Here is a 57,671-nt window from a genome sequence, read left to right as displayed (position 1 = left end):
GCATGGGCCTGCGTTACCTGTATGACCGCAGCGGCCCGTTATCCATGGCGCCGAGCCAACTCGGGGCCTTCGCCCGTTCGGGACCGGAGCAGACGTCGGCGAATCTCGAGTACCACGTTCAGCCACTGTCGCTGGAGCGTTTCGGTGAGCCGTTGCACGCCTTCCCCGCCTTCACGGCGTCGGTGTGCGATCTGCGGCCGCAAAGCCGAGGCCGCGTCGAGATTCGCTCCACCGATCCGCAGGAAGCGCCACTGATTCAACCCAACTACTTGAGCCATCCGGAGGACTTGCGGGTGGCCGCGGATGCCATTCGCCTGACCCGCCGCATCGTCGCCGCACCGGCCCTGCAAGCATTCAATCCGGTCGAGTACTTGCCCGGCGACAGCTTGCAGAGCGACGAACAATTGCATGAAGCCGCCGCCCGCATCGGCACCACGATTTTCCATCCGGTCGGCACCTGCCGCATGGGCAATGACGCGCACGCCGTGGTTGATGCGCAACTCAAAGTCCATGGCATCCCAGGCCTGCGCATCGCCGACGCCTCGATCATGCCGCGCATCACCTCGGGTAATACCTGCTCGCCTACGCTGATGATTGCCGAAAAGGCAGCACAGCTGATCCTGGCCACTCCTGTAAACACTATCCCTGTGGGAGCGAGCCTGCTCGCGAAAGCGGTGGATCATTCAACATCGAGTTGACTGACACGACGCCATCGCGAGCAGGCTCACTCCCACAAGGATCGCACTAGATTCACGGACATTGAGCTTTAACCCTGCAAGGAACACGCAACACCAGTGGAACAAAAAAAACAATCACTGTGAGGGATACCGATATGTCAGAACATGTTCAGCCATTGGAAGCCGTGCGCAGTGCGGGCACCAGCAAGGAAACCCAGAAAGTCATCTTCGCCTCGTCGCTCGGGACAGTCTTCGAGTGGTACGACTTTTTCCTCTATGGCGCCCTCGCTGCGGTGATCAGCAAACAGTTTTTCGCCGGGGTCAACGACACCACGGCGTTCATCTTTGCGCTGATGGCCTTCGCTGCCGGCTTCATCGTGCGGCCGTTCGGCGCGCTGGTGTTCGGCCGGTTGGGGGACATGATCGGGCGTAAATACACCTTCCTTGCGACCATCATCCTCATGGGCCTGGCGACCTTCTGCGTCGGGCTGCTGCCGACCTACTCAAGCATCGGCATTGCCGCGCCGATCATCCTTGTGCTGCTGCGCATGCTTCAGGGCCTGGCCCTGGGCGGTGAATACGGCGGCGCTGCCACTTACGTGGCCGAACATGCGCCGCTGGGTAAACGCGGTTTCCACACCAGCTGGATACAGTCCACCGCAACCCTCGGCTTGCTGCTGTCGCTGTTGGTGGTGCTCGGTTGCCGCTACTTCACCGGTGACCAGTTCGAAGTCTGGGGCTGGCGGATTCCGTTCCTGTTTTCGATCATTCTGCTGGGCATCTCGACCTGGATTCGCATGAGCCTGCACGAGTCGCCAGCGTTCGTGAAAATGAAAGAGGAAGGCAAACTCTGCAAGTCGCCGCTGCGCGATTCCTTCGGCAAATGGGAAAACCTTAAAGTCGTACTGATTGCCCTGTTCAGCATCAACGCCGGGCAAGCCGTGACCTTCTACGCGGCGCAGTTCTACGTGCTGTTCTTCCTCACCCAGTTCCTGAAAATGGACCCGGCGCTGGCCAACAGTCTGCTGATCGTCAGTGTGATCATCGGCGCACCGTTCTTCATCTTTTTTGGCTGGCTGTCGGATAAAGTCGGGCGCAAACCGGTGCTAATGATCGGCCTGCTGCTGGCGACTGCACTGTACTTCCCGATCTTCAAGTCCATCGCCCACTACGCCAACCCGGCCATTGACCAGGCCAGCCGTCAGGCACCGATCACCGTGCTGGCGGACCCGGCCACCTGCACCTTCCAGTTCGACCCGGTGGGCAAGGCGAAATTTGATAGCCCTTGCGACAAGGTCAAAACCTTCCTGGTGAAACAAGGCCTGCCCTACAACAGTGAAGCTCTACCTGCCGGCAGCGCCATACAGGTGAGCGTCGGTGAAGTGAAACTCGAAGGCTACGATGAAGCGGCCCTGCGAGGCGCCGTGACCCTGGCGGGGTATCCGTCAAAAGCCGACATTCAGCTGATCAATAAACCGATGATCGTGGCGCTGATCGTCGCGCTGATCATCATCTCCGCCATGTGCTACGGCCCGCTGGCGGCGCTGATGGTCGAACTGTTCCCGACCCGCATCCGCTACACCTCGATGTCCCTGCCGTACCACATCGGTAATGGCTGGTTCGGCGGTTTCCTGCCAACGGTGTCGTTTGCCTTGGTGGTGTACACCGGGGACATCTTCTACGGGCTGTGGTACCCGGTGGTGATAACCGGGGTGAGCCTGGTCGTCGGGATGATCTGTTTGCGTGAGACCAAGAACGTGGACCTCGATAAAAACTGAGCTCACCACAATCCTTGTGGTGAGGGGATTTATCCCCTCACCACAGGTAAGCTCGACGACATCGGCAGCCCCGCCATTCACAGACCGAGGCACCATGATCATTTCATCCGCATCTGACTATCGCGAGGCAGCACGTCGCAAACTCCCGCGTTTTTTGTTTGATTACATTGATGGCGGGGCTTATGCAGAGCATACGCTGAGGGCCAATAGCGCTGATCTGACAGGCATCAGCCTGCGTCAGCGCATTCTGAAAAACGTCGAGACCTTGAGTCTTGAAACCACCCTCTTCGACCAACCGCTTTCAATGCCGATCATATTGGCCCCGGTCGGCCTGACGGGCATGTTCGCCCGTCGTGGTGAGGTGCAGGCGGTTAAAGCCGCGGAGAACAAAGGCATTCCGCTTTGCCTATCAACGGTGTCGGTGTGCTCGATCGAGGAAGTCTCGGCACAAAGCCAGCAGTCCATCTGGTTTCAGCTGTATGTGTTGAAGGACAGAGGCTTCATGAGAAATGCACTGGAGCGGGCGAAGGCCGCCGGTGTGAAAAACCTGGTGTTTACCGTGGACATGCCCACGCCCGGCGCCCGATACAGGGACGCACACTCGGGCATGTCAGGCCCTTTTGCATCATCGCGGCGAATGCTTCAGGCCATGACCAAACCCGACTGGGCATTCAACGTCGGCCTCATGGGACGTCCACATGACTTGGGCAATATCTCGAAGTACCTTGGCAAAGCCGTAACCCTCGAAGACTACATGGGCTGGTTGGCCAACAACTTCGACCCTTCGATCAGCTGGAATGATCTGGAGTGGATTCGTGAGTTCTGGAAAGGCCCGATGATCATCAAAGGCATTCTCGATCCTCAGGACGCCCGGGATGCGGTCAGCTTTGGCGCGGATGGCATTGTCGTGTCGAACCACGGTGGACGACAGCTGGACGGCGTGCTCTCCACCACCCGGGCATTGCCGCCCATCATGCAAGCCATCGGTAATGATTTGACGGTGCTGGTCGACTCGGGAATCCGCTCGGGACTTGACGTTGTACGGATGTTGGCGCTGGGCGCAAAAGGCGTATTGCTGGGGCGTTCCATGGCCTATGCGCTGGCCGCCGATGGTCAACGCGGGGTGGAAAATATGCTGGATATCTTCGCCAAGGAAATGCGCGTCGCCATGACCTTGACCGGGGTGACCTCGATTAGTCAGATTGATGAATCTACGCTGGTGGGGGCTGTTCGATGAGCTGAACACCTGACCTTAAAACGCCGCGCCCATGCGCGTAATACTGTTCACTTAAGACATTCTTCAGTCGAGCTAGAGCCTGTGGCGAGGGGATTTAGCGAAACGTCGCACCGCCCCGTTCGGCTGCGAAGCAGTCGTAATCCAGACAACTTAGTCTGTCTGAAAAGACGCTGGGGCCGCTTCGCAGCCCAACGGGGATAAATCCCCTCGCCACAAATGTGGGCGCCGCGCTTAAGTGAACAGTATTACGCCCATGCGCGGCGTTTTCGTGGACGCCTGGAAAGCGACCCTCACTCAACGTCTTTGAGAACTTCAAAGGTCACTTGATCGGGATAAAACGCCATGTAGCCGCGAATCTGCTCTACCGACACTTTGGGGTCTTCATAGCTCCACACCGCGTTAGCGCCTTCATGTCCCGGGACTTGCAGACTGAAATAGCTGGCATCGCCCTTGTAGGGGCAATAACTCGTGTGATCGGTGCGGGCAAAGTACTTTTCATCGATATCCTCCCGCGGGACGTAATACACCGGAGGATAGTTGGCCTCGAGCAACACCAGCGCCCGTGCGGAGGCGGCCACCTGGATACCGTGAAACTTCACAAGCAGGCAGCCCGGCTGCTCCGCAATGGTGATGACAGGACTAGGACCGGTGCTTTTCATGAAATACGTTCCTCATGACGGTGATGGACCTGCAGGTGTCCGCGATGGCGTCAAGCCAGACACATCGGGTTATCGTTCATCGCGAGCGAGCTTTGCTCCAACAGGGGCACGCCGCGACCGCGGTTCATTAGGTATACCTCATGTTTTGCATTCACGACGGCTTCGCAGCCGAACGGGAGAAAGCCCCCTCGCCGGCCGTTCGATTCTGAACCGGATCAAGCACCAGATGCCGCATTAAGCAGGGCAAACACTCAAAGCCGGTAAAACATCGTCTACGATCAATAAGACCGTTGACCTCCCTGCTGCTCAGACAGGCAGTCGTGGCATGGCGTAGGGATTTGAGTCTCAGAAACTTGAGGGTCTCACCATGCCCGCCACACAGTTTTCTCGACGCGGTAGTAAACCCCCAGCTGCCGTGTCACTTCTGTACCTCGTTTCCCGGGCCTATGAAGATCTGCAACGCATGCCGCTGCTGGGCATGGCACCAAAAAAGACACCTCCCACGGCGGCTTCGATAATGATGTGAACGTAATTACCGCCGCGTTGTTGACCATTCTCAGGCGAGAGCCCGGCGCGAAGCTGGACCAACCGGTGGTTAACCTGAACTACTGAGGCGCCTGTGCAATGAATCGCAACGCACTGACTGTACATCCATACAGATAAAGATTGCCCCATCGCTCATCAGCCGCCATTCTGTGCGCCTCTCGACAGTTGATGAGCGATGGTGGTTATGCGGCTGTACCTCTGTGAAAAACCTTCCCAGGCCAAAGACATTGCGGCCGTCCTCGGCGCCAGGCGTCGTGGCGACGGCTGCTGGCTGGGAACGGACGTCACGGTGACCTGGTGCATCGGCCATTTGCTGGAAACCGCGCCGCCCGACGCCTATGACGCGCGTTACAAGCGCTGGGTGCTGGCGGATCTGCCGATCATTCCAGAGAAGTGGAAAATGACCGTCAAACCGCGCACGGCCAGCCAGTACAAAGCGGTCAAGCGCCTGCTCGGCGAGGCCAGCGAACTGGTGATCGCCACCGACGCCGACCGCGAAGGCGAGATGATCGCCCGGGAACTGGTGGAACATTGCCGGTATCGCGGGCCGATCCAGCGGCTATGGCTGTCGGCGCTGGACGATGCGTCGATCCGCAAGGCGCTGGCAGCCCTGAAGCCGGGGGCCGAGACCTTTAGCCTTTACCATTCGGCACTCGGGCGCTCGCGGGCCGACTGGCTGATCGGGATGAACATGAGTCGGCTGTTCACGCTGTTGGGGCGTCAGTCCGGTTATCAGGGCGTATTGCCGGTCGGTCGGGTGCAAACGCCGACCCTGCGCCTGGTGGTGGATCGCGACCGCAGCATCGCCGATTTCGTGCCGGTCGCCTATTGGGCCATCGACGTGCAACTGCTGCACGACGGCACCACGTTCACCGCCCAATGGCGTGCAGCCTCCGAGGTTTGCGACGATCAGGATCGCTGCCTGAATCAGGCGTTGGCGCAGCAAGCAGCGGCGGCAATTGGCAGTGCGGCGAGTGCCCGGGTGATCAAACTGCGTACCGAGCGGATGCGCGAAGTGGCCCCCCTGCCCTTCGATCTGGGCACCTTGCAGGAAGTCTGCTCGAAGAAGCTCGGCCTCGGCGCCCAGGAAACCCTCGACATCGCCCAGGCCCTGTACGAAACCCACAAGGTCATCACCTACCCACGCAGCGATTGCGGTTATCTGCCCGTAAGCCAGCACAGCGAAGCACCGGGCATACTTGCCGCGCTGAGACAGGCGGATCCGGCGCTGAACGCCTTGAACGATTTCCTCGAGCCTCAGAGCCGCTCACGGGCCTGGAACGACGCCAAGGTCAGCGCTCACCACGGCATCATCCCCACCGCTGCGGCGAAAAACCTCGAGCGGCTGGCGGGCAAGCAGCGGGCGGTCTACACCCTGATCCGCGCACGTTACCTGGCGCAGTTTCTGCCCAACCATGAATACGACCGGACCCAGGCCGACTTCAACTGCGCCGGGGAAGCCTTGCGTGCCGTCGGCAAGCAGATCGTCGAGCCCGGCTGGAAACGCGCCCTGCCCGAGGCCCTTGCCCCGGCCAAGGGCCGGGAAGCACCGGCGCCGCAAACACTGCCGGCATTGGCCGAAGGACGTGACTGCGCGGTGGCCGACGTGAAGCTCAAGGACCTCTGGACGCAACCGCCCAAACCGTTCACCGAAGGCGATCTGATCAAGGCGATGAAGAACGTCGCCAAACTGGTGGAAGATCCCTTGCTCAAACAGAAACTCAAGGACACCACCGGCATCGGCACTGAAGCGACCCGCGCCTCGATCATCCAGGGCCTGCTCGACCGTGGTTATCTGATCAAGAACGGCAAAGCCCTGGCCGCCACCCCGGCCGCGTTCAGCCTGATCGATGCCGTGCCGCGTGCCATCGCCGACCCCGGGACCACAGCCATCTGGGAACAGGCGCTGGACATGGTGCAGAGCGGCGAGATGAGCCTGGAAGAATTCGTCACCAAGCAGGCGGCGTGGATGAGCAAACAGGTCGCCCGTTGCGCCGGCCTGAGCCTGACCATCAGCGGACCGGCAAGCCCCGCCGGGCGCGGTGCCACACCGTGGAAAAACAAACGCAAGCCCGCCAAACCCAAGCCCTCGACGGGCGCCAAACGCGCGGCAAAACCGGCGAGCAAGGCCTGAGGGGATTTCGAGCGAGCCCGAATGGACTATGTTTTTTGTGGGAGCGGGCTTGCTCGCGAAGAGGGAGTGTCAGTCAACATTTGTGTTGCTGGCACACCGCTTTCGTCGGAACGCCCGGAGCAAGATAATGCTGTTCACTTAAGAGAGTCTTGAATCAGAGAAACCTGTGGCGAGGGAGCTTGCTCCCGCTTGAGTGCGTAGCACTCACAAAAATCGGCAATGATTGTCAGATTTTTGGGGCTGCTACGCAGCCCAGCGCGAGCAAGCTCGCTCGCCACAAAGGTACGCACGATCCAAGAGCGCGCCTAAGTGAACAGCATTACCCGAAGCAAGACAGCTTCCACAGCTTACCCGCCAGGCAACAGCCCTGCTTTCTGAGAGGTACGATCATGGCGACAATCAGCAGCCAGCCCTTGATTGAACTGCACGCCGCCCAGCGCGACGAACTGGAAACGATTGAAAACCTGATGCAGTTCTACCTGTATGACTTCAGCGAGTGGCTGCCGCTGAAGCTCGGTGAGCATGGCTTCTTCAACGCTCAGCCCAAACCGGGTTACTGGCGCAACCCCGCCACCAGGCCGTTTTTGATCAAGGTCGACGGAGAATTGGCCGGTTTCGTGACGGTGGATGACGAAACCCATCTTCACGGCGCCGAGTACAACATCGGCTACTTCTTTGTCAGTCGACGCTTTCGTGGCCAAGGCGTCGCGAAGTTTGTCGTTTCCACTCTCTTGAGCCGGTTCCCCGGTCAATGGCAAATTTTCCACCTCGACGTGAATCAGCCTGCGCAGCGGTTCTGGGCCCGGGTCCTGGCTGATCTCACCCATGGCGAGTTCACCCTGCATCAGCTGCCGGTAGACGGTTATCCTTGCACCGTTTACCGATTCCAGGCATCGCTGCCAGCGTCCTGACCGCGCTTCCCCATTCGGCTTTTTAATTCCAAACGACTTTGTCCGACAATATGTAGTGACCAAAAATAATCACTACAAAACCGTTGACGCCTCCGATTTGCCCTTGCATGATGCAGACGTCTCCCCGATCGGGAGTACAGGCAACACGTTTGAGCAAGCTCGTCTGACCGCCGAGCTGTTTTTCCCGGATACACGCTGCCCACAAGGCAGATTGAAGAAACTGACCTGGCCTGAACGTCCAGTACAAGGACGAGAAGCGCTGGCGATCAATCCTCATGAAGCTTGTGGCCGACCCTGAAAATGTCGGCAGTGGCCTGAAGGTTTTCGCTGCTTCTCCTCGTTGTGACGCTATTGCGTAGCAGTTATTCAACACGACTACATGCAACAGACGCGGGCCCCCGTCAATTTGGCGGCTAACCGCTGACGTCCTGGTTTCGGTGCCAGGGATCAACTAACCGATGGGCTACCTGTATTAGCGAATCAACTTTGAAAGATCACCAAATGGTCAAGGGGCTTACTATGAATCTGAACAATCAACCCACTATCGATGAACTGGCTCATCTGTTCGCTGCGCAAAAAGACAGCCATGACAGCCATATTCTGTGGATCAGCAAGTCGGGCCAGGTGCATATCGACTGCCTGTCGCCTCACGCCCATGAAGCGGAGTTCGACAAGAACAACCAGAACCTGCTCGCCCGACTGAAGATGTACCGTCGCGGCCAAGGCTATGTCGGCAAGAAAGCCGCGGCCGACAAGGACTTCATCGGTAATGTTCTGCAAACGCTGAAACAGGCGTGGGCCTCGATGCAGAACCAGAACGAAGTTCGGGTGATTGACCGGTTCTACTGATACCTCTACACCCCATCCATAAAAAGGCCCCGCTCGTCATATCGAGCGGGGCCTTTTTTGTTTGTCTCGTGCGCACCAAACAACGCTATCGTTAACCGTGTGCACTGGATCATTGGAGGTTTGTGATGAACATACAACTGACAGGCTTGCTATTACTCGTAATGGCCAGTGCTGCCCATGCAAACAGCATCACTGGCGTGCCGTTGTTCGATGCGGACTGCCCCGGCAAAATCATCGTCCATGCGGATCAGGACGGACCGGTGTTGATCAACAGCAAGGAAGCCGAGACCAAAGCCATCGACGATCGCCGATTCGAAGCCAGGGGTTCGGGCGTCGTCATCTCGATCCTCCTCTCCGATGACGACTCGGTCACGGTGTCCTCCACGGGCAAGGCGCCCAATGGTGTCTGCCAATTAGTAGAGGACTGAGGTCGTCGACTCACCCGCAGCCGCCCCCAACACCAGCTCCATAAACGCCACCGACGCTGCACTGTGATAGTTGTTTTTGCGTCGAAGCAGCGCGGCTCCTCTTTTGGGCGCCTCCCCCAATAACGGGATTTTGCGCAACGCCCGGTCCTCGGTGGCAATGGGCTCCGGAAGGATGGTGGCGATGGCCGTGTGCCGAATGACTTCCAGCAAGGTGCTCACCGAGTTGACCTCGATCACCACCTTCGGCGTGATCTGCTCCTGGGCAAAGTACTCATCAATTCGGGTGCGAGTCACGAAGTCCGGGGCCAGCAGCGCAAACTCCAGTTGCGCGACCTCTTGCGCGGACAATGCGACCTGGCTTTCGTATAACGGGTGATCGCGCCCCACCATGATGCCCAAGGTCTCGGCAAACGCCGGGATCGACTCAATGTCGGCATTTCTGACCTGGGTAAACGCGATGGCGATGTCCAGTGAGTCATTCAACAGCCCGGCCTCGATGTCATCCATCGATAGCTCGAATATCTGTAGATGGATGTTCGGATACCGCGCCACGTAATCGCGCACCAGCGGCCCCACCAGGTACGCCATGAACGTTGGGGTCATGGCCAGCCGCAAGGTGCCGCGGGACAAGTCCTTCACGTCATGCAGTGCACGTTTACCCGCCTCCAGTTCCACCAGCACCCGACGAGCGCATTCGATGTAGGCCTCTCCCGCATCGGTGGGTTTGACCGTGCGCGAGGTTCGGTCGAACAGGCTCACGCCCAGGGTTTCTTCCAGTTGCCGGATCTGTTGGGACAGGGTCGGCTGCGAAACGTGAAGCGCCTCGGCGGCGCGGGTGAAACCGCCGTGGTCGGCGACCGCCAGCAAATAGCGCAAATGTCGGAGCAGCATGGGGAATCACCATCTATAGGCTGTGCTTATGCACCGCATTGTATATCGGTCTTGGACGCTATGGATCAATCGGCAGAAGATTGCTCCACACCCAAGCAACATCACTCCCCACAGGAGAATCACCATGCAACAGTCCCACGCCTACAACGACCCAAGCCTGGCCCTGACCACGTCGATCCTCGATGCAAAAGCGCGCAAAAACCTGTCCTGGCAGGATCTGACCGACGGCACCGGCCTCGGCCTGGCCTACGTCACTGCCGCCCTGCTCGGTCAGCACCCGCTGCCGGAAAGCGCCGCCAAAGTGATTGGCGAAAAACTGGACCTGGACGCCGACTCCGTGGCCCGTCTGCAGATCATTCCGCTGCGCGGCAGCCTCTCGGGTGTCCCGACCGACCCGACCATCTACCGCTTCTACGAAATGATCCAGATTTACGGCACCACCCTGAAAGCCCTGGTTCATGAGCAATTCGGCGACGGCATCATCAGTGCGATCAACTTCAAGCTCGACATGAAGAAAGTCGAAGACCCGGAAGGCGGCTCCCGCGCGGTGATTACCCTCGACGGCAAGTTCCTGCCACTGCGTCCTTTCTAAACGGATACCGGCCCGCACCGTGCTAAATCCGTAGCAGCTGTCGAGCCTGCGAGGCTGTGGCGAGGGGATTTATCCCCGTTGGGCTGCGAAGCGGCCCCTTTTTTTCCAACCACTGCGCATCCAATGGATTACGACGGCTTCGCCGCCGAACGGGGCGGTGCGACGTTTCGCTAAATCCCCTCGCCACAGCCTCGCAGGCTCGGCAGCTGCTACAAAAAATAATCATTTGATTCACGCATGAGGACATCGCCATGAAAGCGCTCATCGAAGGTTTTTTGAAGTTTCAGAAAGACGCCTTTCCGCAACGGACCGACCTGTTCAAACACCTGGCCACTACCCAGCATCCGGGCACGCTGTTCATCACCTGTTCCGACAGCCGTGTCGTGCCGGAGCTGCTGACCCAACAGGAACCCGGTGAACTGTTTGTGATCCGCAACGCCGGCAACATCGTGCCCTCCTACAGCCCTCACCCCGGCGGTGTGTCGGCCACGGTCGAATATGCGGTCGCGGTGCTCGGCGTCACCGACATTGTGATCTGCGGGCACTCGGACTGCGGCGCCATGACCGCCGTCGCCAAGTGCACATGCATGGACCACCTGCCCGCCGTCAGCGGCTGGTTGCAACACGCCGAATCAGCGAAAGTCATCAACGAATCCCGCCCTCACGCCAATGAAGCGGCGAAGGTGAGTTCAATGGTTCGGGAGAATGTCATCGCGCAACTGGCCAACATCCAGACGCATCCAAGCGTGCGCCTGGCTCAGGAGAAAGGCCTGTTGAATTTGCATGGTTGGGTTTACGACATCGAGACCGGTTCGGTCGACGCCCTGGATGCCAACAGCCGCCGTTTTGTGGCGCTCGCCGAGTATCCGGACACCTGCGCCCTTCAAGCCCGATCCATAGAAGCAGCAGCCTGAAGTGTGTATCCATTGACGCAGCGCTCCCGGCTCACGGGAGCGCTGCACTGACACGATCGACCGGGTTATTTATCGTCGATCCTGGTTGACGATGGTGGCCGACGCTCAGGGGCCTCTTCCGCGTTGGGTGGTTCTGGAATACTGCCTGGCCTGAACACGTGAGTCAGCAAGTCTCTGGCATCGACATCGACGACCCCCTGAACCGAGCGGGTCAGAGCAACAGCCTGCTCACACTGTTTATGGGTGTTGACGCGACCGCTCAATGCCACCGTGCCCCCATGGGTTTTGACATGGATTTGCAGGCCAAGGCTGGGTTCGGCCATTGCCAGGGCAGACTTCACCCTGGCGGTAATCCACGTGTCGTGAACGCCCCTTTCCAGATCATGAGAGTATTGTTGGAAGGAATGAAGTTTCATGATGTAACCCTCTCTCCGTCATCAGATGCACTGCCCGTCCATTGGCTGCGCAGCCTTGATGCTCAGACGAGCGTTATGGACATCTGATTCGTTTTGGAGTGCTCGCCACGCCCCTACGGACGCACATTAAGTATAGTGCGGCCGTTGACCGGGGTCGTGGTGCTGGATCAGCGTTTGACCGACAGATCCGTCTGGGTCATGCGACTGCGGATCGTGAACACCCCATCTCCCGAAAGAATCGCGCTGCGAGCAAACAGGCGACCGCTCTCCCAGTTCGAAAGCCCCAGTTCCGGCTTGTTCAGCGCGTACTGTCCGTCGACCCAGCGGGTAATCCCGTTACCGACAAAAGGTGCGTTGACGGCGCTGTAGAAGCGTTCCTGAGCCGCGGCATCTTCACTGATCAGCGACACGGTGAACTGCGGGCTGTAGCGATTGAACAACGCGATGGCGCTGTCCAGGTCATCGACAATCTTCAGGCTGACTTCCGGGGTTTCTTCCCATTCCCACTCGCGGCCCAACTGATCCTCGGGCAGCGGTTCGGCCAACGCTTCGGTTTGATAGCCTTCGGCGCGGTACACCTCAACGCTGGCGGTCTGCCAATCGGTCGGCAAGGACGACTCGCTACCCTCGACGATGTGCAATTTGCAGCCCTGCCCGCGTGCGGTGCCGGCCTGTTGCAACGCGTCGAGGAACAGCGGCAGCAGTTCTGCGACACGGTCACGGTGAATCAGGCAGACGTTCATCGTGTTGCAGACTTTGCGATCCAGCGAGTTGCGCACTACAGCGGCAAAGCGCTGGGCATCGGCGTCTTGGTCGGCGATCAGCCAGGCACCCCCGGTGCCGTGCAGGCTGACGGCGGTGCCGGCCTGTTGGGCGATGCTGCCCAATTGACTGACAGCGCGACCCGAACCACGGGCCACCGCCAGCGACAGGCGCCGGTCGGCGAACATCGCCCAGCCGGAGGCGTGATTGACGCTTTCCACCAGCGACACCGCGCCGGTCGGCAACCCGGCATCGCTCAGTGCCGGATTCAGTGCATGGGCGACGATGGCTTGCGCCGTGCCCAACGCATCGCTGCCAATGCGCAGCACCGCCGTGTTACCCGTGCGCAACACACCGGCGGCGTCGGCAAAGACGTTTGGCCGGCCTTCGAAGACGAACGCGACGATGCCCAGGGGCGAGACCACTTGCTCGACTTTCCAGCCGTCATGCTCGATGCAACTGACCACTTTGCCGCGCGTGGCGGACGCATCGCGCCAGGCCCTGAGGCCGGCGATCATGTCGCGGCGCATGCGTTCATCCGCCAGAAGCCGCGTAGTGGAGCGTCCGCGGGCCTTGGCCCGTTCGATGTCGGCCAGGTTGGCGGCTTCGATCAAAGCCCAGCAGGCAGGGTCTTCCAGGTGTTGGGCGAAGCGATCGAAGAACTCGCTGATGGCTTGATCGGAGACCGCGGACATTGCGCTGAAGGCCGCTTCGGCTCGATCGATTGCAATGGCCGCCGCTTGCTGGTCAGCCACCGGGATCAGCAACAATTCGCCGCTGACCTGCTCCACCAGCAAATGGTCCCCGGGCTGAAAACGCGCGGCCAATTCGGGGCTGACCACAGTGACGCGGTTACCAGCGAAAGGGATCGGCGTGCCAGCGACTAGACGTTCGAGCGCAAGAGACATGAAGCGGTTTCACCATGCAGGGGGCGGCCAGAAAATGTATAGGAAAATCCCTGGAGCGTCATTAACCGCACGCCTGACCGGTGATCGAAAACCCGGCGGCCCTACGCCGAAAGAGATACATCAGCGTTTCCTGTTTTCCAGGGTGGCCGTCATGAGCCGCGGTATCGTGCCTAGAACACCGACCAGCCAATCCGCTGACTCAGCAACTCCAGCGCGGCCATGCCCGCGAGGGAGTTGCCGGCGGTGTTCAACTCCGGCGACCAGACGCACACCGTGAATTGCCCCGGCACCACCGCGACAATCCCCCCGCCCACACCGCTCTTGCCGGGCAAACCGACGCGATAGGCAAAGTTGCCGGCTTCATCGTAGAGGCCGCTGGTGGCCATGATCGAGTTGACTTGCTGGGTCTGGCGGGCGGTGAGGATCTGTTCGCCGCTGTGCTTGCAGAAGCCGTCATTGGCCAGAAAACAGAACGCCCGCGCCAGATCCACGCAGCTCATGCGTAGCGCGCAATGGCTGAAGTAACTGCGCAGCACCCCTTCGACGTCGTTGTGGAAATTGCCGAACGACTGCATCAGATAAGCCATCGCAGCGTTGCGCGCGCGGTGCTGGTATTCGGACTCGGCCACCTTGCCGTCCACCATGACTTGCGGGTTGCCGGACAGTCGGCGGACAAAATCGCGCATCGACAGTGCCGGCGCGGCAAAGCGTGACTGGTTGATGTCACAGATCACCAGCGCACCGGCGTTAATAAAGGGATTGCGCGGGCGCCCGCGCTCGAATTCCAGTTGCACCAGCGAATTGAACGGTTGGCCGGAAGGCTCGTGACCCAGGCGCTGCCAGATGGCTTCGCCGGAGTGCTCGATGGCCTGCACCAGGCTGAACACCTTGGAAATACTCTGCACCGAGAACAGCGTATGGGCATCGCCGGCGCAATACAGCTCGCCGTCATTGCCGTACACCGCGATGCCCAACTGATCGGCCGGCACCGTACCGAGGGCGGGAATGTAGTCAGCCACCTTGCCCTGGCCGATCAGGGGACGAACTGCGTCAAGGATCTCGTTCAACAGCGCTTGCATGCCGGGTTCCGAAGTCTCGCCCCATGGGATTGCGGGGACACAGACGCTAGACGCCAGCGGTCGAGGCCGGATCACAGTTTTCCGTGGCATTGGATAAACCCAATCTCCAATACCCCACTGATCCCCTGTGGGAGCGGGCTTGCTCGCGAAGGCGGTGTGTCAGCCAACATCATTTTTAAATGACACACCGCTATCGCGAGCAGGCTCGCTCCCACAAGAGATCAGTGGTTTACGTATCACAGTGTGTACAGCCCCCCTCCCGACACACCCCCCCCCTAAAACCCCACGCCAAAGACACATCGCAGATACACCTGCTTGATGAACTGTGCCTGTCGATTGGCCACGCCGATCAAAGCGCTCAACTCACTCAATGCTACGGAGTATCACCATGTTCAAGCTCTCGACCTCTTCCTTGACCCTCGGCCTGATCATCGCTGGCGGCCTGGCCCTGTCCAACGTGGCTTCTGCCTCTGAGTCCGAGGCGTTCAGCATGAAACAACTGGCCCACGGCTACAGCCAGGTCCAGGCCGACTCGGCAGAAAAACCGGCGGAAGGTAAATGTGGCGAAGGCAAGTGCGGCGCCAGCGAGTAACCCTTTGCATGGGGCACCGCTGTGCCCCTCCTCCCTGACTGAACGGAGATCAAGCCCATGACCACCTCACTCTCATCGGCCGTGAAAGGCCTGCACCTGAACCTCGACCGTGCCGGTAGCTGGATTGCGCCGCTGACCCTGCGGGTGTTCCTCGCGTGGGAGTTCTTCGAATCAGGCCTGGAAAAATTCAATGGCGAAAACTGGTTCGCCGATATTCAGGACAGCTTCCCGTTCCCCTTCAACCACGTGCCGGCCACGCTGAACTGGGAACTGTCGATGTGGGCCGAACTGATCTGCGCCCTGGCCATACTGGTCGGCCTGGGGACACGGATCTCGGCAATCATTTTGATCGTGATCACGGTCGTCGCGACTGCCGCCGTTCACTGGCCGGCCGATTGGTCTACATTGAGTGAGCTTGCTCAGGGTTACGCCATCAGCAACAAGGGGCACGGTAACTTCAAACTGCCGCTGATCTACCTCGCGGCCTTTATGCCGCTGTTGCTCTCGGGTGCCGGCAAGCTCAGCCTCGATGCGCTGCTGGCTCGAGTCTTCTGGCGTCGCGATAACCGCTGAAGGGTATTTGCAGTGGACGGTTTCGCCGAATGATGGAAACGTATGCAGGTGATGCCAAGCTTCAACACCACACACCCCAAGTATCCTTCACCCCACTCACTTGTGTAGACAGGAGCCACCATGAGCGTGACCACCCAATGGATCGAAATCGACAGCGCCGACGGTAAATTCGGCGCTTACCTGGCGATTCCGCACACCCGTAAAGGCCCGGGGATCGTGTTGATCCAGGAAATTTTCGGCGTGAATGAACACATCCGCTCGGTCGCCGAACAATACGCTGCCGACGGTTACCTGGTGATTGCACCGGACCTGTTCTGGCGCAGCGGCCACCGCATCGAACTGGGTTACGACGAGGCCGGCTGGAAACGCGCCGTCGAGTTGATGAACGCCACCGATGTCGGCAAGGCACAGACCGACATCGAACTGGCCATCGACGCCTTGAAAGCCCAGCCGGGTCTGGACGGCGGGATCGCTTCGATTGGTTACTGCTTCGGTGGTCTGCTCTCGTACCACACCGCCGCCAATGGGCTGGTGGACGTGGCCATCGCCTATTACGGCGGCGGCATCCAGAATCATCTGGACCGCGCCGATGAAATCGAAGTGCCACTGCTGATGCACTTCGGTGAACAGGACAGCCACATCCCACTGGAAGCCGTGGAGAAAATCGCCGAGCGCTTCGATACCAACGATAACGTGGAAATTGTGGTGTACCCAGAGGCCGAACATGGCTTCAACTGCTCGCATCGCGACAGCTACAACCAGCGCGCAGCGGCTGAAGCCCATGGCAATACACTGATCTTTTTGGGTCAGGAACTGTAAGGCCAGACGAGCAAAAAGGGGACTTCCATCGATCCGGTGGAAGTCCCCTTTTTTTGGTGTCTGTGATGGCCCCATCGCGGGCAAGCCACGCTCCCACAGGGGAAATGCATTCCAATGTGGGAGCGTGGCTTGCCCGCGATTGGGGCGACACGGTCTCAAGCCGATTAGCGACTGATTTCCTCCACGGTATCGGTCATTGCCAGCTTCGGATGAGCACTGCGTTCATGCACATGGCTCGTCGGTGTGCGATCTATCAACAGGCTCAACAGTTCCGGACGGCTGTAGTGACCGCGCGAATCCATCATGCGTTTGCGCCTATCGATCAGGCCCATGTCGAGGTCGACGATCACCTCGCCTTCGCCTTCGGTCAATGAGCCCAGCACCACGCCGTCCGGGCTGATGATCGCGGTAAAGCAACCACCGGAAATCGGGCCGATGGGGCAACCGGTGTCGGCCATGATTTGCGCCTGTTGTTCAGGGTTCAGCCAAGCGGTGGAGTTGACCACGAAGCAGGCCGCCTCCAATGCATGCTGGCGGATGCTGACTTCCATTTGTGAAGCGAACAAAGGCCCCGCAAACGATCCTGGATACATCGCCGCGTGGATCTGTTCGCCATCGGCCATCAAGGCATAACGGGCCAGCGGGTTGTAATGTTCCCAGCACGCCAACTGGCCGATGCGCCCTACTGCGCTGTCGGTGGCACGCAGGCCTGAGCCGTCGCCCATGCCCCAGATCATGCGTTCGTGATAGGTCGGGGAAATCTTGCGCCGACGCTGAATCAGGGTGCCGTCGGCATCGAACAACAACTGCGTGTTGTACAGCGTGCCGCCGTCACGTTCGTTGACGCCGATTGAAACCACCATGCCGGCCTGTCTGGCGGCGGCGCCGATAGCCTCGGTGGCAGCCGAAGGGACAGTGACGGCCTGATCCAGCAGTTTGAGGTGTTCGGCCGCCATTTCGAAAGGCGACTGAACGAACGAGAAGTACGGGTAATAAGGCACGATGGTTTCCGGGAACACGGCAAACTGCACGCCCTGCTCGCCAAGCTCGATAATTTTCTGCACCACTTTGTCGACGGTGCCTTCACGGCTGTAAAGAACGGGGCTGATTTGTACGGCGGCGGCTTTTACGAGGGTCATGGCGGTGATCTCATTGAGGGAATGGACTACTTCGAGATCAAAATTACGCCAATAATATTTAGACCGAAATGTCGAATACACCACCTTTTAGGACACGCTCTTCTGTAGGAGCAAAGCTTGCTCGCGATGGCGTCTTTGAGACCGCTATCGCGAGCAAGCTTTGCTCCTACAGAGCGTGGCATCACCCGCGATTGGCGCGTTGAATGACCTGCGGTGGCTGCCCAAATGCACGGATAAACGCCCGACGCATCCGCTCCCGATCGCCAAAACCGGTATCGGTCGCCACCACGTCGATGGGGTGACGACCGGTTTCCATCATCAGACGCGCCGCTTCTACCCGCAGGTTTTCGATGGCCTTGGCCGGTGATTGCCCGGTTTCGGCATGGAACACACGGCTGAATTGCCGAGGGCTGAGGTTGGCGGCGCTGGCCAGTTCCTCGACTGACAGTGCGGACTTCAGGTTCTGTTTGGCATAGGCCAATGCGGCCTGGATGCGGTCGGTCTTGGGCTCCAGTTCGAGCATCACCGAAAACTGCGACTGCCCTCCCGCGCGCCGGTGGTACACCACTAATTGCCGGGCCACCCGCCGCGCCACTTCCGCGCCCAGATCCTTTTCCACCAGCGCCAACGCCAGATCGACACAAGCGCTCATGCCCGCGGCCGTCCAAATGTTGCCGTCGTTGATGAAGATCCGGTCTTCCTCGACCTTCACCTTCGGGTACGCCTTCTGCAGCGCCGGTGCATGGCACCAGTGCGTGGTCGCCCGTCGGCCATCCAGCAAACCAGCCTCGGCCAATGCAATGGCGCCGCTGCAGATGGAGCCCAGACGCCGGGTGGTCCGGCTGGCGTTGCGCAAAAACGCCACCATGCCCGGCGATACTGGACGGATCAGGTTGTCGCCCATCACCAACAGCGTATCGAACGAGCGCTGGTCGAACGCCGTGGTTTCCACGCCAAACCCGGCGGAGGTCTGCACCGTACCGCCGTGCTCGGACAGCAAGGCAATGTCGTACGCCGGTTCGGCGGTGGCCATGTTGGCCAACTCGAACGTGGCGCACATGGCCAGGCCCAACACCTGAAACCCGGGGTAAACGATGAGTCCGATGGTGTGCATGGCGATTGGCTCTTCTGACCTTAAAGGTGGCATAGCTGATTTAACAGCCACTGACGTTGCATCGCAAGATGATCGTCATTGCACGCCTTAGGCTACTGACGCTGGCCGGTATCGGCGGCTCGGCCAATCTCGATGGGTTGAACGATGCGAAGTTCTAGCAGCAACGGGTATTGCATTTGCCACGGCCGAAACGGGCCTCCTGACGCTCGCGGAAAAACGCCGAATAGCTCATGACCGGTTCGCCGGGATGATTGAGCGCCATTTGCGCAACGTAGTTATCGTAATCGGGCACGCCAACCATTAAACGCGCGCTCTGGCTGAAGAACTTCGCGACATGCTGCAGTTTGCGGTACATGGCAATTCTCTCTATGCGTGTGGGATTGGCCCATGAAAGCGCACTGATGTATCTGCACTGTGTCAGCACCGGGGCCATTTGTATTTTCAAGTATCAACAGCGGCGACGCTCAACGCCCGGCTCGTTCTCACGCTAGGCTGAAGAGTAACGACATCGTGAAAGGAGGCGTTCGAGATGCAACTCATCACGTTGAAAATCGACAAACCGGAAGCGACCAACTTCATTTTCGGTCAGACCCACTTCATCAAGTCCGTCGAGGACATCCACGAAGCGATGGTCAATGCCGTGCCAGGTATCCGCTTTGGCGTGGCCTTTTGCGAAGCTTCCGGCAACTGCCTGGTGCGCTGGTCCGGCACCGATGCCGCCATGATCGACCTGGCCCGGAGCAATGCCCAAGCCATCGGCGCAGGCCATAGTTTCATCATTTTTCTCGCCGATGGCTTCTATCCCGTAAACGTGTTGAACGCCGTCAAAATGGTTCCAGAGGTGTGCCGTATTTTTTGTGCAACGGCCAACCCGACTGAAGTGATTCTGGCCGAGACGGACCAAGGGCGAGCGATTCTGGGCGTGGTGGATGGCTTCTGCGCCCGTGGTATTGAAGGCGAGGAAGACATCCTGTGGCGCAAGAACCTGTTGCGGCAGATCGGCTACAAACTTTGAGCAAAGCAGGCGCTGAGCATCACGTTCAGCGCCTCACACCTCACACCTCACACCTCACGCCTGAGAGGCTTTTTGGCGGCCTGGCAGCACGCGAGCGCCCAACGCCGAAGGAGCAGCGATAACCTCTGCGGGCTTCTCCCCTTAGCCGAATGGGACATCGCCCGTTACGTGCGCAGTGGCCGCTTGCGCCTGGTGCTGGAGGATCAGACCCCAACCCGCGCCGATGTCTACGCCGTGTATCCGCAACAGCTACATCTGTCGGCGCGAGTACGCAGCTTGATCGACTTTCTGGTCGAGCGCTTCAAGCACATCGATCACCTGGAAGAACCGGAATCTACGCGAGAATGAATAGGGCTTTGGGCCAACAGGTGCCACTCAAACACATCACCTGATCGGCAGTTTTGTAGGACGAAGCGGTCACCGATGTTCCGCTGCCAACATTGACCTGAACTGAGAAATGATTTCCGAAGATAGCCCGGCACCTTCGAACACTGCGCAGGTGAAACTAACGGGTGCAGGGCCTGGAGCAGTGATGATGCGGTCTGCAATCACAGCTACCGGACTGTTTCGATAAAGCGTGCCCCCTTCATAACCTACGGCATTCTGTTTTAAGAAGTCAGCGCTGTTCGAGGTATGAGGAACCGTGTCGAGAAGCCCGGCCCTGGCAAGTGCCAGCGTTCCCCCACAGATACCGGCAATTGTCGCTCCACTTGAACGACTGGCATGAAGAAAATCTCGCATATCCGGTGCTTCTGCATGCTCCCAGACCATTCCTCCAATAACGACAACAACGTCCGGTTTCCAGTCCAGACATTCCTGCAAACTGCTATCAACCGTTACTGCCAATCCACCCTGCGAGCGGAACTGCCCCGCAGCAGGAGCGAAAAACCTGACGTCGATCCCGTAAAACGGGGACGCAGTTCCAGCAATGAAAGCATATTCCCAGTCCGCAAAACCGGGTGTCAGTATCAATCCCACGCGTGCCATCAGTCAGAATCCTCCCTGAGTGCCAATAACAAGTGGCGACAACAAATATACATCAGGGGCTGGTTTTGGCCGTTTTCAGCCTGCCGCGCAGACATACCCAGGATTTCAAGTCCTAGGAAAGCCGGACCGATTTGCCGAGAGCTATCCTTCGTGAAGAGCAATAAAGGCTCTCGAAATTACTGAGGGCGAAACAGGTGAGCATTACTGTCGATGATGGTTTGGATGATTTCCACCGAGCCATTAATGGCGAATTGCGCGCCCATGCATACCAGCAGGAAACCCATCAGCCGTGATATGGCATCAATGCCTGACTGTCCCATTATTCTCATGATTATTCCTGAGCCAAGCAGGCATACCCAAAGGATAAGAGCGGTAAACAGGAAAATTAACGGCGGGGCTGTTAATAAGACCCAGGCAGGAAATAACGTACTGTGTTTGATAGTGGCGGCGGAACTGATGATCATCGCAATGGTGCCAGGCCCGGCCGTACTGGGCATAGCCAGGGGAATGAAGGCAAAGTTCGGTTGTTCGCTTGCACCGGTGCTGGAAGCAGAGGGCTGAAGAGGCGGCGGAAACAGCATCTTCAAGCCCATGATGATGAGAATTCCTCCCCCGGCCATACGCAAGCCCGGTATAGAGATGTTAAATGCATCCATAACAAACGCGCCTACGTAGTAAGTGAACGTCATGATCAGAAAGACATAGAACGACGTCAGAAAAGCTTGTGTCTTTTTTTCCTTGTGACTCAGCCCCTTGCTCAAGGCGAGAAACAGCGCCACTGTCGTGGGAGGGTTAGTCAATGGCAGCAGCGCCAGCAACCCAAGGCCGATTGCATTGAACAAATCTGTCATGTCGAACTCAAGTCCTGTTGTTCGAGGCCACGTTTGTCGGCGAGCGTTGTTAGCGTGAAGTTTTGACCTTCAGGACTTCGGTATAAATGGCGTCAACCGTCTGACCCACCTGGAGCTTCTTCATCCTTTCCTGAAGCTTCGGGTCTTCGACTTTCAGGACCGTTGCTTTTCCCTCCGGCGGAAGCAAGGTCACCTCATGCTGTTGCAAGTCAATGCGAATGATCTTGGACGTAACCTTGACCTGGCGAACCGCTTCACCTCCGGGATTGGGATTGTCCTTGGTGGCACGGATGGACATGGATTCCTTAGTGACGCCCGGTGCACCGCCAATCTCGGTATCAAGCCTATAAGCCACTGAACGAATCACATGAATATCGACCGTGTCGCCGACTTTCAAATTGTGCAGGTTCTTGGCCTGGTCGGTGAGCTGGATAGGCACTGGACTTTTGTCGCGACCTTCGATGGTGACTTGGTAGTTAGCGGGATCAACGGCCAATACACGGGAAACAATGTGCCCCTCCATCGTACTGCTTCCCAACGGTATATCGGCGGCATGTGCGGTCAGGCAGGCAGTCGAGAGAAGTGAAGCGAGGGCAATGGCGCAGGCAACGGAACGGATTGGTCTCATGGGGGTGCTCTTCCATAGAGTGTTTACATTACGAATCCTGCATACGGCTTTCTGGGGTGACTTGCCGTAGCCGATGGAATCGCATTGACCTCGGTAGCAATCACCAAAATCCAGTCAGCTCAGTTTAGCGTTCATTTGTGTATTGCAAATCTGCAAACCTACCGGCCTCCCTTCGGACCGAAGTCGGCGGATTGAAACGGCAGAGCCCGCATTACGAAGCCGCCCTTGGGCCTGGACGTAATGTGCGGGTGTCATCTTCCGACCATAAGCTTGCAGTGTGTCGGGATAGACGGTGGTGCTGGAGCCAAAGCAGCTCGCCCCCCAGCACCTACGGCCCGGCTCGCCCGGAACGGCCGCCCAGGATTACTTCAGTTTCGCCAGCATGGCCACGGCGACTGCCTTGGCCGACTGTGGGTTCTGGCCGGAAATGACTTCGCGGTCTTCGATCACGTTCTCGCTCCATGGCTTGGCTTCGGAGAAGTTAGCACCGGCTGCTGTCAGGCCATCCTGTGGGAACAGTTTCATATGGCCACCGCCAAGGAAACCTTTGGCCTGCTCCTCTTCCGCGTCGGTGAAGGCGGTGACTTTGTAGCCCTTGTAAATCCAATTGGCTGGCGCTGCCGGCTGTTTGCCCGATTCCAGCGCGGAGACAAAACCGCGCGCATCCGGGATCGTCGACAACATGGCTATGGTGCCATGGCAGGTGAAGCCGGTGACCTTGCCTTTTTCATGGAAGTTGGTCAGCAGTAGGCCCAGTTGTTTGTCCTTCAGCAGATCCTGCATCGGGATATGGCCGCCAGGCACGAATACGGCATCGAACTTGTCGTAGCCGATTTTCTGAACCTGCGCGAAGCTGATTGCCGGCGATCCGCTCTTCGAGGTCAGCTTCAGCGTGGCCAGTAGCGCGAGACTTTCCTGACGGGCCTTTTCATCGCCACCCCAGAAGCTCACATCATTGGATTTCTGGTCCGCGGTTGGCGCCTTGCCGCTAGGGGTGGCAAATACGACGGTTTGACCCGCCTCGATGAAGGTCTGCACCGGTTGCATTAATTCGTTCAGGAAGAAACCTGTTTGCATGACCTTGCCATCTTTCAGGTCCAGTTGAGCCTGATCCGACAGTACAACCAATACCGTGCCGGCGTTGGCATAGTTAGCGGCGCCGGCTAGCAGGGCGGCAATAATGGCTTTTTTCACGCGATTCTCCAGTAGGAATGGTTTGACGGAGCCATCTTATTACTAGAGCAGGCAGCGATAGAGCCCCTTAACAGACTTTCACTTATTACATTGGGTAATCAATATTTGGGGTGTGCCGTCACTGAAGCGGATTTGTCTTGCGCCTTCCCTACCTGCTCCGCCGGCCCAGCCAACGGATAGCCATCCGCATCAACGATCACCGAGCCTTGCACCCAACCGTCTTCTTTTGAGAAAAATAATCCGTCCCTTTTCTAACGGTACCGAGGTCTTTCAAGCGGGCATAAACGTCATGTTCAATCATGAAATCCCCTCAAACAGGACGCACCAACGCCCGGTTCTACCGGGCGTTGGCCAAGTTGAGAAGCCGCAGGTTCAGCCGGGCATTGATTCGCGGCTGAAAGCGTCCAGCTCCCGCACCAGGCTCTGCGCTGCCAACATCACCAGTTCACGACCTTTTTCTGGCGTCGCCAGCGCCGGGTCCGAGCCCATGCGGCCATCGGGATGGCGTGTGCGGAAGTCCATCGCTTCGCGGATCGGGCCCCAAGGGGCGATCTGCGGCGAGTATTCAGCCGATTTGATCGAATCCGGATAGGCCCATTGTGTGACCGCGATCTCGGACGGCGTGGCGTGCACGCCGTGCCCCGTAGGGAACTGCTCGCGCGCAAGCTCCCCTACCCCCTCAAGGTCCCACCAATTGCACAACTTCAGCGCGAACCCTGCTGGGCGTCGAGCGAAGCTGGCTTCGGCGTAGAGCTCAGAGAACGCCGCCTCGATCGATGCAACGTTGCCACCGTGGCCATTGAGGAAGAGGATTTTTTCAAACCCGTGAGCGGCCAGCGAACGCACCCAATCTCCGATCGCCGCAATAAAGGTCGACGGACGCAGCGAGATGGTCCCAGGGAACCCAAGATGGTGCTGGGCCATGCCGATATTGAAGGTCGGTGCAATCAGGATGTCTGCGTTTTTTTGCGCTTCACCGGCGATGATTTCCGGGCACATCCAGTCGGTCCCCAGAAGACCAGTTGGACCGTGTTGTTCGTTCGAACCGATAGGGATCACGATGGTGCGGCTACGTTGAAGAAATTGACCGATCTCGGCCCAGGTCGACAAGTGTAAAAGCATTTAAGTTCTCACTTTTAAAGGGTTCCTTGCGGAACATGACAAAGGACGCGGGTGGCAACAGATCAACCCGCACTGTATTCCGGAATCGCGCCGTCACGGGTTTTCGGCTTGGTCGACAGGATCACCAACGCTGCGCACAAAAATACGCAACCCACGATAACGATGCCAAGATTGGCGCTGCCGGTTGCGGTTTTTGCCCAGCCGATCATGGCCGGCCCCCAGAAGCCGCCGGAAAGACCGATGGTATTAATCAAGGCAATGCCGCCCGCCGCCGCCTCGCCCTTGATGTGTTCAGAGGGCATCGCCCACAAGACGGTGTAGGCCATAAACATCATGGCGGTTGCCAGGGTCAGCAGGGCCAGCGCGGCCATCAGGTTGCCGTCGGCAAAGGGGTACACCAGCAGCAGGCTCGCGCCGATCCCCGCAGGCACTGCACAGTGATAGCGTCTTTCACCGACGCGGTCCGACCGGCGCCCTATCCAGTACATGCCGCAAGCGGCGGCGACATAGGGAATCGCGGCGTACCAACCCAGTTGCATGGTGTCGTTGACGCCCTGGGCCTTGAGGATTGCCGGCAGCCAGAAACTCATGGCGTAGATCGAGAAGATGATGCAGAAATAGGCGCTGGCGAGAATGTAGATTTTCGGGTCGCGCAACACCGCACGGAACGAATGGACGCGCCCGGTCGATTCACCCAGCTCACTGGCCAGCAAGGCCTTTTCTTCATGGCTCAGCCAGCGCGCCTCAGCGGGTCGATTGGAAAGGATGAAGAAGGTCAGCACACCAAGGAAGACACACGGCAAGCCTTCAATCAAGAACATCCACTGCCAGCCGGCCAGACCGCCAACGCCTTCGAACGTGGTGATCAACCACGCAGACAGTGGGCCGCCTACAATGCCGCCAATGGGGCCGGCGATAAACACGATCGCAATGGCCCGCGCCATACGTTTCGGACCGTACCAGCAGGACAGGTAATAAATCATTCCCGGTGCAAAACCGGCTTCGAACACCCCCAGCAGAAAGCGCATGGCGTAAAACATCGGCACGTTGCGCACGAACAACATGCAGGCCGAGGTGATGCCCCAACACACCAGAATACGGCTGAAGGTTTTCCGTGCGCCGACCTTCGGCAGCATCAGGTTGCTCGGCAATTCGAACAACACATACCCCAGAAAGAAAATACCGGCGCCCGCGCCATAGGCCGCATCGGAAAGCCCAAGGTCATTTTGCATCTGCAGTTTGGCAAAGCCGACGTTGATCCGGTCCAGATACGCAAATACATAACAGATGAACAGGAGTGGCAGCAGCCGCCAGTTGAGCTTGCGGTAAAGGGCTGAAATGGCATCACTTCGTGCCGGCGTCTGAAGAATTGACATGCGAATCTCCCGTTATTCTTGTTGGTCTGCGTTCGTCCTCAAGAATGTTGCACCGGCACCTCAGGACCAGCAAGAGCAACTAAGTTCGTGTAGTGTTGCTCTACAGGCAACGCTACATCTCTGGAGAGATTTCCCGGCATGCGCGAAATCAATCAACAACGGCTGCGGTATTTTCATGAGGTGCTGACGCACGGATCCATTCGTGGCGCGGCCGACAGCATCAATACATCGCCCTCGGTCATCACACGCCAGATCAAGCTGCTAGAAGAGGAAATCGGCGCAAAACTGTTCGAGCGCCAGGCACGTGGTGTTCAGCCCACCGAGGCCGCGGCGCACCTGCTGGAGTTCTGGCGCGGCTATCGATCGCACCAGGAGAAACTCGAAGATCAGTTGCAAGCGATCAAGGGCCTGCAGCAAGGCCATGTGCGCGTCGTCATCAGCGAGGGCTATGTTGATGCGTTGGTCGACAACGTGCTCGCGCCGTTCTGCAAGCAGTACCCCAAGCTTGATGTGCGGCTGGACATCCTGCCCGTCGACGACGTCCTCAACGAAGTCGCCGAAAACCGTGCGCACATCGGCCTTGCGTACAATCCGCCGCCGCATCCGCACATCGACTATCGAGCGACGTTTTCGCAACCGGTGATGCTGTTGGTTCGCCCGGATCATCCATTGGCATTGCGAGGCGCGGCGGCAACCGTCGAGGATATCCTCGCCTGCCAACTGGTCCTGACGCCCACGACATTCGGTATCGGTCATGCGATCAAGATGCTCGAGTATGCCGAGAAAATCGAGATCCGCCCGGTACTCGTCAGCAACTCCCTCGCGGCGCTCAAGCGCATGGTGGAGGACGGCGGTTTTGCTTCGTTGCTCGGCGAATTCGCGGCCTATCGGGAAATCGCCAACGGCAGCCTGGCGGCGGTATCGATCGACCATCCGTTGTTTCTTGGGGTTGAAGCAAAACTGTTGGTGAAATCCGGTCGACCGTTGGCCGCCCCTGCTCAAGAGCTGCTGAACTGGATGTTGCAGCGCTTGCCGATGTTTGCGTCTGGTACAGGAGTGTCGAGTGCCTGACCTGAGCCCCACTTGAGGTTCAGTCCATCACCGAAGTAACGGGATGGATTTTTCGATATGCGCCTGATTATGTCCGCAGCAAACAGTTGACGTCTTTTGTCGGCCAACTGTTCGCCAACTCATAGCGCCTCGCATGACTAAAGAACAACTTGCCTGCCTTGTAGAACAACGAGACAACACCCTTGCGGCAGAAACCATCAGAAAAATGTGATCTCGTAGCCGAATCGTGAGGCTGCGTTGACGATATGTTCCCCCATGATCTGGCGTGCCGCCGTCGCATTTCGATCGATAAAAGCCTGCACGAGTTCTTCATGCTCCCCGCGCGCCGCGTGCGGAATATTGCTGAACACCGGGCCGCGCCGCGCGAAGGTCATGGTGATCAGTGCGCGCATTGGCTCGAGCACTGTGCGAATCATCGTCTCGAGGTAGTCGTTGCCCGACGCTGCCGCAATGGCCCTGTGAAAATCGAGGTCGGCGTTGACGGTTTCCAGGGTCGGCTCGCCTTCGTATTGCATACGCAGGACCGCGGCCTGAATGATTTTCAGCTTGGCCGGAGTCATGTGCGACGCGGTGAGCGCGGCGGCCTGGCTTTCCAGCACGGCCCGCACCTCAAACATATTTCGGATGGTGTTGTCACCGTCCAGCATCGGCGCATTCGCCTGCGGTGCCAAAGGCTCTGACGCTTGGGAGGCGGCGGAGACGAAGACGCCTACGCCCTGGCGAGACTGAATCAGCCCCTGCGCCCGCAGCGTGGCGATGCCCTCGCGCACCACGTTGCGGCTGACGCCGAAGTTCTGCGAGAGAAACTGTTCAGTGGGCAGACGGTCTCCCGGCCGCAGCCGCCCGGAAGCAATCTCGTCGCTCAGCGAGCGGGCGATGTGCTCGGCCAGATGAGGTCGCCGCGTTACGGGTTGCACATTCATTTCACTCATTCTTTTTCTCCCCTCACTTGTCTTCTTAATCTACATCAGAAGACTTGTTCCTGACAGTTGAAACTGAAATTCGCCAAACACATCAATAATATTCACTAATAAAAACAAATACTTAATAACAACACAGACCGAAATCTATCTGAACAGCTCAGTTGTTCTGTTGAAGGACAACAGAATGTTATGTACGTTGCCCTCGACCTGGCACGGACGAATAAAAAAAATCGCCGTGCCAGCTTCGCAACCCGCTTGAGGCGCAATCCTATGAAAATTGCCAGCATTGAAACCATTCCGCTTCGTATTCCCTTCACCACGGGTGGCCGGTCCGCCGGCGGGGTCTGGGGGCCGAAAGACCTGCAAATGGTCGACTCTCTCGTGGTCAAGATCACCACCGACGACGGTATCGTTGGCTGGGGCGAAACCTTCGGCTTCACCGCGATCCCTGCGGTAAAAGTGGTGATCGACACCATCCTTGCGCCTGAACTGATTGGCAGTGACGTTACCCGACGGGAGAAATTACAGGGTGACCTGCAGAAGAAATTTCACGTTTTCGGTCGCAGCGGCGCGTTTATCTATGGCCTCTCGGCGATTGACATCGCGCTGTGGGATATCGCGGGCAAAGCCGCCAAAAAACCGATCTACCAGTTGCTGGGCGGGAGTGAGGCCACGTCTCTTGCGGCGTATGCAAGCCTGATCCGATATGCAGATCCCGAACTCATCCGCGTCAATGTGCAGCGCGCGGTCAACAGCGGTTTCCGCCACCTCAAGTTGCACGAAGTGGATATCGACGTCATCCGCGCTGCGTGCGAGGCCGCTGGCCCCGGCGTGGAAATCACCCTCGACGTCAACGCTCCGTGGACGGTGCGCGAAGCGCTGGACATGACCGAGAAACTTCGCCCGCTGAACCTGCGCTGGATCGAAGAACCGGTGTGGCCGCCGGAAGACTACTCGGGGCTGGCAAGGGTGCGCGCGCACGGCGGCATCCCGGTTGCGGCTGGCGAGAATGCCTCGACGCTCATGGACTTCCAGCACCTGCTTGAGGCCGGCGCGGTGGATTTCGTACAGCCGAGCCCCGCCAAAATGGGCGGCATCACCGAACTACAAAAAGTCTATGCACTGGCCAACGCCCATGGCGTCACCGTGATGGTCCACGCCTTTTATGACGGCCCCGGCCTGCTGGCGGCGGTGCATGGAAGTGCAGCCCTGGGCGGCGCCAAGTCACTGGTCGAATGGCGTTACTTCGATCTCGAAGCGCAACTCTATGGCGACGCCATCATCCCGCGTAACGGACGCATCGACGTACCGCAAGGACCGGGACTCGGCATCGAGCCAGACCAGGACGTCATCCGGGACTACCGCTTCAAACCTTGACCCCATAAGCCGCTGGCTCATTGCAGCGCTGATCGACGCCGACGTGTCGGCCTCGATCAGCCATGACGACATTCTTGATAAAAATAAATACGAGGATTGATGACATGTTAGACAGGATCGTAGGACCCATCTTGCCCGTCGCCTTTGTGATCGCGCTGGGTTACATCGCCGGCAAGCGCGGACGACTTACCCATTCGGACAGCCTGCTGATCAGCCGCCTGGTGCTGGGCTGGATATTCCCGGCGTTACTTTTTGTCGGGATGGCGAGCACGCCCCGTGAACAGCTCTTCGACTTCAAGTTCATCGTGGCGACATTCATCGGCATCATGGGCATGTACACGATAGCGCTGGCGATCGGCTGGTTCAGCACTCGCGATCTCAAGGTGGCAACGCTCAAGGGCTTCGTGAACGGTTATCCAGACGCCGCCTTCATGGGCATCCCTATCCTGGGTGCAATGTTCGGCGCGGGCAGCATCTACTCGGTGCTGGTACTGAACCTGGTCGCGAGCCTGGTGATGATCCCGCTGACGACCATGTTACTCACCATCGCCGATGGAAAGGCCAGTGGCGGCCAGGCGTTTTTGTCGAGCCTTTCAGGGGCGGTACGTCGTCCGCTGATGTGGGCGCCGGCCCTGGGGATTCTACTTTCCGTGCTGCAGGTCAAGTTGCCTCCGCTTGCGGCGGAGTCTTTCACCCTTCTCGGCAAAGCCACGCCCGGCGTATCCCTGCTGTGCCTGGGACTGATCATGTCGTCGGAGAAACTGAAAATGTCCGGTGAAGTCTGGGGCAACCTTGGGCTCAAGCTGCTCATTCACCCAGTGTTGATGTTCAGCGCCACGGTACTGCTCGGCACTCATGGCCTGTACGCGCAACAGATGATCCTGCTTTGCGCCCTTCCATCGGCGACGATCCCGGCGATGTTTGCGAACCAGACCGGCGCCTATCAAAGCGAAGCCGCGACCTCCATTCTGGTCAGCACCGTGCTGTCGATCGTGACGTTCTCCTTTGCGATCTACCTGATTGACGGCGGGCTTGCCGCTGCTTGACTGCGGGCTCGCGCAGGCGCCAGGCGGAAATCGCTGCGGCGGCAGAGGCGTTGAACAAACGCGCTGGAGGCTGATACCACCACCCAAAAAGCGGGACGCCAAGCGGCCCGTTTTTGCGAAAACAGATAGCACAAACAACAAGCAACCTGTGGCGAGGGAGCTCGCTCCCGCTGGCCTGCGCAGCAGGCCCATCTGTTGAACCCGTTTCGCCGCTCAGTGGAAACAATCCCCCTCACCACAGGTCAGCGTGAGTCGACCCTAGATTCGTAGACGTTTTCGAATGTCCGCTTCTGGTCGAGGCTGTGTAAAAACGTTTTTCAGCGCGACAGATACTCAAAAACGGACTGCAAATCGCGCTTCTACGAGAAATCCACGTCTGCTCACGTGCCGATAAATTTCAGATTTAACGTAGACACGCACACTTCAATTTTGGCGAAGCGTTTTTACACACCCTGGGTCGATTGCTGTCCGTCGCGAAGGGCTGAATACGACCCGAAGCTGCCCTTCGTGACTGGCAGAAATCGGCCCATGGCGGTCAGTCCGGAAAGGTAAAAAGCGGCCATGGCTGCTGTCGTGAATCACGATGGCAAATTAGTGGCTATGCTTGGTCAGTTACCTGTACGCAGTGCCGGGGATCGCAATCCAGCAGGCTCGTGAAAACGTGATCACCTCTCTTCAGGCGTCATCACAATTTGCCCTTGTGTCACGGAGTCGTCACTGACATGAAAACAAAAGAAGCTAAAGCCAAAGTAAAAGACCTGCTCTCGTCCGGAGTACCCAGATCGGAAGTGATCGCTCAGCTATCAGGCCAAGGGGTCAAGGACAGGTTGCTTGCCCGCTTGATCGCTTCAACAGCTGACCCCTACCTCTGCGATATACATGATCGCAAGTTCCTCTAGAGCTTGGCCCACTGCTTTATGTATCCAGCGTATTCACCAGTCGCACCCAGCGCATCGCGGTCGTTGTCATCAAATAATCAGCGGGGCTTGAGTCTATGAAGGTTGTTGTGCAAAGAGGTGTAATAAAAATAACGGGTGGTAATTTTTTATATCTCCTATTTTTCGTGATTGTATTGATACCGTTAACCCCGATCGGACTTTTTTTGTCTTGGGCGCTTTTTATGAGCAAGGATGGTGTTTTCATTAGATCTATTGCTTGTTTGATGATGGCCATGCTGCCGTTTGTTATGGTTATTATGGTGCGCGAAGCTATTTTGGCTCGAACAGCATGCACGATGATTGATAAGGGTAGGCAGTCAGTAATAGTTAAAAATAGAGTTCGCAAGGATATTTACAATGTTGGAGATTTTAAAGCGATAATTGTACAGTTGGTTAGCATTCCGAAAGCTTCGCATTATCAAGCCTATTTAGTGGGTGTGAACGGTAAATGTCCCTTAGGCATACAGTCAATGTCACGCAGCAAGTTAACCAGAATTTTTAAACCGATTTCTGAAAAATTAGGTATCCCTCTTGAGTACGCCGAACAATCAATTGGATTTTCAGAGGCCATGGCCATCAGGGAAAGTAGCGTAAAATCATAACTGCGACTCAACTTTGACATAGTGCCTCTGGACGATTGCTGCTTGCCACAACCGACTGAAGCCGACCCAAAGCTGCCACTCATAAACCGGCTTCTATTACTTGGATGTAGAAAATTGCACCACGATAAATCATGCGCCGCGGATGTTTAGAGTTATAAATAGTGATAGTAATAATACAAGAATGCTTGTGACTATTGCATAGCAAAAGCTAAATCCGATTTTTATGGGTAATATATCATCGGCTGCGACTTGATACCCGAGATACCCATTTGTCAGTGCCGATGTTACGACTCCGACTACCAAAATAGCATATGTCTTGTAGTTTGGATTAAGTATGGGGATCAGGATTACATATGCACCACTTATCAAGATGGCGAATATGACAACAACCTTTATGGCTGCGATGATGTTGCGTTTCGTTGCGGTCATATTTGCTCCCTTCTGAGAGTGGATTGTAAACAAGACTATTCAGCTAGTCCCGCATTTCGCATTTGGCTTTTGAGTCTAGCATCGTGATCGGAATAACCAGTTCCGATATCCACATTGCTGTTCATTGGCTCAACTCGAATACGCCCCGGCTGAATAGGGGGAAGGCCCCCCTCTCAGGGGGCGTTTCGAAGCGCTTGTGGAATGACCGCTATTGGCCGAGGCTGTGTAAAAACGTTTTTGATCGTAATAGGTGGCTGGATTCGACACAAAAATTGCGTTCCTACGCAAATTTCAGGTCTGCTGAGTTGCCGAGTGCCAGCAATCCTAGAGCTCCACTTTGTTGTTCGCGGACTGCGTCAAAAACTCGGTGATCAGTGACGTAACCTGCTGTTGGATTACCTCGCGCGGGCGAGCATTGTCGCCATCCCCGCAAATGATGCCATCGCCAGGAATGTCCTCTTCGAGCAATGCCACTGCACCTGGTTTGCAAATCGGCAAGAAGCTGAAATGGCTGGCGTCACTTATCTCGACATAGCGGCTGGACGCTTGGGGCAGGCGTGTGGCCAGGTTGGCGGACTCCAACTGAGCAGGCAGTTCCACCGATGGTGCGCCGGCAGCGATAACTAGCACTGGCACCGGCAGTGCCGCAAGGCTCTCATCTGTCATCCCGCGCGAGAGTCCCAGGTCCAAAGAAACCACAGCGGTGACGCGTTGATCGCGCAAATCTCCGGCCAGAGCAGCCTTTAATGCCGGAGTACTCTCAGGGTTGATCTTTTGATAATTGGTGCAACTGGATAACTGCGGATGGAGTTTGCAGTCACGGGCAAACAGGGCCGGGTCGAAACGAGCGCCGGCGATCTCCATTGCAGTCCAGCCGCCGAGTGAATGGCCCACTACAGCAATTTGACGCTTTGTGACCACGCCAAATTTTTCAGGTTGAGTGGTGACCGCCTCAATGGCCCGATGCAGGTCAATGGGCCGCTGCCATAACTGCGCCGCCGCTTGCGGGCTTCGATCATGGGTCGTGGTGCCGGGGTGGTTGACCGCTGCGACAATGTAACCCTTATGGGCCAATGCACTCGCCAACCAGTTCTGATTGTTCCAATTGCCTCTGAATCCATGGGAGAGCACCACCAATGGGTGCTCGCCAGCAGAGGGTGGCGCGTTGCGAACCGCAGAAGCACCGACAAACACCACATCGTCGCCGATCAACTGTGGGGTGACGGTCGTTGTACTGGGATACCAGACGACCATCTCCAGCGGACGCTCATTATATGGGTCCGGCAGGGTGTAGGATTGGAAGCCGACAGAGTTGACGTCAGCGAGAGCGCTGGTCGTCAGACAGGTTAAAAGCAGGGCGCCGAGAGCTGTTTTCAATGGGTTGTCTTCCTTGATTTAGATAGGGGTTCAGAACCTGGAACCCACCGATAGCGTGCATCACATCTCGCAGATTATAGAAATCCTGCGCCGTGAGCAGGTGAATCTGCACCGACATTAAAGTCGATACTCCGACTGACATGCATAGTTTTCGTTATCTGCATTGACCGGTCAGCAGCCGGGCTTTCGGGGCAAGTCCGAAGGGCCGCTCTTGGCCGATAGCTGCCCGTCGCGAAATGGTGCAATCGACCGACGCCCTTAAGGTTAGTTAACTCAATCCAGTATGGGGGGCAGGAAAGTGCTATTTAAGGATGCGTGCCGCCACCTTCGACACACGCCTGCGATAACAGAGTATCCCCCAGTATGCACACGCAATGGTTTTGAAAGGCTTCGAGGGCATCTGCCACCCGCGCGGTTGAGTTCACTGAGCTAGCCACTTGGTAGCCGATCGACGAGGAAATCCACTAAAGTCTTCACCCTTCGGATCGGCGTACCAACGGTAGTGACCTAAAGAAGCGACTACATGTTGTGTTGGATCTCCAGCAACCTGAACGTCACTTTTCCGCCCTCGGTGGGATAGCCGGTGTTGTCCTGCACATATGCGCCCGCTTTGAAATACAGAGGTTTGGTCTTCCAGCTCGGGTCGATGGTGGTTCTCCAGTTGTATCCTGCTGCGCTGATGCCCAGCGCACCCTTCGGACTGAGGTGGATCTGGTAGGAAAAGTTGCAGTTGAGCGGCACCCCCGTCGCAATGGTAATGACCTGGCCCTCTTCATCGTCGGGGCGCATGCGCACCTTGGCGACAATATTTCCCGTCGAAGCCGAGGTTTTGTATTGGTATTCCAGCTTCACCATGGGGCTGTTGCTGTCCTTGTTGTGAATCTGACCAATCACGATCTTGCCGGTGCTGGGCACCTGATTGACGGTCAGACTCGCCCGCAGAATGTTATCCGCCGCTGAATACTGCCAGTTGCGCACCGTTCCATCGCTATAGGTTTCCCGCAACTCGCTGCGCGGGTAAATAGCGTTGGCCGTCCTGGAACCCGTCACAGGCGCCCAGAAAGAAAGGGTAGCGGCTTCAGAACTGAAATATTGGTCCTTGAAGCCTTGCGCCAATCGAGGCGTTTCTATGGTGGCCGGTGGGCTGCCTTCAGGGATGCTCAAATTCCAAGTGGCGAGGTCGATCATGTCAATAATCCTGTATGCGGGGAATGTTGCGGCCACAGTTGCGCTCGAACCGATGCTATTGAGCTGTGTCAATTGGGTCTGCTGATCAGGAAATCCGTGTGGCGGTTGATTGACGTCAAATGTTCGTCGAGATGTTTGTTGCAGGCTTTGTGCCTACGGGGGCGACCGTTAGTCGGCTATTTTGGAAGTTGATGGAACTAATCCGGTTGGCGTATCAGCTGCAGCGAAGGGACCTAAGCCATCAGCGGTGGACGGGGCGTCCTTCAGCCGGCGCCCGTTTTTTGTGTCCCACCTTTTATCGTCCCTCACCCGCGCGCTGGCCCAAGCTGCGCTCAAGGCGTCATCGCCGACTATTCTGGAATCTGGGTACCCGACCGGTCGCACCGAAGGAGGTCGCTCGTTTATGCATTTGCCCTTTTCGAAATCCGCCGCGGTTCGATCTGATGCATGAAGGCAAACCGAGCCGCGCCGTCATCGATTTCCGATGAACTACCGGTCTGGGGCACGGCCCAGGCACCCTGCCCACCCTGAAACGGAGACGCCAGCATGAGCACCTTGCAACTACACCCCGCACTGGACAATGGTATCCAACCCGCCGCCGCGAATTTCGCCGGTGGCACCCTGCAATGCCTGTGTGCGACCGACAAGGTCGAGGTCAAGATCGACGCACAAACGCTGCATAACCACGCGTGCGGTTGCAGCAAATGCTGGAAACCGCAAAACGCGACATTCGCCGTCATCGCCGTGGTGCCACGAGATAAGGTCAGCGTCATTGCCCATGGCGAAAAACTGGAGGTTGTCGACGAAACCGCCACCATCCAGCGCCACGCCTGCAAGCAGTGTCACGCCCATCTATTCGGGCGCATCGAGAACAAGGACCATGCGTTTTATGGCCTGGACTTCGTCCACACCGAACTTTCCCCACAGAGCGGATGGGCTGCGCCGGGATTCGCGGCGTTCGTGTCCTCCATCATCGAAACCGGTACGCCGCCAGCGCAAATGAAGGCTATCCGCGAACGCCTGCGCTCGATCGGCCTGGAACCCTATGACTGCCTGTCCCCGGACTTGATGGACGCACTGGCGATTCACGTCGCCAAACAGAAAGGCCTGCTCCCCGCCGCCTGATCGATCGCCGCGGTTTTTTTCCGGGCCGCGGCGTCGATTCACCTTTGATGTTGTGCACGCCAAAATAATCAATTGGAACTATGGAAAGCGGACGCTGGAGCTACCAGATCCGTCATGCCCATAGGTCTATCTATAAAACCGTTTGTCGCGGCGTTAAACCTTATTTCTCTCCTGATTGGTCGAAAAAACTGTGACGGCATGACGTTGCCAAGACCGTTGACTGATGGGGAATGCGGTTATGAAAATCGCACAAATAGCGCCACTGTACGAATCAGTCCCCCCTTTTCTCTACGGAGGAACTGAAAGAGTCGTCGCTCATTTATCGGATGCTTTAGTCGAACTGGGGCATGACGTCACCCTCTTCGCTGCAAAGGGATCCCGTACGTGCGCAACATTGGTCGCCGCCCGAGATCAAGCGTTGCGGCTGGACAGCACTGCGCTGAAGTCAGAATTGGCCAGCCACTTGAATTTGCTTTATGAATTGCGGCATCGAGCGGCCGAGTTCGATGTGTTGCACTTTCATATTGATCTATTGCACTTTCCATTTTTCGAAGATATGGCTCATAAGGTCTTGACTACCCTTCATGGCCGCCTGGATATCAAGGATCTGGATGGCGCCTATTCTCGATGGCCTAACTATCCCCTGGTTTCAATCTCGCAACATCAGCGCCAGCCGTTACCTTGCGCCAATTGGATCGACACGATTTATCACGGCTTATCGCAGTCGAGTTTGACGTTCCAGTCGAGACCGGGTGCCTACCTCGCGTTCCTGGGGCGTATCTCTCCGGAAAAACGTCCTGACCGAGCTATCAGCATTGCGCGCGCTGCCGGGCTGCCGCTGAAAATTGCCGCCAAGATCGATGCGGCCGATCGCGAATACTTCGAACAGCAGATACGCCCCTTATTGACGCTTCCCGGCATTGAATTCATCGGAGAGATTGGTGATGGGGACAAGTCCGAGTTCCTCGGTAATGCCAGGGCGCTGCTGTTCCCGATTGATTGGCCCGAACCTTTTGGCCTGGTCATGATAGAAGCCATGGCTTGTGGTACGCCGGTCATCGCCTGGCGCTGCGGATCTGTCCCCGAAGTGCTTGATCATGGCGTAACCGGCTTCATAATCAATAGCGAACATGAGGCGGTTCTCGCTACCCGCCAGGTGCTTGAGCTTGATCGACAAGTGATACGTGACGTATTCGATAGACGTTTTTCAGCCAAGGTGATGGCGCAACGTTACGTCGACCTCTACCGGACACTTACCGATAAGGTCTGATTTCGTGTGCCTTGATATAGCCCATGAAAAAATCATCCAGCGTTCCTGAACAGTCTCAACCAGAGCCCTGCGCAAATGAATCCATTGCACAAAGCTTGTTTGTGCTGGTCAATCACAACACATACCTGGTAGCCAACGCGTTTGGCGATATTGACGGCGGCGCCGTGGGCATGTTTCACCACGACACTCGTTTGTTATCCAAGTACCAATTGACCGTGGCGGGCCGGCGTCCATCACTGCTCTCAGCAGCGGTCAGTCAGGACAATGTCTATTTTCATTCACATTTGACCAACCACCCGCTAACGGTACTGGGAGAAGAAGATACGCCACAGGGGGTCATCCATATCGAGCGCAAACGCTTTTTATGGGGAAAACGAATGTTCGAGTGCATTAGCCTTTTCAACTACAGCGAGCAACCTGGAAAATTGCCGATCGACCTGCGGTTTAGCGGAGACTTTCTCGACATGTTCGAAGTCCGTGGTCAACGCCGACCGCTGCGTGGCACCTCCTCTGAGCCTGAAATATTCGAACAAGGCGTCGCGCTTCATTACAAGGGATTGGACAATCAGCAACGTTGGATGGCCATCAGCTTTTCCGCATCTCCAGATCATATCAGCGGCGATAGTGCCAGTTTCCAGATTGATATCGGCCCTCATCAGAGTCACGAACTTTATATTGAAGTAGGCTCCAGCATCGTCCAACCCGGGCGGACACGTTACAGGTCCGCCGCCGCCCAAGCTTGCCGGTCCATGCGCAGGAAAGAGCAACGAGGTGCGCGCATCAAGGCTTCTGGCCGGTTGTTCCAGGCATGGATAAACAAATCTCGCGCCGACCTGGCTTTATTGACTGCCGATCTCCCCACCGGGCCCTACCCTTATGCCGGAGTCCCCTGGTATTCCACGCCTTTTGGTCGCGACGCCGTTATCACCGCTTACCAATCACTCTGGCTCAATCCGTCCCTTGCACGAGGTGTGCTCGCCTACCTGGCGGCTCATCAAGCCAAGGAGGTTTCGACCTTCAGCGATGCCGAGCCGGGAAAGATCATGCACGAGACGCGTCAGGGTGAAATGTCGAAACTCAACGAATTACCCTTTGCACGCTATTACGGAGGCGTCGATACAACGCCTTTGTTTGTGATGCTGGCCGGAGCCTATGCAAAACGGACCAACGATCTGGACTTCATTGATGCGCTTTGGCCCGCACTGGAATTGGCCACGCTCTGGATGGAGAACAATGCGTTGAAGAATGCCGAAGGCTTCATCAGCTATCAGCGAGGAGAAGTCACCGGCTTGGCCAATCAGGGTTGGAAAGACAGCCATGATGCTATTTTTCATCGCGATGGCCGTAATCCCGAAGGGCCCATCGCGTTGGTAGAAGTGCAAGGTTATGCATGGTGTGCATTTTTGAGCATGAGTACATTGGCCAGACGACGAGGCAATGACTACGCAGCGGTTCGCTGGCAGAACATCGCAGACAAGTTGCGCCACGCGGTTGAGCGATGTTTCTGGATGGAGGATCAGCAATTTTACGCAATGGCGCTCGATGGCAATGGCAAGCGTTGCGAGGTGAAAGCTTCGAACGCAGGCCACCTGCTGTTCACCGGATTACCTTTGCCAGAACGGGGGAAAACCGTTGCCCGGCAACTTCTGACCAGCATCTTTTATAACGGTTGGGGCGTTCGAACACTCGAAACCGGAGCCGTGCGGTTCAACCCAATGTCTTATCACAACGGTTCGGTCTGGCCACACGACGTAGCCCTGTGCGCAGCGGGTATGGCCCGTTATGGCGAGCATCTGGGTGTAGTCCGTGTCCTGAGCGGAATGTTCGAGGCCGCGACGTTTTTCGGAATGCGGTTACCTGAACTGTTTTGCGGGTTCAAGCGTGGTCCGGGTGAGGCGCCGGTCGCCTATCCGGTAGCCTGTTTACCTCAAGCCTGGGCAGCAGGCTCCATTTTCATGCTTTTGCAAGCATGCCTGGGCATCAACATCGATGCCTCAGACTATCGAGTAGTTGTTAGACAACCTCGACTCCCCATTGGTATTGACCGTTTGGAGGTGCGGGAACTGAAGTTTAATCAACACCGTGTCGATCTCAGCTTCCAAAGGATTGGCGAACGCGTCGCCGTTTACATAGAGCGGCAAGAGGGCCCGAATTTGATTCGGCTGGATGTGAAGCTCTAAATCGCCTGTCATCCAATAGAATTCTGTCAGCAAAGCTCCTCTTTCAAAGCCAACATTTCAACTCGTAATTCGCCGATCAACTCCGCGATAGCTCGGCTGGACGTTAGTTTTTCGGTTCTAACACCAGTGACCAATAACTCGACATGACCCGATGACGGTTCGAACACTTTTATCATGAGCGATCCATCTGGATTGGAGGTGCAGATGCAAGAAAGAGGCAGAAAACCACACTCAATGATGTGGCGAAGCTCAAGTATGGAAATCATGACTCACGTCCTCAAAGTCAAAGGTCGTTTGCGTTTCTGTCTAGTAATAATAGGCAACCCAGCCTCGAGCTGACCGAGATCGCGACCAATTGCATCCGCGGGGCAGCGACCGGCCAATGTCGGCCTCTCACGACTGACCGAAAATCGCCAATGAGAACAATGAGACATTCCTGATCGATTAAAGGCGTTCACGTGAACATTTTTACCTGCTTGCGCAGCAGAAATCGGGAGGGAGTCTAATATTGAATTGCCATAGATCGGTCCATCCCCTATCTGCGTAAAGAGGCGAAGGACCATTGGCAGGTAGGTGTCTCTGGAGCCAACACCGGACCGGTGCTGACTAAATAGATTCAAAATTGGAGGGAACCATGAGCAATCTCATCGCCGGCGGCGAGCCACCTGAAGCCGTTCGCCTCATGGTCAAGGTTTATGCTTACTTGCTGCTCGCAGGATTTGCGTTTGTTCCGGCCTATCTGATTGGCTATTTATACTTCTTCCAAGACCCCACCCTTACATTCGAGAACCACCTGTTCCATATCATTGCGATCACGGCAGCCACCTTGGCGGGCTTGTTTGTGACTTACGTCACGTGGCGCTGCTATCAGTCATCGGGAGACCCGCTGCTGCGATGGATGACGCTAGGTTTTCTCGGTTTTGTACTGATCTACGCGTTGCATGGTGCGTTCACCGGGCAAGCCCACCACAATATCTGGCTCTTCCTGCTGTATGGACCGGCCTCTCGTCTGGTCATGTCGATTCTGCTGTTAGTCGGAATGCTGTCTTACCACCGCCCGCCTGATGACGCGGATCAACGAATGAAGGCCCGCCCGTGGTTGGCCTGGATAGGACTGTTCCTGCTGGTTGATGTGGCAGTGGCGTACGTCGCGAACTCACCGATCGCCGGTAATCTCGCGGTGCGCCTCTCGATGGAAGGCGGTGCCCTCATTCTTTCCGCATTGACCGTGGTAATCCTCCTGCTGCGCCGTATCCGTTCGCCGCTGATGATGATTTTTGTCGTCTCGGTCACCGCGTTCGCGCTGTCATCGCTTGCCTTCATCCTTGCACGTCCGTGGAACCACATGTGGTGGCTCGCTCATGCGATCTTCGCCGGCGGGTTCTTCATGCTGAGCTATGGCGTCGTGCAAGCGTTCCTCACCACGCGGTCGTTCTCAAAGATTTACAGTCAAGAGGAGTTGATGGTACGGCTTGCCGAAGCGATGGCCTATGCCGAGAGCGCCCTGCAGGAACTGCAGCGCACCAATCAAGAACTCGGGCACCTTGCGGCCACCGATCCCCTGACGGGTGCTGATAATCGGCGTCGGTTCATGGAGCGGGTCGAAGTCGAAATGGGCCGGTCCAAGCGTGGCGGTGAGCCGTTCTCCGTGTTGGCACTCGACCTGGATAATTTCAAGTCCATCAACGATCGCTTCGGGCATCAGGTGGGCGATGACATCCTCAAGGATTTCGTGGAGAAATGCCTCGATTCGATCCGCCCGTATGACGGCGTAGCCCGAGTGGGCGGGGAAGAATTCATGATTCTGCTACCGCAGACTTCGCTTGAGGGCGCGCACGTAATCGCCGAGCGTCTGCGAAGCACCGTTGCAAATAATTCTTTTCATGGCCTGCAGCGGTTAACCGTGGTCACCGTGAGCATCGGCGTAGCGCAATCCGGCCGCGACGGCGACACCATCGACGCCATTCTGCGTGCAGCCGATCAACGTCTGTATCACGCTAAACACGAAGGCCGTAACCGTGTGGTTACGACCATCGAAGCCAGCCTCCAATCGCTGTGAAAGCGTCGGCACCGATATTCGGCTTTGTGCCACAGCATTGGGCGTTAGGTTGGTGATGTACCATTAAGCCACGGCATCGAAGCTGAGGTTTGCGGCTAGCAAAGCCGGCTTTCATCTCCTTGGCGTTGATCCACCCATTTCACGCCTGCCTGATCACAGGGAGGGAGCAATGCGTATCCCTTTGTTTTACGCGATGTCGGCTGCACTGTTCTTGAGCGGATCTGCGTGCCTTGCGCAAACCACGGGCGCGACCGCCCCTGTCCCGACGAATACAGCCCCGACAACCCCTGCCGGAACGGCGCCCGTCACGGCGCCGGCCAAGGATGCCGTGTTTACGCAGGAGCAGTTGGCCCAAATGCTGGCGCCCATCGCCCTTTACCCGGACCCGTTGCTGGCGCAGGTATTGATGGCGAGCACCTACCCCGGCGAAATCGCCGAGGCGGTGACCTGGTCCAAGGCACACCCGGACGCCAAGGGCGACGAGGCGGTCAAGCAAGTGGCCAGCCAGCCGTGGGATCCGAGCGTGCAGGCACTGGTCGCCTTCCCGCAGGTCCTGGCCACGCTGGGACAGGACCCGGTTTGGGTACAACGCCTGGGTGATGCCTTCCTCGCGCAGCCGGACGATCTCATGGATGGCGTGCAACGCTTGCGTCATCAGGCGCAAGCCGCAGGCAATCTTCAGAGCAACCAGTACCAGAACGTGACGGTGCAGAATGTTGCGACACCGGCACCCGCACCCACAACTCAGGCACCCGCCCCCGCGCCTGCCAGCAGCACGTCGACCATCATCATTCAGCCCGCCGATCCGCAGGTGGTGTACGTACCCGCTTATAACCCGACAACCACCTATGGCACTTGGGCCTACCCTGCGTCGCCGCCCCCGTACTACCCGCCGCCGCCCGCCTATTACCCCGGTTCGGCACTGATGGCCGGATTGGCGTTCGGGACCGGTGTGGCGATCATCGGCTCGCTGTGGGGAGACTGTGACTGGGGCAATAACGACATCGACATCGACGTCGATCGCTACAACAACATCAATCGCAACAACCAGATCACCAATAATCAAAACAAGTGGCAGCACAACGCCGTTCACCGTGATGGCGTTCCCTATCGAGACTCCCGGAGCCGTGGACAATACGGCCGACAACTCAACGGTGCCAATCAGCGTGAGGCGTATCGAGGGGACGATGCCCAGCGCGCCCAGGCCCGTGAAAATGCCCGTAGTTCAATGGACAAACGCGGTATCGAACGACCTCCCACCAGCAACCGCCAGGCTCGTGATCAAGTGCGCAGGGCGCAGTCCGATGCCTCGGTCGGCAATCGGATGCAAGCCGGTGCGGACAGACCGAGGACGGCTGACCGGAGCCAGGGCACGGCCAAAAACATCCGTGAGAATCAGCAGCCCAGGAGAGAGAACGCTCAGGTGAATCAGCGCACAAAAGACTCTTCGCAGGCGCGCCAGACTGTGCAGAAGCAACCGGCCGCCAGTCGCGGCAGCGCCCGCGACAATGCCTTCGCCGGCGCGCGCTCCCCTTCCCAGTCCAACGCACAAGCACTTCGTGGCCGGACCAGCCAGGCATCCACCCAGCGCCCGAGTGCCGCGCGGTCGGCCGGTCACCAGATCAGTCGGCCGTCCATGCCGGCGCGTTCAAGGGGGGGGCGTCGGTGAACAACTCTCTGCAAGTGAAGATCCTCACGGGCCTGCTGGCGATAACGGCCGGCTTGGCGTGGACGTGCATGGCAGCGGCACAGGAGGCATTTCCAACACCGGAAGAAGCTGCTGAGGCGTTCGTCAAGGCCTTGGGTACAGGAAAGCCCGATCAGGTACGCCTGACAGAGCTGCTGGGCGATGACTGGCGCACTTACATTCCCCGCGAAGGCGTGCAGAGCAGTGATGTGGAGGCGTTTTTGAAGCAGTATCACGAGCAGCACCAGATTGAAAAACCCAGCGAGCGCAAGGCGATCCTGGCAGTCGGCAGTGACCACTGGACACTGCCTATCCCCATGACAAAAGGTACGAACGGCTGGCACTTCGACATGAAGGTCGCCGGCGTCGAAATCCGTGCCCGTCGCATCGGCCGCAACGAACTGGACGCCGTGCAAGCGGCGCTGACCTATCACGATGCTCAGATGGACTATGCCTCAGTGGATCGTGACGGGGACGGCGCACTTGAATATGCGCAGAAAATCTTCAGCACCCCCGGCAAGCATGACGGCCTCTATTGGGCGGACGACGACAGCGGTCAGATCAGTCCGTTGGGGCCGTTGTTCGGCAAAGCCATCAACGACGAAGACTGGCATGGTTACCACTTCCGCATCCTTGATGCCCAAGGTCCGTCGGCACCAGGTGGCGCCTACAGCTACCGCATCGGCGACAAAATGAGCCGAGGCTTTGCCCTGATCGCCTGGCCGGCAAAATATGATGACACCGGGGTGATGAGTTTCATGATCAGTCATGAGGGACAGGTGTTTGAGAAAGACCTTGGCCCCAATGGCGAAAAACTGGCGAAGGCAATGAAACGCTTTGATCCGGATGACAGTTGGAAGGAGGTTTCTGAAGACCAGTAGCCATCCAGACGTTGATATCAGGTCGTTCTGGAAAATCACTTTCCGGCATCGGCGAGGAGCAACCGGCGGACAAGCTGCTGGCATGAGCCGTAAAAAAACGGAGGTTGGGAACAAGCTTGCAGCCTTTGCTACTTGAACGACGCTGGCAAAAAGCGCCCTCCTACTTCGCCGTCCCACTCCGCGGCTTGTAAAAAAGAAACATCGAGGTCTCGGCGGTCTTGATGTATTTCCTCGCCCAGGCAGGTTTCACTTTCCTGTCGTGGAAATACATCGCGCCATGGGTTCGGTCGTTCAGTTGCTTGTTGAGCGCTTTGCGCGCGATTTCCTTGGCCATCGCGTATTGGGTTTCTTCCTGGACCTGATCCGAGCGTCCATCACACCACCACGAAAACTGACAATTTTTGCTTTCAGAACCCTGCTTGACCACGGCGCATACCGTGTCCGGAAAGCCCTCATGGCCCAGGCGGTTCATGACGACGCTGGCGACGGCTTCCATGTCGGCGGACGATTTGCCTTTGGACTCCCAATAGATGGAGCGGGACAGACAGGTGATTGCATCGTCCAGCGGCGACGCGCCGGCGGGATCGACGGCCTGAACTTCAGAGGTGGTGATGGTTTCGGACTTGGGCACCGGGACTTCGGTGCCCTTCTCCGCGGCTTTTTGTTCCAGGACCTCGGCCTTGTCCTCAGCCATTTCCTTTTTTTGCTCCTGCTCAGACGCGATGGCCTGGCCGGCGAAAAGGGTTATTGCCAAGCAGGTGACTATCCAGACAACTCGCATGATCGACCCTTCGGACGGAACCGCAAGTACGCCGAACTGGCGACTTTGCTTGATTGTAGTTGCCAGAATTGATTCCAACAGACGGACAAAAAAACTGTCGTCGGGCGTGAAAAGTCATTGCGCTCGCGGGGGTGAAATCGCGCATCATGGGCGCAGTCAGCTCAAGGGGATTTCCATGCGCTTCAAATCATCTGCCATGCGTCTTGCCACGTTGTCACTGGGGATGTTGTTCGCCGCGAATGCATTGGCGGCCGACGAGAAACAACTGATTGATTCGATCAACCTCTACCGCAGCCAGGTGCAGCGCTGCGCAGGTCAGGTATCGCAGGAGCTGCCACCGCTGGCCGGCGACCCACGGTTGGCGCTGAACGCCAACAGCGTCGGCAATCTGCAGCAGGCAATGGCCAGCGCGGGTTATCCGATGAAGAATGTACAGGCGATCAGCCTGTCCGGGCCGCGTGATGCGCCATCAGCGATGAAAGCGATTCAGGAAAGCTTTTGCCAGATCGTGCTGGACCCGCAATTCGTCGATGTCGGCGTCAGCCACCAGGACCGCGAATGGCGCATCGTTCTGGCGCGTCCACTGTTGAGCGCTCGCCTGGGCGACTGGCAGGCGGAAGGCCAGAAGCTGCTGGCTGAGCTCAACATCGTACGCAGCCAGCCGCGCCAGTGCGGCACGCAATCTTTTGCCGCCACCACGCCACTGGCCTGGAACGCCGCGCTGGCGACGGCGGCCGAGGAGCACGCCCGCTCAATGGCCAACAACAATTACTTCGATCACAAGGACCGCGATGGCCGCATGCCGGGTGACCGGGCTGAATTGGCCGGTTACGGCGGCGGGCAGGTCGGCGAGAACATCGCTGCCGGCCAGGACACCGTGCGTAAGGTGGTCGAAGGCTGGGTGTCCAGCGCCGGTCACTGCGCGAACCTGATGAACCCACAGTACCGGGAGTTGGGCGCGGCCTATGCGGTTGATCCGAAGAGTGATCCGGGGATTTACTGGACGGCGATGTTCGGGGCGCAATAAGTTCAGAACGCCGATAGAAAAAACCGGAGCCCTGTCATGGGGCTCCGGTTTTTTTTTGCAATAAAATCCTTCATCGAGCCTGTCGATCAGCCGGTCATTAATAGTGATTGGACGCCCCTCTAAAGTTGCTCTTAGTCTGCGCACAACAATTCCGGGGATAGCGGAATACTCATTTCACGGAAGCAGGCGAGAATGTCATGTCAGAGCGAGTCTTGATCGATGGGTTCGCCAGGCGTGTGGACTATCTGCGGATGTCTGTCACTGACCGCTGCGATTTCCGTTGCGTGTATTGCATGGCTGAAGACATGCAGTTTCTGCCCCGCCAACGGGTACTGACCCTGGAAGAAATCTATCAACTGGCCGAAAGCTTCGTGGCGTTGGGCACCCGCAAGATCCGCCTCACGGGCGGCGAACCGCTGATCCGTCCGGGGGTGGTGCAGCTGTGCGAAAAGATCGCCGCCCTGCCCGGCCTGCGTGAACTGTGCATGACCACCAACGGGTCTCAGCTGGGCAAACTTGCAGCGCCCTTGTTCGAGGCCGGGGTCAAACGGCTCAACATCAGCCTCGACAGCCTGGACCCGCAACGCTTTCGTGAACTGACGCGCACCGGCGATCTGGCGCAGGTCATCAACGGCATCGACGCGGCCAACGCCGCGGGATTTCGCCATACCAAACTCAATTGCGTGGTGATGAAGGGCCGTAACGACCACGAGATCAACGACCTCGTGAGCTTTGCCATCGACCGACATCTCGACATTTCTTTCATCGAAGAAATGCCCCTGGGCACCATCCAAGAACACAGCCGCGCGGAGTCGTTTTACGCAAGCAGCCAGGTACGCGAACGGATCGCCGAGCGCTACACATTGATCGAGTCCGCCGAGTCGACCCAAGGCCCGTCGCGCTACTGGCGCCTGGCCGAGGCACCGCAGATTCGCCTGGGGTTCATTTCCCCCCACAGCCACAACTTTTGTGGCACCTGCAATCGGGTCCGGTTGACGGTGGAAGGTCGTCTGCTGCTGTGCCTGGGCAATGAGCACGCTGTCGACCTCAAGGCCGTATTGCGCAGCCATCCCGGCCATCCCGAGCGCCTGGAAAAAGCCATCATCGAGGCGATGAAACTCAAACCCTATCGGCACACTTTCGAAGTGAACGACGAGGTCCAGGTGGTTCGCTTCATGAACATGACGGGCGGCTGAACACCATGATCGTTAGACCCAAACCCAATCTGATCGGCGTCCTGACGTCACTCAAGGGCTCGATCGCCAAACGAATTGCCTGGCGCAGTCTTCTGGTGACGCTGCTCGCCTCAGCCATCGTGCTCATCGAAACCTTGCACCCGAGCTATTTTTCCAAGGTCAGTGCAACGCCCTTCACCCTGCTGGGTTTGTCGTTGTCGATCTTCATGAGCTTTCGCAACAACGCCTGCTACGACCGCTGGTATGAAGCGCGCAAAGCCTGGGGCGACATGCTGGTGGATGTTCGCTCGATGGTGCGCGAAACCCAGGTCATCAAGGACGCGAACGAGCGACACCATATCCTCAGCAACCTCTGCGGCTTCGCCCATGCGCTCAATGCAAAGCTGCGCAAAGAAGACGAACTGGCGGCCAGTGGTGAATGGCTGAACCCGATGCCCAAGGACAACGTGGCGGATATCAGCGGGCAGATTCTGCTGCAGGTCGGTCAACAGTGTTCGGCACTCGCCGAGTCAGGCGCGATCAATGAATGGCGCTACACGCTCATGGCCAACCATTTGACCCGCCTGACCCAGGCCCAAGCCGTTTGTGAGCGAATCAAATACACGCCACTGCCCTTCCCCTACACCTTGTTGCTGCACCGGACCATCTACCTGTTCTGCATTTTGCTGCCCTTCGCGATGGCCGAGCCACTGGGCTGGCTGACACCGATTTTCACCGCCATTGTCAGCTATACCTTTTTCGGTCTGGACGCGATTGGCGATGAGTTGGAAGACCCGTTCGGTCGCGATGAAAACGACCTGCCCACCGATGCACTGGTGCGCAGCATCGAACGAGATGTGCTGGCGGCACTGGGCGTGACACAACTGCCGCCGCCGCTGGAACCGGTGGACTATGTGTTGAGCTGATGGGCTCGATGATTCGCCGGGCATTGGCACATGCCAGTAGACGCAGAACCTGTGGGAGCGGGCTTGCTCGCGAAAGCGGTCAGTCAGTTGACATCAATGTTGGATGTGCCGACCTCTTCGCGAGCAAGCCCGCTCCCACAGGGGATTTTCGGTTTCAGAACAATTCGCTGAAGGGGCAGGCAGCGGCATCTGGGCCGACGGTGTCACCGCGCACCGGCCGAGCAATCGCCCGGGCGCGGACCCGGGTGAAACGCCTTTTTTCCGCCGGTGACCGGGGGTTGAAGCATGACGCACTTCACGCCTCCACCTGCACCACTTCAATCCCGAGTTTCTGATAGTCCTCGACATTGCCCGACGCCACGTGGCGCTCGGTGATCAGGGTATGAATGCGCTGACACGGCGCGACCACGAACGGCTCCACCGCCCCCAGTTTGTCGGCGGTGGTGACGGCTACGACATGGGAGGCGCTGGCGAGCATTGCCTGTTTGACCGGCACCTCGTCGAAATGCAGGGAGCTGATGCCGACTTCCGGGTGAATCGCACAGACGCCCGTGAACAGCAGATCAGCCTTGATGCCCTCGATCAGCCGCAGGGTTTCATGCCCGCTGGCCGACATGGTCGCGGGGTTGAGTTGTCCGCCGGCCAGAATCACCGTGATGCCTTTGTATTCGGCCAGGGTGATCGCGATCATCGGCGAGGCGGTGACGGCCGTGATTGCAATGTCCAAAGGTAGCGATCGGGCGATCTGCAGCGTCGTGCTCCCCGAATCGAAAATCACAATCTGGCCGTTGTGTACCTGGCGTGCGGCGAGTTGCGCCAGGTGGGTTTTCACCTCATCGGTTTCGCTGACCCGGGTGAAATAGTCCTTGCCGGTGTCCTTGGGCCGCGGCAACGCCCCGCCGTGCACCCGCTGCACCAGCCCGGCGGTCGCCAGTTCCGCCAGATCACGGCGAATGGTGTCTTCGGACACCGCGAAATGCTGGCTCAACTCGCCCGCCATGACCTTGCCGTCACGTTCGAGAATCAACAGGATTTTTTGCCGGCGCAGATGAGGGAGTTCGGAGGCTGAATGTGAATCGTGCATGTTTTTGCCCGCTTTTGCGTGTAATTGCGTGTTTGTGCGAGACTAGCCAAAGCACGGGATAAACACAAACCAGCCAGCTATCAATTGTTTCGATGATTCAAATCATGAAGCCGAATTTTTTATTTGTTTGTGACCTATTCAAGATGGCGCCATCACACATGTTTTGGATGAAAACTTCATGAATCTAAATTTTGCCTTTGCCTGCATGATCGTGGTCTCGTTTGCCATTGCGTTGGGGCACGCCTGATCAGCAAAAGCCAAGGGGTTGCCGAGGCAGAAGTGGTCGAACGCCTGTCGGCAGTCCTTGGCAAAAGCCGGTAGAAAAGCCGTAATCCTTCCCAACAGGGTCTAAACCAGGGGTCCACATGATTTGGATCAGGGAACCTTGAAGGCGCCCTCGCTAAATTGATCTCTTGAAAAAAGCCGACAAGTGACTGTCCGCCAGGAGATTTCCCCCGCATGAAAGCAGCCCTGAAAATTGCCGCCAGTGATTCCGCGTTCGATTGTTTCCACACCTCCCGAGAAGTCATTGCGCTCAATCAAACTGACTACACCGATGTCGCGGTTGCGGTGTTCTCTGTGGAAGATGTGATGACGGGCGCCCTGGACGCCCTGCAGCGTACCGGTTTTGATATCCCCATTTTTCTCGTCGCCTCCCCCGGTTCCGGCAACCGCGCCCGGGACGTCTACCAGCACCTGCAAGATGTTCTGCTTCAGGTGAATGGCATTTTTGACCCCTCACGCAACAACGCCGAATACCATGGCAACCAATTGGAGACCGCGGCAAAAGCCTATGAAGAAAGTCTGCTGCCGCCGTTCTTCGATGCGCTCAAGCACTACACCGAATCGGCCAACGCTACGTTCGCCTGCCCGGGTCACCAGGGCGGCCAGTTTTTCCGCAAACACCCGGCTGGCCGGCAGTTCTTCGACTTCTTCGGCGAGACCCTGTTTCGCGCGGACGTGTGCAACGCCGACATCAAGCTCGGCGATTTACTGATCCATGAAGGCCCGGCCCTTCTGGCGCAAAAACACGCGGCGCAGGTGTTCAACGCCGACAAGACCTACTTCGTGCTCAATGGCACATCGGCCTCCAACAAAGTGGTCACCAACGCGTTGCTCACGCCAGGCGATCTGGTGCTGTTCGACCGCAACAACCACAAATCCAATCACCAGGGTGCGTTGATCCAGGCCGGGGCTACCCCGGTTTACCTGGAAACCGCGCGCAACCCTTATGGGTTCATCGGCGGAATTGACGCCCATTGTTTCGAAGAAGGCTACCTGCGCGAACTCATCTGCGAAGTCGCACCGGACAAGGCCGAGCTGCCGCGGCCGTTTCGTCTGGCGATCATTCAGCTGGGCACCTATGACGGCACCGTCTACAACGCCAGACAGGTCGTCGATCGCATCGGCAAACTGTGCGACTACATCCTGTTTGACTCGGCGTGGGTGGGCTATGAACAGTTCATCCCGATGATGAAGGACTGCTCGCCGCTGCTGCTGGATCTGCACGAGAACGACCCCGGCATCTTTGTCACGCAATCGGTACACAAACAGCAGGCGGGGTTTTCCCAGGCGTCGCAGATCCACAAGAAAGATCGCCATATCAAGGGCCAGGCCCGTTATTGCAGCCATGCGCAGCTGAACAACGCCTTCATGGCCCAAGCCTCCACCAGCCCGTTTTACCCGCTGTTCGCCTCACTGGATGTGAACGCGCGCATCCATTCCGGTCGCAGTGGCCTGCGCCTGTGGGAAGACTGTGTGAAGTTCGGCATCGACGCGCGCAAGTTGATTCTGGAAGCGTGCACCATGGTTCGCCCCTTCGTGCCGGACACCATTGACGGTCGCCCCTGGCAGGACCATCCCACTGAAGACATCGCCAAAGACATCCGCTTTTTCGAATTCCATCCGAAGGATCGCTGGCATGCCTTCAGCGGTTACGCCGACAAGCAATACTTCATCGACCCCTGCAAGTTGCTGTTCACCACGCCCGGCATCGACCCGGTCGATGGCAGTTACACCGACTTCGGTATCCATGCCGGCATCCTCGCCAACTTCCTGCGCGAAAATGGCATCGTTCCGGAAAAGTGCGACCTGAACTCGATTCTGTTCCTGCTCACCCCGGCCGAAGACTGGGCGAAGATGACGCATCTCGCCTCACAGATCGCGCGCTTTGAACGCTTCATCAGTGATGACGCGCCGATGAGCCGGGTGTTGCCAGCCATCTATGCGCAGCACGAGGAGCGCTATCGCAACTACACCATTCGTCAACTCTGCCAGGAGATGCACGACCTCTACCGCACCCACAACGTCCAGCAATTGCAGAAGGCAATGTTCCGCAAGGAACACTTCCCGAAAAAGGCCATGAACCCGCAAGCAGCGCAGTTCGAATTCATCCGTGGCAATGTCGAACTGGTGCCGCTGGCCGACGCGCAGGGTCGCATCGCTGCCGAAGGTGCGCTTCCCTATCCACCCGGCGTGCTCTGCCTGGTGCCCGGGGAAATATGGGGCGGTGCGGTGCTCAAGTATTTCCTGGCGCTGGAAGAAGGTATCAACTCACTGCCTGGCTTCACGCCGGAACTGCAGGGCGTGTACTTGAAACAGGAAGGTGATCGTATTCGAGCCTACGGGTACGTGATCAAGACGCGCCCACATTAAGTGACGCGCACATCATCTGTAGGAGCATGGCTTGCCCGCGATGGGGCCCTCGAGAACGCCAACAGCATCGCGAGCAAGCTTTGCTCCTACAGGGCCGGTTTGCACAGATCTCATTCAGAAAACAATTGCCCGCAACCATTGATGCGCGGGGGCGCGATGCGGCTCACATTGGGGAATCGGCCTTGGGGTGAACTTGATGGCGAGTGGATATCTGCGAGAAGCCGATTATGCTTCAAGAAACCTTGCAGCAATGCGAGGCCGTCAGCCTGTGTGCATGCTTCGCGCAATCCGTAATCCGACGACATCAGCCCCAGGGCCTGGGTGCGGCAAAAAGGTAACGAGGTACTCCGGCCTATAACAAGAACGACGGAGAAGACTCATGGCCGCAATCGACAACACTTCCACGGGCAGCGCGCCCCACCACGGGATCACCAAGGAGGAGCGCAAGGTCATCTTTGCCTCGTCCCTGGGCACCGTGTTCGAGTGGTACGACTTCTACCTTTATGGGTCTCTCGCGGCGATCATTGCCAAGCACTTCTTCGCCGGCGTCAATGAGACAACGTCCTTCATCTTCGCGCTGCTCGCGTTCGCCGCGGGCTTCGCGGTCCGTCCCTTCGGCGCCATCGTGTTTGGCCGACTGGGGGACATGATCGGACGCAAACACACCTTTCTCATCACCATCGTGATCATGGGTATCTCCACCGCCGTGGTGGGCTTTTTGCCCGGCTACGCGACCATCGGCGTGGCGGCACCGATCATCCTGATCAGCCTGCGCCTGCTGCAAGGCCTGGCCCTGGGCGGTGAGTACGGCGGCGCGGCGACCTACGTGGCCGAGCATGCGCCGAAAGGCAAACGCGGCTACTTCACCTCGTGGATTCAAACCACTGCAACCCTTGGGCTGTTCCTTTCGCTGCTGGTGATCCTCGCCTGCCGAACCATTCTCGGCACCGAAGCGTTCGAGGCCTGGGGCTGGCGGATTCCGTTCCTGCTGTCGATCCTGCTGTTGATCGTCTCGGTGTACATCCGCTTGCAACTCAGCGAGTCACCGGTGTTCTTGAGAATGAAGGAAGAAGGCAAGTCGTCCAAGGCGCCGCTGACCGAATCCTTCGCCCGCTGGGAAAACCTCAAGATCGTGATCATGGCCTTGCTCGGCGGCACTGCCGGCCAGGCCGTCGTCTGGTACACCGGGCAGTTCTACGCGCTGTTCTTCCTGTTGCAGACGCTGAAGATCGAACCGCAGACCGCCAACCTGTTGATTGCCGGCTCCCTGCTGATCGGCACACCGTTCTTCGTCATATTCGGCAGCCTGTCCGACCGCATCGGCCGCAAGGGGATCATCATGGCCGGCTGCATCCTGGCGGCAGTGACCTACTTCCCGATCTTCCATGCGTTGACCCAATACGGTAACCCCGACGTGTTCATCGCGCAGGAGAAGAACCCGGTCACGGTGGTCGCCGATCCCGGCCAGTGCTCGTTCCAGTTCGACCCGGTGGGCAAGGCCAAATTCACCAGTTCCTGCGACCTCGCCAAGACGGTGCTGGCGAAGAAGGCCATTCCCTACAAGAACGTGAAAGCCGAACCGGGCACCGTCGCGCAGGTCCGCATCGGCGACAAGGTGATCCCGAGTTTCGAGGGCACCGGCATGCCGGGTGCCGACTTCAAGGTCAAGAACGACACCTTCGCCGCCACCCTCGGCACCGCGCTCAAGGAGGCCGGCTACCCCGAGAAGGCCGACCCGGCCAAGACCAACTACCCGATGATGGTGCTGCTCCTGACCATCCTGGTGATCTACGTGACCATGGTCTACGGCCCGATCGCCGCCTGGCTGGTGGAACTTTTCCCGGCGCGCATCCGCTACACCTCGATGTCGCTGCCCTACCACATCGGCAACGGATGGTTCGGCGGCTTTCTGCCCACGGTGGCGTTCGCCATGGTCGCGGCCACGGGTGATATCTACTACGGGCTGTGGTACCCGATTGTCATCGCTGTGATGACGGCCATTCTTGGCACGTTCTTCCTGCCGGAAACCAAGGATCGGGAAATTCATCACACCTGAGGCTGGCACCCGCCCTCTCCTGCCAGGGAGAGGGCGATCCGGAAGGAAATGGGACAGATCTATTTATTCGGCTCGTCAGGAACGCAACACGCCAATCGCCCGCCGATATTTTTCAACGCGTTCCAGGTCTTCCCACGACGGTTGCGCGATTCGCGACAAGTCGCTGTTCTCTTCCAGGTCCGCCAGTTTCACCACCCGGCCTATCGGGTTCTGCGCCGCGCGCTCGACGAAGGTTTCATAGGACTCGCCCGGCACGTTGGTGACCGACTCGATGGCGGTCAGAACGGCTTCGCTGAAGCCTTCCTTGCGCAGGTCATCAAGGCTGATGCCGCAGTCCTCGACCACGTCATGCAGCACCGCGACGATGCGTTCTTCCAGCGTGTTGACCCGCAACATGACGTTCAGCGGATACGGGATGTAAGGGGTGCCGCCCTTGTCGGCCTGGCCTTCGTGCGCGGTCGGGGTGATGGCAAATAAATGCGTCTTCTTTTTTTAAAGTGACAGACCATGAGATATATCGTGGTCTGTCCCTAGTTTTCAAAAAACAGACGGCCTTAAAGGTCCGTCCGTTTTGCGGATCAATCTCTCGTAATCCTTAGGACTCCGGTAACAGACCACGATTACTATCGTGGCCTATTACCAGCTTTGGAAGTTACAACAATCTATTTGTCTCGACTTATCCTACAGTGATAACCGAGACGGTATTGGCTGGGCCATTACAAACAAATATGCGGGAACCGTCCGGACTGCTAGACAATCCGTAAGGGGTTCGAATTCCTGCAATGCTCATTCGCAGCGTAAAACTCGCGGCGTCTATGACCGCGATCGTGTCCGAATTCGATTTGGAGACAAAGACGCAGGATCCGTCTGGACTCGTAGTGATATCCGTCGCCCCCCCCCCGAGATTTAGTGTGTCAACTACCGTAAAGCTTGCTGCGTCTATGCGTGTGACTATGCTCGAAGCACCATCAGAGACAAAGACGTGACCACCGGCGCAAGTAACCCCAGCAGGACGTTCTCCAACATTATTGATGGTATTGATCACCTCTAGATCCGCCACACTTATAACTGCGACCGAGGATGAATAAGTGTTTGCGACAAACATGTGAGTGCCGTCAATACTTCTAGCGATGCCATCAGATGTGCTCCCTGGGTAAATTGTCTTGATCACTGTCCAAGTCGCGGTGTTTATAACCGTAACGTAGCTGCCGGAAAAGCCGGTTACAAAGACGAGGGTACCGTCATGACTGAATGCGGCCTTGAATGCCCCCGACACAGGAATGGTCCTGAGCCCTACTAGATTCACGGCATCTATGATTGAGACCAAACTGCTACCATAATTACAAACAACGACGAACGCGCCGTTTGGGCTACAGGCAATTCCCTGTGGGTTTGACCCGACATTAATAGTCTTAATCACCGAAAGTTTAGCGGTGTCTATAACCGAGATCGAGTTTCCATAGGCGTTACTAACAAAGACATATTGACCATTCTGACTATTGGCAAGGCGGTTTGGCATCGTAAAACCAGAAATCGTCCCAATCACCCCAACAATCGCCAGTCTCGCCGTCGCCGTTTTGCTGCGATAGGTCGCCGTCACGTTATGGCTACCCGGTGCCCCAGGGCCTTTCACTCCACTGATTGTCGCCAATCCATCCGTACCAGTCCTGAAAACTCGTGATCCACTGGCACCATCGGCATAGGTAAAACCAGCCGGCAGAACCAGCGTGATATCCGCGTTCGGAACAGGTGTCCCGCTACCGGTCTGCAAACTCAGGATGATGTCCTTGAAGGTTCCTCCTGGCTGGATGGCATAAGGTCCGTTGGTGAAGACCGGTGCGTCCGCATCCGCTTCAACGGTAAAGGTTCGTTCTGCCGATTCCACCCCACTGCCATACAGCGCCTTGGCCTTGAAACGGTGCACCGTCTCGCTCAGCCCCGACACCAGCAGCGACCAGACACCGGTACTCTTGTCCGCCGAAGCTTGACCTTTGGAGGTGGCCCCGTCGAATACTTCGACCTTCTGCCCCTTGCTCGCCGTACCACTCAGGGTGACCGCAGTCTCCACCGTGGTGTCGCCGTTGGGAATCTCCACCCCGCTTGGCGAGCCCTTGACCGAGGTGAGGGTCGGTGCCACATCCGGCACGATGGTCAAGTGGCGAACATTGGTATAGACCGTGGAGCTGTGATAGCGCGACTGGGCATACAACCGGCGAGCGCCTTGGGCCAGGGTGACCTGATGTTGCCAGTCGCCCGTGGTGGCGTGGGCGGTTGCGATCCCGTGGGACACCGCACCGGCTCCGTTGCCCTCGTAGATTTCGACACGTTGGCCATTGCTCGCCTTGCCGCTCAGGGTCAGGGTGGTGCTGATGGTGGTGTCGGCTTCCGGAATGTCCTGGCCGCCGGCGTCCGCCACTTTGTCCAGCGTCGGCTTGATGAGCGCCGTGACGTTGATCGCCCGCGCGCCCGACACTTCACCACTGCCATACTGCGCCTTGGCGGTGAAACGGTGCGCAGTCTCGCTCAGCCCCGAGACCGAGAGCGTCCAGATCCCCGTGGTCGCGTTAGCCGTGGCTTTGCCTCTGGAGGTGGCGCCGTCAAACACTTCGACTTCCAGGCCTTGGGTGGCGGTACCGCTCAGGGTCACTGCGGTTTCCACGGTATAGCCGTTGTCAGGAATCTCTTGCCCACTCGGCGAGCCCTTGACCGAATCCAATGTCGGTTTGATCAGGGCCAGTTCCCTGACCGTGTACGTGCGTATCGGAAAGGTCACCGCCGTGGCGGCGTTCGACACCTTGTCGAAGTTGACCCGGAAGGTCACCTTCAGGTCGGTGCCGTCCTTCAGCGTTTTCAGCCAGGCGTGGGGGGCCAGGGTCACCAGCTCGCCTGTTTTGTTGTGGGGCTGGCCGGTCCAGACAATCTCGTCTGTCGCGTCACCGGCGGTGTCGGTCCCGTCATAACGCAGCCAGACCCGCTGGCCCGAGAGCTGAAGCGGCCAGGCGGCGATGCGCAGGTTTTCGGTGCCGATCAGGGTGCCGATGTTGAGCTCGTTGCCCACCGCCCCTTCGATGGCCGGCATTGGCAATGCACCGTCCTGGTTGGGGATGGCCTGCACGGTGAGGTTCAGCGGTTGCGAGGGTGGATAGGCTGTGCCGTCGCGAGTCACCGTGTAGGTCACCACCACCGACTTGCCGAAGTTGAAGGCCACCACACTGGTGGGAATCGGGACCTCCAGACCAATGGTGCTGATCGGGGCTGGCGGGGTGGTGTGCGAGCCGCCGGCCGGGGTGCCGGCGGCGCCGGTCCAGGTCACGCTCAACTGGTCGGTGGGCAGCAGTTCGCCCTGAGGCACGACCACGGTCAAGCTGTCCCTGGCCGCAATCGGGTTCAGCGTGTCGCCCGGGGCTTCTTTCACGCTCGGCGGTTTTAGCGCCAGCTGCGCACGCACCCGCAGATCCCGCTTGAACGAATGCCCCAAGGTCACACCGTCGCGCGTGATGAGGTAATCAATGCTCAGGGTGCCATCCCGATTGTTCGTCACGTACTGTTTGAGCACGGTGAACTTCACCGCCTTGCCGGCCGTTTGTGAGGTCAGGTCCACATAATCGCTGGTGCCGATGGCC

The 57,671-nt window shown here is 57.8% G+C and carries 51 protein-coding genes and 1 pseudogene (1 of these 52 running past the window's edge); 30 read left to right on the top strand and 22 right to left on the bottom strand.

All coding sequences use genetic code 11. The features are described 5' to 3' along the window. The 3 genes from DFS28_RS29045 to lldD form a co-directional block, all read left to right on the top strand. A protein-coding gene (locus tag DFS28_RS29045) for a GMC family oxidoreductase (protein WP_111452530.1) crosses the window boundary here: on the top strand, nt 1–698 show its 3' end. 970 nt of this gene lie to the left of the window's left edge; only the last 698 of its 1,668 coding nucleotides appear in the window; its start codon lies beyond the left edge, outside the window; it ends in the stop codon at nt 696–698. A gap of 134 nt (nt 699–832) precedes the next feature. Beyond that, on the top strand, nt 833–2,455 hold the full coding sequence (locus DFS28_RS29040) for an MFS transporter (protein ID WP_111452529.1): 1,623 nt from the start codon (nt 833–835) through the stop codon (nt 2,453–2,455). A 94-nt stretch (nt 2,456–2,549) separates the two neighbouring features. After that, on the top strand, nt 2,550–3,692 hold the full coding sequence (gene lldD / locus DFS28_RS29035) for an FMN-dependent L-lactate dehydrogenase LldD (RefSeq protein ID WP_111452528.1): 1,143 nt from the start codon (nt 2,550–2,552) through the stop codon (nt 3,690–3,692). 290 nt (nt 3,693–3,982) lie between these two features. Here lldD and DFS28_RS29030 read toward each other — a convergent pair whose 3' ends face one another. Next, nucleotides 3,983–4,351 (bottom strand): DUF427 domain-containing protein, encoded by a 369-nt coding sequence (locus DFS28_RS29030; protein ID WP_111452527.1) that lies wholly within the window; start codon nt 4,349–4,351, stop codon nt 3,983–3,985. A 730-nt stretch (nt 4,352–5,081) separates the two neighbouring features. Here DFS28_RS29030 and DFS28_RS29025 point away from each other — a divergent pair. The 4 genes from DFS28_RS29025 to DFS28_RS29005 all read left to right on the top strand — a co-directional run bounded on the left by DFS28_RS29025 (nt 5,082) and on the right by DFS28_RS29005 (nt 9,219). Then, nucleotides 5,082–7,031: a DNA topoisomerase III gene (locus DFS28_RS29025; protein ID WP_111452526.1), complete on the top strand. Its 1,950-nt coding sequence runs from the start codon at nt 5,082–5,084 to the stop codon at nt 7,029–7,031. A gap of 389 nt (nt 7,032–7,420) precedes the next feature. Beyond that, entirely contained in the window at nt 7,421–7,942 is a 522-nt protein-coding gene (locus DFS28_RS29020; RefSeq protein WP_111452525.1) for a GNAT family N-acetyltransferase, read from the top strand. A gap of 519 nt (nt 7,943–8,461) precedes the next feature. After that, nucleotides 8,462–8,791, top strand: coding sequence for a hypothetical protein (locus DFS28_RS29010; RefSeq protein WP_074875936.1), 330 nt, complete (start codon nt 8,462–8,464; stop codon nt 8,789–8,791). A 125-nt stretch (nt 8,792–8,916) separates the two neighbouring features. Further along, the gene (locus DFS28_RS29005; protein ID WP_111452523.1) at nt 8,917–9,219 is read left to right on the top strand and encodes a hypothetical protein; all 303 of its coding nucleotides are present in this window, start codon (nt 8,917–8,919) and stop codon (nt 9,217–9,219) included. On the opposite strand, the gene cynR is transcribed toward DFS28_RS29005, so the two are convergent. Further along, entirely contained in the window at nt 9,205–10,110 is a 906-nt protein-coding gene (cynR, locus tag DFS28_RS29000; protein WP_111452522.1) for a transcriptional regulator CynR, read from the bottom strand. The two genes, DFS28_RS29005 and cynR, sit on opposite strands and share 15 nt — an antisense overlap. 124 nt (nt 10,111–10,234) lie before the next feature. Here cynR and cynS point away from each other — a divergent pair, with 124 nt between their 5' ends. Next, complete coding sequence (cynS, locus tag DFS28_RS28995) at nt 10,235–10,702, top strand: cyanase (RefSeq protein ID WP_008151471.1); 468 nt, start codon at nt 10,235–10,237, stop codon at nt 10,700–10,702. Between the two features lie 251 nt (nt 10,703–10,953). Next, nucleotides 10,954–11,616, top strand: a complete 663-nt coding sequence (locus tag DFS28_RS28990; RefSeq protein ID WP_111452521.1) for a carbonic anhydrase — start codon at nt 10,954–10,956, stop codon at nt 11,614–11,616. A 65-nt stretch (nt 11,617–11,681) separates the two neighbouring features. Here DFS28_RS28990 and DFS28_RS28985 read toward each other — a convergent pair whose 3' ends face one another. The 3 genes from DFS28_RS28985 to glsB form a co-directional block, all read right to left on the bottom strand. After that, on the bottom strand, nt 11,682–12,032 hold the full coding sequence (locus tag DFS28_RS28985; RefSeq protein WP_111452520.1) for a BON domain-containing protein: 351 nt from the start codon (nt 12,030–12,032) through the stop codon (nt 11,682–11,684). A gap of 167 nt (nt 12,033–12,199) precedes the next feature. Next, nucleotides 12,200–13,702, bottom strand: a complete 1,503-nt coding sequence (locus DFS28_RS28980; protein WP_111452519.1) for an aldehyde dehydrogenase family protein — start codon at nt 13,700–13,702, stop codon at nt 12,200–12,202. Nucleotides 13,703–13,872: 170 nt separating this feature from the next. Beyond that, on the bottom strand, nt 13,873–14,781 hold the full coding sequence (glsB, locus tag DFS28_RS28975) for a glutaminase B (protein WP_111452518.1): 909 nt from the start codon (nt 14,779–14,781) through the stop codon (nt 13,873–13,875). A gap of 388 nt (nt 14,782–15,169) precedes the next feature. Here glsB and DFS28_RS28965 point away from each other — a divergent pair, with 388 nt between their 5' ends. From DFS28_RS28965 to DFS28_RS28955, 3 genes are all read left to right on the top strand, one after another. After that, nucleotides 15,170–15,373: a hypothetical protein gene (locus tag DFS28_RS28965; protein ID WP_008151484.1), complete on the top strand. Its 204-nt coding sequence runs from the start codon at nt 15,170–15,172 to the stop codon at nt 15,371–15,373. Nucleotides 15,374–15,430: 57 nt separating this feature from the next. Further along, nucleotides 15,431–15,946 carry a DoxX family protein gene (locus DFS28_RS28960; RefSeq protein WP_111452516.1) on the top strand — a complete coding sequence of 172 codons (516 nt, stop codon included), beginning with the start codon at nt 15,431–15,433 and terminating at the stop codon, nt 15,944–15,946. 120 nt (nt 15,947–16,066) lie between these two features. After that, the gene (locus DFS28_RS28955; protein WP_111452515.1) at nt 16,067–16,765 is read left to right on the top strand and encodes a dienelactone hydrolase family protein; all 699 of its coding nucleotides are present in this window, start codon (nt 16,067–16,069) and stop codon (nt 16,763–16,765) included. A gap of 164 nt (nt 16,766–16,929) precedes the next feature. Here the strand turns inward: DFS28_RS28955 and DFS28_RS28950 are convergent, their stop codons facing one another. The 3 genes from DFS28_RS28950 to DFS28_RS28940 all read right to left on the bottom strand — a co-directional run bounded on the left by DFS28_RS28950 (nt 16,930) and on the right by DFS28_RS28940 (nt 19,373). Beyond that, a complete protein-coding gene (locus tag DFS28_RS28950) occupies nt 16,930–17,904 on the bottom strand; it encodes a nitrilase-related carbon-nitrogen hydrolase (RefSeq protein WP_111452514.1) in 975 nt (324 codons plus the stop codon). Between the two features lie 181 nt (nt 17,905–18,085). Beyond that, the gene (locus DFS28_RS28945) at nt 18,086–19,018 is read right to left on the bottom strand and encodes a GlxA family transcriptional regulator (RefSeq protein WP_111452513.1); all 933 of its coding nucleotides are present in this window, start codon (nt 19,016–19,018) and stop codon (nt 18,086–18,088) included. A gap of 154 nt (nt 19,019–19,172) precedes the next feature. Next, complete coding sequence (locus DFS28_RS28940) at nt 19,173–19,373, bottom strand: YbdD/YjiX family protein (RefSeq protein WP_111452512.1); 201 nt, start codon at nt 19,371–19,373, stop codon at nt 19,173–19,175. 174 nt (nt 19,374–19,547) lie between these two features. Here DFS28_RS28940 and DFS28_RS28935 point away from each other — a divergent pair, with 174 nt between their 5' ends. Next, entirely contained in the window at nt 19,548–20,033 is a 486-nt protein-coding gene (locus DFS28_RS28935; RefSeq protein WP_111452511.1) for an adenosine-specific kinase, read from the top strand. Nucleotides 20,034–20,162: 129 nt separating this feature from the next. Then, a pseudogene (locus tag DFS28_RS28930) lies at nt 20,163–20,381 on the top strand (LysR substrate-binding domain-containing protein); the annotation flags it as partial. A 69-nt stretch (nt 20,382–20,450) separates the two neighbouring features. Here DFS28_RS28930 and DFS28_RS28925 read toward each other — a convergent pair. From DFS28_RS28925 to DFS28_RS28900, 6 genes are all read right to left on the bottom strand, one after another. Then, complete coding sequence (locus tag DFS28_RS28925) at nt 20,451–21,020, bottom strand: DJ-1/PfpI family protein (RefSeq protein WP_111452510.1); 570 nt, start codon at nt 21,018–21,020, stop codon at nt 20,451–20,453. Nucleotides 21,021–21,196: 176 nt separating this feature from the next. Further along, nucleotides 21,197–21,871 carry a MarC family NAAT transporter gene (locus tag DFS28_RS28920; protein WP_111452509.1) on the bottom strand — a complete coding sequence of 225 codons (675 nt, stop codon included), beginning with the start codon at nt 21,869–21,871 and terminating at the stop codon, nt 21,197–21,199. 49 nt (nt 21,872–21,920) lie between these two features. Further along, complete coding sequence (locus tag DFS28_RS28915) at nt 21,921–22,499, bottom strand: hypothetical protein (protein WP_111452508.1); 579 nt, start codon at nt 22,497–22,499, stop codon at nt 21,921–21,923. Nucleotides 22,500–22,862: 363 nt separating this feature from the next. Further along, complete coding sequence (locus DFS28_RS28910; protein WP_111452507.1) at nt 22,863–23,693, bottom strand: type 1 glutamine amidotransferase domain-containing protein; 831 nt, start codon at nt 23,691–23,693, stop codon at nt 22,863–22,865. A gap of 372 nt (nt 23,694–24,065) precedes the next feature. Next, nucleotides 24,066–24,815, bottom strand: a complete 750-nt coding sequence (locus tag DFS28_RS28905; protein ID WP_111452506.1) for a creatininase family protein — start codon at nt 24,813–24,815, stop codon at nt 24,066–24,068. A gap of 62 nt (nt 24,816–24,877) precedes the next feature. Beyond that, on the bottom strand, nt 24,878–26,191 hold the full coding sequence (locus tag DFS28_RS28900; RefSeq protein ID WP_111452505.1) for an MFS transporter: 1,314 nt from the start codon (nt 26,189–26,191) through the stop codon (nt 24,878–24,880). A 138-nt stretch (nt 26,192–26,329) separates the two neighbouring features. Here DFS28_RS28900 and DFS28_RS28895 point away from each other — a divergent pair, with 138 nt between their 5' ends. Beyond that, complete coding sequence (locus DFS28_RS28895; protein WP_111452504.1) at nt 26,330–27,262, top strand: LysR family transcriptional regulator; 933 nt, start codon at nt 26,330–26,332, stop codon at nt 27,260–27,262. Nucleotides 27,263–27,459: 197 nt separating this feature from the next. On the opposite strand, the gene DFS28_RS28890 is transcribed toward DFS28_RS28895, so the two are convergent. Continuing rightward, nucleotides 27,460–28,194 carry a FadR/GntR family transcriptional regulator gene (locus DFS28_RS28890; RefSeq protein WP_111452503.1) on the bottom strand — a complete coding sequence of 245 codons (735 nt, stop codon included), beginning with the start codon at nt 28,192–28,194 and terminating at the stop codon, nt 27,460–27,462. Nucleotides 28,195–28,455: 261 nt separating this feature from the next. On the opposite strand from DFS28_RS28890, the gene DFS28_RS28885 reads away from it, so the two are divergent. The 4 genes from DFS28_RS28885 (at nt 28,456) to DFS28_RS28875 (ending at nt 32,148) form a co-directional block, all read left to right on the top strand. Further along, nucleotides 28,456–29,562: a mandelate racemase/muconate lactonizing enzyme family protein gene (locus tag DFS28_RS28885; RefSeq protein ID WP_111452502.1), complete on the top strand. Its 1,107-nt coding sequence runs from the start codon at nt 28,456–28,458 to the stop codon at nt 29,560–29,562. A gap of 62 nt (nt 29,563–29,624) precedes the next feature. Further along, the gene (locus DFS28_RS28880) at nt 29,625–30,608 is read left to right on the top strand and encodes an AEC family transporter (protein WP_371922185.1); all 984 of its coding nucleotides are present in this window, start codon (nt 29,625–29,627) and stop codon (nt 30,606–30,608) included. A gap of 722 nt (nt 30,609–31,330) precedes the next feature. Further along, nucleotides 31,331–31,507 carry a hypothetical protein gene (locus DFS28_RS30560; RefSeq protein ID WP_158539704.1) on the top strand — a complete coding sequence of 59 codons (177 nt, stop codon included), beginning with the start codon at nt 31,331–31,333 and terminating at the stop codon, nt 31,505–31,507. Nucleotides 31,508–31,602: 95 nt separating this feature from the next. Continuing rightward, entirely contained in the window at nt 31,603–32,148 is a 546-nt protein-coding gene (locus DFS28_RS28875) for a hypothetical protein (protein WP_111452500.1), read from the top strand. A 753-nt stretch (nt 32,149–32,901) separates the two neighbouring features. Here DFS28_RS28875 and DFS28_RS28865 read toward each other — a convergent pair. Together DFS28_RS28865 and DFS28_RS28860 are read right to left on the bottom strand one after the other, a co-directional pair. Continuing rightward, on the bottom strand, nt 32,902–33,954 hold the full coding sequence (locus tag DFS28_RS28865) for an alpha/beta fold hydrolase (protein ID WP_111452498.1): 1,053 nt from the start codon (nt 33,952–33,954) through the stop codon (nt 32,902–32,904). A gap of 519 nt (nt 33,955–34,473) precedes the next feature. Next, the gene (locus DFS28_RS28860; RefSeq protein WP_111452497.1) at nt 34,474–35,142 is read right to left on the bottom strand and encodes a polysaccharide lyase family 7 protein; all 669 of its coding nucleotides are present in this window, start codon (nt 35,140–35,142) and stop codon (nt 34,474–34,476) included. 546 nt (nt 35,143–35,688) lie between these two features. Between DFS28_RS28860 and gfa the strand changes: the two genes are divergently transcribed. From gfa to DFS28_RS28845, 3 genes are all read left to right on the top strand, one after another. After that, complete coding sequence (gene gfa, locus DFS28_RS28855) at nt 35,689–36,267, top strand: S-(hydroxymethyl)glutathione synthase (protein ID WP_111452496.1); 579 nt, start codon at nt 35,689–35,691, stop codon at nt 36,265–36,267. A 238-nt stretch (nt 36,268–36,505) separates the two neighbouring features. Further along, on the top strand, nt 36,506–37,537 hold the full coding sequence (locus tag DFS28_RS28850) for a glycosyltransferase family 4 protein (RefSeq protein ID WP_111452544.1): 1,032 nt from the start codon (nt 36,506–36,508) through the stop codon (nt 37,535–37,537). Nucleotides 37,538–37,560: 23 nt separating this feature from the next. Further along, nucleotides 37,561–39,717: an amylo-alpha-1,6-glucosidase gene (locus DFS28_RS28845; protein ID WP_111452495.1), complete on the top strand. Its 2,157-nt coding sequence runs from the start codon at nt 37,561–37,563 to the stop codon at nt 39,715–39,717. Nucleotides 39,718–39,743: 26 nt separating this feature from the next. Here DFS28_RS28845 and DFS28_RS28840 read toward each other — a convergent pair whose 3' ends face one another. Continuing rightward, on the bottom strand, nt 39,744–39,983 hold the full coding sequence (locus DFS28_RS28840; protein ID WP_111452494.1) for a DUF1652 domain-containing protein: 240 nt from the start codon (nt 39,981–39,983) through the stop codon (nt 39,744–39,746). A 368-nt stretch (nt 39,984–40,351) separates the two neighbouring features. On the opposite strand from DFS28_RS28840, the gene DFS28_RS28835 reads away from it, so the two are divergent. The 3 genes from DFS28_RS28835 to DFS28_RS28825 all read left to right on the top strand — a co-directional run bounded on the left by DFS28_RS28835 (nt 40,352) and on the right by DFS28_RS28825 (nt 44,344). Then, nucleotides 40,352–41,776, top strand: coding sequence for a sensor domain-containing diguanylate cyclase (locus tag DFS28_RS28835; RefSeq protein WP_111452493.1), 1,425 nt, complete (start codon nt 40,352–40,354; stop codon nt 41,774–41,776). A gap of 169 nt (nt 41,777–41,945) precedes the next feature. Next, nucleotides 41,946–43,445, top strand: a complete 1,500-nt coding sequence (locus DFS28_RS28830; protein WP_111452492.1) for a DUF3300 domain-containing protein — start codon at nt 41,946–41,948, stop codon at nt 43,443–43,445. 68 nt (nt 43,446–43,513) lie between these two features. After that, nucleotides 43,514–44,344 carry a DUF2950 domain-containing protein gene (locus DFS28_RS28825; RefSeq protein WP_178082238.1) on the top strand — a complete coding sequence of 277 codons (831 nt, stop codon included), beginning with the start codon at nt 43,514–43,516 and terminating at the stop codon, nt 44,342–44,344. Nucleotides 44,345–44,504: 160 nt separating this feature from the next. On the opposite strand, the gene DFS28_RS28820 is transcribed toward DFS28_RS28825, so the two are convergent. Next, nucleotides 44,505–45,125 (bottom strand): cell wall hydrolase, encoded by a 621-nt coding sequence (locus DFS28_RS28820; RefSeq protein ID WP_111452491.1) that lies wholly within the window; start codon nt 45,123–45,125, stop codon nt 44,505–44,507. A gap of 175 nt (nt 45,126–45,300) precedes the next feature. Between DFS28_RS28820 and DFS28_RS28815 the strand changes: the two genes are divergently transcribed. The 3 genes from DFS28_RS28815 to DFS28_RS28805 all read left to right on the top strand — a co-directional run bounded on the left by DFS28_RS28815 (nt 45,301) and on the right by DFS28_RS28805 (nt 48,253). Beyond that, a complete protein-coding gene (locus DFS28_RS28815) occupies nt 45,301–46,152 on the top strand; it encodes a CAP domain-containing protein (RefSeq protein ID WP_111452490.1) in 852 nt (283 codons plus the stop codon). 197 nt (nt 46,153–46,349) lie between these two features. Further along, nucleotides 46,350–47,348, top strand: a complete 999-nt coding sequence (moaA, locus tag DFS28_RS28810; RefSeq protein ID WP_111452489.1) for a GTP 3',8-cyclase MoaA — start codon at nt 46,350–46,352, stop codon at nt 47,346–47,348. Nucleotides 47,349–47,353: 5 nt separating this feature from the next. After that, on the top strand, nt 47,354–48,253 hold the full coding sequence (locus tag DFS28_RS28805) for a bestrophin family protein (protein ID WP_111452488.1): 900 nt from the start codon (nt 47,354–47,356) through the stop codon (nt 48,251–48,253). A gap of 295 nt (nt 48,254–48,548) precedes the next feature. Here DFS28_RS28805 and DFS28_RS28800 read toward each other — a convergent pair whose 3' ends face one another. After that, the gene (locus DFS28_RS28800) at nt 48,549–49,337 is read right to left on the bottom strand and encodes a DeoR/GlpR family DNA-binding transcription regulator (protein ID WP_111452487.1); all 789 of its coding nucleotides are present in this window, start codon (nt 49,335–49,337) and stop codon (nt 48,549–48,551) included. Nucleotides 49,338–49,796: 459 nt separating this feature from the next. Between DFS28_RS28800 and speF the strand changes: the two genes are divergently transcribed. Together speF and DFS28_RS28790 are read left to right on the top strand one after the other, a co-directional pair. Next, nucleotides 49,797–51,992, top strand: coding sequence for an ornithine decarboxylase SpeF (gene speF, locus DFS28_RS28795; protein ID WP_111452486.1), 2,196 nt, complete (start codon nt 49,797–49,799; stop codon nt 51,990–51,992). A 379-nt stretch (nt 51,993–52,371) separates the two neighbouring features. Then, nucleotides 52,372–54,048 carry an MFS transporter gene (locus tag DFS28_RS28790; RefSeq protein ID WP_111452485.1) on the top strand — a complete coding sequence of 559 codons (1,677 nt, stop codon included), beginning with the start codon at nt 52,372–52,374 and terminating at the stop codon, nt 54,046–54,048. A 75-nt stretch (nt 54,049–54,123) separates the two neighbouring features. Here DFS28_RS28790 and DFS28_RS28785 read toward each other — a convergent pair whose 3' ends face one another. Beyond that, nucleotides 54,124–54,516 carry an HD domain-containing protein gene (locus tag DFS28_RS28785; RefSeq protein ID WP_111452484.1) on the bottom strand — a complete coding sequence of 131 codons (393 nt, stop codon included), beginning with the start codon at nt 54,514–54,516 and terminating at the stop codon, nt 54,124–54,126. A 208-nt stretch (nt 54,517–54,724) separates the two neighbouring features. Beyond that, nucleotides 54,725–57,671: cytochrome D1 domain-containing protein (locus tag DFS28_RS28780; protein ID WP_146604231.1), on the bottom strand; the 2,947-nt coding region annotated here is incomplete at its 5' end.

The sequence above is a fragment of the Pseudomonas sp. 478 genome, from assembly GCF_003254125.1.
Taxonomy (GTDB): domain Bacteria; phylum Pseudomonadota; class Gammaproteobacteria; order Pseudomonadales; family Pseudomonadaceae; genus Aquipseudomonas.
The sequence above is the reverse complement of the archived record's forward strand: the minus strand, read 5'-3'. Positions and strand labels throughout refer to the sequence as shown.

Bases quoted from the DNA above. Each gene is read 5' to 3' on its own strand.
- DFS28_RS29040 (WP_111452529.1), top strand. From the start codon at position 833: ATGTCAGAACATGTTCAGCCATTGGAAGCCGTGCGCAGTGCGGGCACC.
- lldD (WP_111452528.1), top strand. From the start codon at position 2,550: ATGATCATTTCATCCGCATCTGACTATCGCGAGGCAGCACGTCGCAAA.
- DFS28_RS29030 (WP_111452527.1), bottom strand. From the start codon at position 4,351: ATGAAAAGCACCGGTCCTAGTCCTGTCATCACCATTGCGGAGCAGCCG.
- DFS28_RS29025 (WP_111452526.1), top strand. From the start codon at position 5,082: ATGCGGCTGTACCTCTGTGAAAAACCTTCCCAGGCCAAAGACATTGCG.
- DFS28_RS29020 (WP_111452525.1), top strand. From the start codon at position 7,421: ATGGCGACAATCAGCAGCCAGCCCTTGATTGAACTGCACGCCGCCCAG.
- DFS28_RS29010 (WP_074875936.1), top strand. From the start codon at position 8,462: ATGAATCTGAACAATCAACCCACTATCGATGAACTGGCTCATCTGTTC.
- DFS28_RS29005 (WP_111452523.1), top strand. From the start codon at position 8,917: ATGAACATACAACTGACAGGCTTGCTATTACTCGTAATGGCCAGTGCT.
- cynR (WP_111452522.1), bottom strand. From the start codon at position 10,110: ATGCTGCTCCGACATTTGCGCTATTTGCTGGCGGTCGCCGACCACGGC.
- cynS (WP_008151471.1), top strand. From the start codon at position 10,235: ATGCAACAGTCCCACGCCTACAACGACCCAAGCCTGGCCCTGACCACG.
- DFS28_RS28990 (WP_111452521.1), top strand. From the start codon at position 10,954: ATGAAAGCGCTCATCGAAGGTTTTTTGAAGTTTCAGAAAGACGCCTTT.
- DFS28_RS28985 (WP_111452520.1), bottom strand. From the start codon at position 12,032: ATGAAACTTCATTCCTTCCAACAATACTCTCATGATCTGGAAAGGGGC.
- DFS28_RS28980 (WP_111452519.1), bottom strand. From the start codon at position 13,702: ATGTCTCTTGCGCTCGAACGTCTAGTCGCTGGCACGCCGATCCCTTTC.
- glsB (WP_111452518.1), bottom strand. From the start codon at position 14,781: ATGCAAGCGCTGTTGAACGAGATCCTTGACGCAGTTCGTCCCCTGATC.
- DFS28_RS28965 (WP_008151484.1), top strand. From the start codon at position 15,170: ATGTTCAAGCTCTCGACCTCTTCCTTGACCCTCGGCCTGATCATCGCT.
- DFS28_RS28960 (WP_111452516.1), top strand. From the start codon at position 15,431: ATGACCACCTCACTCTCATCGGCCGTGAAAGGCCTGCACCTGAACCTC.
- DFS28_RS28955 (WP_111452515.1), top strand. From the start codon at position 16,067: ATGAGCGTGACCACCCAATGGATCGAAATCGACAGCGCCGACGGTAAA.
- DFS28_RS28950 (WP_111452514.1), bottom strand. From the start codon at position 17,904: ATGACCCTCGTAAAAGCCGCCGCCGTACAAATCAGCCCCGTTCTTTAC.
- DFS28_RS28945 (WP_111452513.1), bottom strand. From the start codon at position 19,018: ATGCACACCATCGGACTCATCGTTTACCCCGGGTTTCAGGTGTTGGGC.
- DFS28_RS28940 (WP_111452512.1), bottom strand. From the start codon at position 19,373: ATGTACCGCAAACTGCAGCATGTCGCGAAGTTCTTCAGCCAGAGCGCG.
- DFS28_RS28935 (WP_111452511.1), top strand. From the start codon at position 19,548: ATGCAACTCATCACGTTGAAAATCGACAAACCGGAAGCGACCAACTTC.
- DFS28_RS28925 (WP_111452510.1), bottom strand. From the start codon at position 21,020: ATGGCACGCGTGGGATTGATACTGACACCCGGTTTTGCGGACTGGGAA.
- DFS28_RS28920 (WP_111452509.1), bottom strand. From the start codon at position 21,871: ATGACAGATTTGTTCAATGCAATCGGCCTTGGGTTGCTGGCGCTGCTG.
- DFS28_RS28915 (WP_111452508.1), bottom strand. From the start codon at position 22,499: ATGAGACCAATCCGTTCCGTTGCCTGCGCCATTGCCCTCGCTTCACTT.
- DFS28_RS28905 (WP_111452506.1), bottom strand. From the start codon at position 24,815: ATGCTTTTACACTTGTCGACCTGGGCCGAGATCGGTCAATTTCTTCAA.
- DFS28_RS28900 (WP_111452505.1), bottom strand. From the start codon at position 26,191: ATGTCAATTCTTCAGACGCCGGCACGAAGTGATGCCATTTCAGCCCTT.
- DFS28_RS28895 (WP_111452504.1), top strand. From the start codon at position 26,330: ATGCGCGAAATCAATCAACAACGGCTGCGGTATTTTCATGAGGTGCTG.
- DFS28_RS28890 (WP_111452503.1), bottom strand. From the start codon at position 28,194: ATGAGTGAAATGAATGTGCAACCCGTAACGCGGCGACCTCATCTGGCC.
- DFS28_RS28885 (WP_111452502.1), top strand. From the start codon at position 28,456: ATGAAAATTGCCAGCATTGAAACCATTCCGCTTCGTATTCCCTTCACC.
- DFS28_RS28880 (WP_371922185.1), top strand. From the start codon at position 29,625: ATGACGACATTCTTGATAAAAATAAATACGAGGATTGATGACATGTTA.
- DFS28_RS30560 (WP_158539704.1), top strand. From the start codon at position 31,331: ATGAAAACAAAAGAAGCTAAAGCCAAAGTAAAAGACCTGCTCTCGTCC.
- DFS28_RS28875 (WP_111452500.1), top strand. From the start codon at position 31,603: ATGAAGGTTGTTGTGCAAAGAGGTGTAATAAAAATAACGGGTGGTAAT.
- DFS28_RS28860 (WP_111452497.1), bottom strand. From the start codon at position 35,142: ATGATCGACCTCGCCACTTGGAATTTGAGCATCCCTGAAGGCAGCCCA.
- gfa (WP_111452496.1), top strand. From the start codon at position 35,689: ATGAGCACCTTGCAACTACACCCCGCACTGGACAATGGTATCCAACCC.
- DFS28_RS28850 (WP_111452544.1), top strand. From the start codon at position 36,506: ATGAAAATCGCACAAATAGCGCCACTGTACGAATCAGTCCCCCCTTTT.
- DFS28_RS28845 (WP_111452495.1), top strand. From the start codon at position 37,561: ATGAAAAAATCATCCAGCGTTCCTGAACAGTCTCAACCAGAGCCCTGC.
- DFS28_RS28840 (WP_111452494.1), bottom strand. From the start codon at position 39,983: ATGATTTCCATACTTGAGCTTCGCCACATCATTGAGTGTGGTTTTCTG.
- DFS28_RS28835 (WP_111452493.1), top strand. From the start codon at position 40,352: ATGAGCAATCTCATCGCCGGCGGCGAGCCACCTGAAGCCGTTCGCCTC.
- DFS28_RS28830 (WP_111452492.1), top strand. From the start codon at position 41,946: ATGCGTATCCCTTTGTTTTACGCGATGTCGGCTGCACTGTTCTTGAGC.
- DFS28_RS28825 (WP_178082238.1), top strand. From the start codon at position 43,514: ATGGCAGCGGCACAGGAGGCATTTCCAACACCGGAAGAAGCTGCTGAG.
- DFS28_RS28820 (WP_111452491.1), bottom strand. From the start codon at position 45,125: ATGCGAGTTGTCTGGATAGTCACCTGCTTGGCAATAACCCTTTTCGCC.
- DFS28_RS28815 (WP_111452490.1), top strand. From the start codon at position 45,301: ATGCGCTTCAAATCATCTGCCATGCGTCTTGCCACGTTGTCACTGGGG.
- moaA (WP_111452489.1), top strand. From the start codon at position 46,350: ATGTCAGAGCGAGTCTTGATCGATGGGTTCGCCAGGCGTGTGGACTAT.
- DFS28_RS28805 (WP_111452488.1), top strand. From the start codon at position 47,354: ATGATCGTTAGACCCAAACCCAATCTGATCGGCGTCCTGACGTCACTC.
- DFS28_RS28800 (WP_111452487.1), bottom strand. From the start codon at position 49,337: ATGCACGATTCACATTCAGCCTCCGAACTCCCTCATCTGCGCCGGCAA.
- speF (WP_111452486.1), top strand. From the start codon at position 49,797: ATGAAAGCAGCCCTGAAAATTGCCGCCAGTGATTCCGCGTTCGATTGT.
- DFS28_RS28790 (WP_111452485.1), top strand. From the start codon at position 52,372: ATGGCCGCAATCGACAACACTTCCACGGGCAGCGCGCCCCACCACGGG.